Annotated in this window: 58 protein-coding genes and 2 tRNA genes (2 of these 60 cut by a window edge); 22 read left to right on the top strand and 38 right to left on the bottom strand. The window is 38.5% G+C overall.

The genetic code is table 11. The annotated features are described in order from the left end of the window. Positions 1 to 350 carry the beginning of a MotA/TolQ/ExbB proton channel family protein gene (locus ASG01_RS05365; protein WP_055860968.1) on the bottom strand. It extends 355 nt beyond the left edge of the window, so the window shows 350 of its 705 coding nt (coding positions 1-350); its start codon is at positions 348 to 350; its stop codon lies beyond the left edge, outside the window. Positions 351 to 518: 168 nt separating this feature from the next. Next, positions 519 to 980, bottom strand: coding sequence for a hypothetical protein (locus ASG01_RS05360; protein WP_055860966.1), 462 nt, complete (start codon positions 978 to 980; stop codon positions 519 to 521). A 165-nt stretch (positions 981 to 1,145) separates the two neighbouring features. Here ASG01_RS05360 and ASG01_RS05355 point away from each other — a divergent pair, with 165 nt between their 5' ends. Together ASG01_RS05355 and ASG01_RS05350 are read left to right on the top strand one after the other, a co-directional pair. Then, a complete protein-coding gene (locus tag ASG01_RS05355) occupies positions 1,146 to 2,942 on the top strand; it encodes a DUF885 domain-containing protein (protein ID WP_055860963.1) in 1,797 nt (598 codons plus the stop codon). Between the two features lie 52 nt (positions 2,943 to 2,994). Continuing rightward, positions 2,995 to 3,543, top strand: coding sequence for a hypothetical protein (locus ASG01_RS05350; RefSeq protein WP_055860960.1), 549 nt, complete (start codon positions 2,995 to 2,997; stop codon positions 3,541 to 3,543). A 13-nt stretch (positions 3,544 to 3,556) separates the two neighbouring features. Here ASG01_RS05350 and ASG01_RS05345 read toward each other — a convergent pair whose 3' ends face one another. Continuing rightward, the gene (locus ASG01_RS05345; RefSeq protein ID WP_055860956.1) at positions 3,557 to 4,177 is read right to left on the bottom strand and encodes an endonuclease III domain-containing protein; all 621 of its coding nucleotides are present in this window, start codon (positions 4,175 to 4,177) and stop codon (positions 3,557 to 3,559) included. A 32-nt stretch (positions 4,178 to 4,209) separates the two neighbouring features. Here ASG01_RS05345 and bcp point away from each other — a divergent pair, with 32 nt between their 5' ends. Continuing rightward, positions 4,210 to 4,659 carry a thioredoxin-dependent thiol peroxidase gene (bcp, locus tag ASG01_RS05340; RefSeq protein ID WP_055860953.1) on the top strand — a complete coding sequence of 150 codons (450 nt, stop codon included), beginning with the start codon at positions 4,210 to 4,212 and terminating at the stop codon, positions 4,657 to 4,659. 11 nt (positions 4,660 to 4,670) lie between these two features. On the opposite strand, the gene ASG01_RS05335 is transcribed toward bcp, so the two are convergent. Genes ASG01_RS05335 through ASG01_RS05315 form a run of 5 tightly spaced genes read right to left on the bottom strand, consistent with a single transcriptional unit; the run spans position 4,671 to position 8,877 of the window. Then, positions 4,671 to 5,174: a GNAT family N-acetyltransferase gene (locus tag ASG01_RS05335; RefSeq protein WP_055860944.1), complete on the bottom strand. Its 504-nt coding sequence runs from the start codon at positions 5,172 to 5,174 to the stop codon at positions 4,671 to 4,673. Next, positions 5,175 to 5,843: a hypothetical protein gene (locus tag ASG01_RS05330; RefSeq protein ID WP_055860942.1), complete on the bottom strand. Its 669-nt coding sequence runs from the start codon at positions 5,841 to 5,843 to the stop codon at positions 5,175 to 5,177. 15 nt (positions 5,844 to 5,858) lie between these two features. After that, a complete protein-coding gene (locus ASG01_RS05325) occupies positions 5,859 to 6,941 on the bottom strand; it encodes a mannose-1-phosphate guanylyltransferase (protein ID WP_055860940.1) in 1,083 nt (360 codons plus the stop codon). A gap of 1 nt (position 6,942) precedes the next feature. Next, positions 6,943 to 7,533 (bottom strand): SprT-like domain-containing protein, encoded by a 591-nt coding sequence (locus ASG01_RS05320; protein ID WP_055860938.1) that lies wholly within the window; start codon positions 7,531 to 7,533, stop codon positions 6,943 to 6,945. Positions 7,534 to 7,536: 3 nt separating this feature from the next. Then, the gene (locus ASG01_RS05315; protein WP_055860934.1) at positions 7,537 to 8,877 is read right to left on the bottom strand and encodes a TolC family protein; all 1,341 of its coding nucleotides are present in this window, start codon (positions 8,875 to 8,877) and stop codon (positions 7,537 to 7,539) included. 96 nt (positions 8,878 to 8,973) lie between these two features. Between ASG01_RS05315 and ASG01_RS05310 the strand changes: the two genes are divergently transcribed. From ASG01_RS05310 to ASG01_RS05300, 3 genes are all read left to right on the top strand, one after another. Next, positions 8,974 to 10,215: a bifunctional folylpolyglutamate synthase/dihydrofolate synthase gene (locus ASG01_RS05310; RefSeq protein ID WP_055860930.1), complete on the top strand. Its 1,242-nt coding sequence runs from the start codon at positions 8,974 to 8,976 to the stop codon at positions 10,213 to 10,215. 43 nt (positions 10,216 to 10,258) lie between these two features. Then, a tRNA-Val gene (locus tag ASG01_RS05305) sits at positions 10,259 to 10,333 on the top strand. 33 nt (positions 10,334 to 10,366) lie between these two features. Then, positions 10,367 to 10,441: transfer RNA gene (locus tag ASG01_RS05300), tRNA-Val, on the top strand. A 31-nt stretch (positions 10,442 to 10,472) separates the two neighbouring features. Here the strand turns inward: ASG01_RS05300 and ASG01_RS05295 are convergent. The 4 genes from ASG01_RS05295 to ASG01_RS05280 form a co-directional block, all read right to left on the bottom strand. Next, positions 10,473 to 11,351 (bottom strand): glycosyltransferase family 2 protein, encoded by an 879-nt coding sequence (locus ASG01_RS05295; RefSeq protein ID WP_055860927.1) that lies wholly within the window; start codon positions 11,349 to 11,351, stop codon positions 10,473 to 10,475. 2 nt (positions 11,352 to 11,353) lie between these two features. Next, positions 11,354 to 12,319 (bottom strand): glycosyltransferase family 9 protein, encoded by a 966-nt coding sequence (locus ASG01_RS05290; RefSeq protein ID WP_238584504.1) that lies wholly within the window; start codon positions 12,317 to 12,319, stop codon positions 11,354 to 11,356. A gap of 1 nt (position 12,320) precedes the next feature. After that, positions 12,321 to 12,740 carry a SufE family protein gene (locus ASG01_RS05285; protein ID WP_055860922.1) on the bottom strand — a complete coding sequence of 140 codons (420 nt, stop codon included), beginning with the start codon at positions 12,738 to 12,740 and terminating at the stop codon, positions 12,321 to 12,323. Positions 12,741 to 12,807: 67 nt separating this feature from the next. Beyond that, complete coding sequence (locus ASG01_RS05280) at positions 12,808 to 13,494, bottom strand: SIR2 family NAD-dependent protein deacylase (RefSeq protein ID WP_055860921.1); 687 nt, start codon at positions 13,492 to 13,494, stop codon at positions 12,808 to 12,810. 42 nt (positions 13,495 to 13,536) lie between these two features. Here ASG01_RS05280 and ASG01_RS05275 point away from each other — a divergent pair, with 42 nt between their 5' ends. After that, on the top strand, positions 13,537 to 14,325 hold the full coding sequence (locus ASG01_RS05275) for a hypothetical protein (RefSeq protein ID WP_131725322.1): 789 nt from the start codon (positions 13,537 to 13,539) through the stop codon (positions 14,323 to 14,325). 63 nt (positions 14,326 to 14,388) lie between these two features. On the opposite strand, the gene lepA is transcribed toward ASG01_RS05275, so the two are convergent. From lepA to ASG01_RS05235, 8 genes are all read right to left on the bottom strand, one after another. Further along, the gene (gene lepA / locus ASG01_RS05270) at positions 14,389 to 16,185 is read right to left on the bottom strand and encodes a translation elongation factor 4 (protein WP_055860916.1); all 1,797 of its coding nucleotides are present in this window, start codon (positions 16,183 to 16,185) and stop codon (positions 14,389 to 14,391) included. Between the two features lie 107 nt (positions 16,186 to 16,292). Beyond that, positions 16,293 to 17,318: a hypothetical protein gene (locus ASG01_RS05265; protein ID WP_131725321.1), complete on the bottom strand. Its 1,026-nt coding sequence runs from the start codon at positions 17,316 to 17,318 to the stop codon at positions 16,293 to 16,295. A gap of 12 nt (positions 17,319 to 17,330) precedes the next feature. Further along, entirely contained in the window at positions 17,331 to 18,374 is a 1,044-nt protein-coding gene (locus ASG01_RS05260) for a glycine zipper family protein (RefSeq protein WP_055860912.1), read from the bottom strand. An 18-nt stretch (positions 18,375 to 18,392) separates the two neighbouring features. Next, complete coding sequence (locus ASG01_RS05255) at positions 18,393 to 19,430, bottom strand: hypothetical protein (protein WP_055860908.1); 1,038 nt, start codon at positions 19,428 to 19,430, stop codon at positions 18,393 to 18,395. A 150-nt stretch (positions 19,431 to 19,580) separates the two neighbouring features. Beyond that, a complete protein-coding gene (locus ASG01_RS05250) occupies positions 19,581 to 20,054 on the bottom strand; it encodes a hypothetical protein (RefSeq protein ID WP_055860906.1) in 474 nt (157 codons plus the stop codon). A gap of 9 nt (positions 20,055 to 20,063) precedes the next feature. Beyond that, a complete protein-coding gene (locus tag ASG01_RS05245) occupies positions 20,064 to 20,585 on the bottom strand; it encodes a hypothetical protein (protein WP_055860903.1) in 522 nt (173 codons plus the stop codon). Positions 20,586 to 20,595: 10 nt separating this feature from the next. After that, positions 20,596 to 21,153 (bottom strand): RNA polymerase sigma factor, encoded by a 558-nt coding sequence (locus ASG01_RS05240; RefSeq protein ID WP_055860897.1) that lies wholly within the window; start codon positions 21,151 to 21,153, stop codon positions 20,596 to 20,598. Positions 21,154 to 21,241: 88 nt separating this feature from the next. After that, positions 21,242 to 21,697: a hypothetical protein gene (locus ASG01_RS05235; RefSeq protein WP_055860894.1), complete on the bottom strand. Its 456-nt coding sequence runs from the start codon at positions 21,695 to 21,697 to the stop codon at positions 21,242 to 21,244. 91 nt (positions 21,698 to 21,788) lie between these two features. Between ASG01_RS05235 and ASG01_RS05230 the strand changes: the two genes are divergently transcribed. From ASG01_RS05230 to ASG01_RS05210, 5 genes are all read left to right on the top strand, one after another. After that, positions 21,789 to 22,541 carry a Rossmann-like and DUF2520 domain-containing protein gene (locus tag ASG01_RS05230; protein WP_055860891.1) on the top strand — a complete coding sequence of 251 codons (753 nt, stop codon included), beginning with the start codon at positions 21,789 to 21,791 and terminating at the stop codon, positions 22,539 to 22,541. A gap of 28 nt (positions 22,542 to 22,569) precedes the next feature. Continuing rightward, the gene (locus tag ASG01_RS05225; RefSeq protein ID WP_055860888.1) at positions 22,570 to 23,325 is read left to right on the top strand and encodes an SIMPL domain-containing protein; all 756 of its coding nucleotides are present in this window, start codon (positions 22,570 to 22,572) and stop codon (positions 23,323 to 23,325) included. Between the two features lie 29 nt (positions 23,326 to 23,354). Further along, positions 23,355 to 23,873, top strand: coding sequence for a KdsC family phosphatase (locus ASG01_RS05220; RefSeq protein WP_055860884.1), 519 nt, complete (start codon positions 23,355 to 23,357; stop codon positions 23,871 to 23,873). After that, the gene (locus tag ASG01_RS05215; RefSeq protein ID WP_055860881.1) at positions 23,874 to 24,431 is read left to right on the top strand and encodes a Maf family protein; all 558 of its coding nucleotides are present in this window, start codon (positions 23,874 to 23,876) and stop codon (positions 24,429 to 24,431) included. Positions 24,432 to 24,515: 84 nt separating this feature from the next. Next, positions 24,516 to 27,140, top strand: a complete 2,625-nt coding sequence (locus ASG01_RS05210; protein WP_117613387.1) for a tetratricopeptide repeat protein — start codon at positions 24,516 to 24,518, stop codon at positions 27,138 to 27,140. A gap of 16 nt (positions 27,141 to 27,156) precedes the next feature. On the opposite strand, the gene tsaB is transcribed toward ASG01_RS05210, so the two are convergent. The 10 genes from tsaB to ASG01_RS05160 form a co-directional block, all read right to left on the bottom strand. Then, a complete protein-coding gene (tsaB, locus tag ASG01_RS05205) occupies positions 27,157 to 27,837 on the bottom strand; it encodes a tRNA (adenosine(37)-N6)-threonylcarbamoyltransferase complex dimerization subunit type 1 TsaB (RefSeq protein ID WP_055860878.1) in 681 nt (226 codons plus the stop codon). A 48-nt stretch (positions 27,838 to 27,885) separates the two neighbouring features. Further along, entirely contained in the window at positions 27,886 to 28,635 is a 750-nt protein-coding gene (locus ASG01_RS05200; protein ID WP_055860875.1) for an SDR family NAD(P)-dependent oxidoreductase, read from the bottom strand. A gap of 33 nt (positions 28,636 to 28,668) precedes the next feature. Continuing rightward, entirely contained in the window at positions 28,669 to 29,040 is a 372-nt protein-coding gene (locus ASG01_RS05195) for a YraN family protein (RefSeq protein ID WP_055860872.1), read from the bottom strand. Between the two features lies 1 nt (position 29,041). Beyond that, positions 29,042 to 29,392, bottom strand: a complete 351-nt coding sequence (locus ASG01_RS05190; protein WP_055860868.1) for a MauE/DoxX family redox-associated membrane protein — start codon at positions 29,390 to 29,392, stop codon at positions 29,042 to 29,044. 4 nt (positions 29,393 to 29,396) lie between these two features. Then, a complete protein-coding gene (locus ASG01_RS05185) occupies positions 29,397 to 30,326 on the bottom strand; it encodes an LD-carboxypeptidase (protein ID WP_055860865.1) in 930 nt (309 codons plus the stop codon). Then, positions 30,286 to 31,005 carry a LysE family translocator gene (locus ASG01_RS05180; RefSeq protein WP_055860862.1) on the bottom strand — a complete coding sequence of 240 codons (720 nt, stop codon included), beginning with the start codon at positions 31,003 to 31,005 and terminating at the stop codon, positions 30,286 to 30,288. Before ASG01_RS05180 ends, ASG01_RS05185 begins: the two co-directional genes overlap by 41 nt. Positions 31,006 to 31,137: 132 nt before the next feature. Beyond that, positions 31,138 to 33,291: a ribonuclease R gene (rnr, locus tag ASG01_RS05175; protein WP_055860859.1), complete on the bottom strand. Its 2,154-nt coding sequence runs from the start codon at positions 33,289 to 33,291 to the stop codon at positions 31,138 to 31,140. Between the two features lie 166 nt (positions 33,292 to 33,457). Beyond that, positions 33,458 to 34,186, bottom strand: a complete 729-nt coding sequence (locus ASG01_RS05170; protein ID WP_055860856.1) for a hypothetical protein — start codon at positions 34,184 to 34,186, stop codon at positions 33,458 to 33,460. Between the two features lie 178 nt (positions 34,187 to 34,364). Then, positions 34,365 to 34,799 (bottom strand): ribose 5-phosphate isomerase B, encoded by a 435-nt coding sequence (rpiB, locus tag ASG01_RS05165; RefSeq protein ID WP_055860853.1) that lies wholly within the window; start codon positions 34,797 to 34,799, stop codon positions 34,365 to 34,367. Between the two features lie 15 nt (positions 34,800 to 34,814). After that, on the bottom strand, positions 34,815 to 36,428 hold the full coding sequence (locus ASG01_RS05160; protein WP_055860850.1) for a DUF4139 domain-containing protein: 1,614 nt from the start codon (positions 36,426 to 36,428) through the stop codon (positions 34,815 to 34,817). A 598-nt stretch (positions 36,429 to 37,026) separates the two neighbouring features. Between ASG01_RS05160 and ASG01_RS05155 the strand changes: the two genes are divergently transcribed. Then, positions 37,027 to 38,217, top strand: coding sequence for a phosphoglycerate kinase (locus ASG01_RS05155; protein ID WP_055860847.1), 1,191 nt, complete (start codon positions 37,027 to 37,029; stop codon positions 38,215 to 38,217). Between the two features lie 176 nt (positions 38,218 to 38,393). On the opposite strand, the gene ASG01_RS05150 is transcribed toward ASG01_RS05155, so the two are convergent. The 6 genes from ASG01_RS05150 to ASG01_RS05125 all read right to left on the bottom strand — a co-directional run bounded on the left by ASG01_RS05150 (position 38,394) and on the right by ASG01_RS05125 (position 46,912). Then, a complete protein-coding gene (locus ASG01_RS05150) occupies positions 38,394 to 39,215 on the bottom strand; it encodes a class I SAM-dependent methyltransferase (RefSeq protein ID WP_055860844.1) in 822 nt (273 codons plus the stop codon). A 44-nt stretch (positions 39,216 to 39,259) separates the two neighbouring features. Continuing rightward, the gene (mnmG, locus tag ASG01_RS05145; protein WP_055860841.1) at positions 39,260 to 41,122 is read right to left on the bottom strand and encodes a tRNA uridine-5-carboxymethylaminomethyl(34) synthesis enzyme MnmG; all 1,863 of its coding nucleotides are present in this window, start codon (positions 41,120 to 41,122) and stop codon (positions 39,260 to 39,262) included. 149 nt (positions 41,123 to 41,271) lie between these two features. After that, positions 41,272 to 41,688 carry an rRNA maturation RNase YbeY gene (gene ybeY, locus ASG01_RS05140; RefSeq protein WP_055860838.1) on the bottom strand — a complete coding sequence of 139 codons (417 nt, stop codon included), beginning with the start codon at positions 41,686 to 41,688 and terminating at the stop codon, positions 41,272 to 41,274. A gap of 4 nt (positions 41,689 to 41,692) precedes the next feature. Then, on the bottom strand, positions 41,693 to 43,849 hold the full coding sequence (locus tag ASG01_RS05135) for a patatin-like phospholipase family protein (RefSeq protein ID WP_055860835.1): 2,157 nt from the start codon (positions 43,847 to 43,849) through the stop codon (positions 41,693 to 41,695). Positions 43,850 to 43,851: 2 nt separating this feature from the next. Continuing rightward, complete coding sequence (locus tag ASG01_RS05130) at positions 43,852 to 46,299, bottom strand: bifunctional UDP-N-acetylmuramoyl-tripeptide:D-alanyl-D-alanine ligase/alanine racemase (RefSeq protein ID WP_055860833.1); 2,448 nt, start codon at positions 46,297 to 46,299, stop codon at positions 43,852 to 43,854. 28 nt (positions 46,300 to 46,327) lie between these two features. Further along, positions 46,328 to 46,912 carry a thymidine kinase gene (locus tag ASG01_RS05125; protein ID WP_055860830.1) on the bottom strand — a complete coding sequence of 195 codons (585 nt, stop codon included), beginning with the start codon at positions 46,910 to 46,912 and terminating at the stop codon, positions 46,328 to 46,330. 111 nt (positions 46,913 to 47,023) lie between these two features. Here ASG01_RS05125 and ASG01_RS05120 point away from each other — a divergent pair, with 111 nt between their 5' ends. The 3 genes from ASG01_RS05120 to fabG all read left to right on the top strand — a co-directional run bounded on the left by ASG01_RS05120 (position 47,024) and on the right by fabG (position 49,709). Then, positions 47,024 to 48,181, top strand: coding sequence for a hypothetical protein (locus ASG01_RS05120; RefSeq protein WP_238584503.1), 1,158 nt, complete (start codon positions 47,024 to 47,026; stop codon positions 48,179 to 48,181). A gap of 2 nt (positions 48,182 to 48,183) precedes the next feature. Further along, positions 48,184 to 48,861: a 16S rRNA (cytidine(1402)-2'-O)-methyltransferase gene (rsmI, locus tag ASG01_RS05115; RefSeq protein WP_055860824.1), complete on the top strand. Its 678-nt coding sequence runs from the start codon at positions 48,184 to 48,186 to the stop codon at positions 48,859 to 48,861. Between the two features lie 101 nt (positions 48,862 to 48,962). Continuing rightward, positions 48,963 to 49,709: a 3-oxoacyl-[acyl-carrier-protein] reductase gene (gene fabG / locus ASG01_RS05110; RefSeq protein WP_055862207.1), complete on the top strand. Its 747-nt coding sequence runs from the start codon at positions 48,963 to 48,965 to the stop codon at positions 49,707 to 49,709. Positions 49,710 to 49,769: 60 nt separating this feature from the next. Here the strand turns inward: fabG and ASG01_RS05105 are convergent, their stop codons facing one another. Then, positions 49,770 to 50,810, bottom strand: coding sequence for a GMP reductase (locus ASG01_RS05105; protein ID WP_055860821.1), 1,041 nt, complete (start codon positions 50,808 to 50,810; stop codon positions 49,770 to 49,772). Between the two features lie 48 nt (positions 50,811 to 50,858). Here ASG01_RS05105 and ASG01_RS05100 point away from each other — a divergent pair, with 48 nt between their 5' ends. Genes ASG01_RS05100 through ASG01_RS05085 form a run of 4 tightly spaced genes read left to right on the top strand, consistent with a single transcriptional unit; the run spans position 50,859 to position 53,530 of the window. After that, complete coding sequence (locus ASG01_RS05100) at positions 50,859 to 51,626, top strand: prolipoprotein diacylglyceryl transferase (RefSeq protein ID WP_055860818.1); 768 nt, start codon at positions 50,859 to 50,861, stop codon at positions 51,624 to 51,626. 2 nt (positions 51,627 to 51,628) lie between these two features. Next, on the top strand, positions 51,629 to 51,853 hold the full coding sequence (locus ASG01_RS05095; protein WP_055860816.1) for a hypothetical protein: 225 nt from the start codon (positions 51,629 to 51,631) through the stop codon (positions 51,851 to 51,853). Between the two features lie 27 nt (positions 51,854 to 51,880). Next, a complete protein-coding gene (locus ASG01_RS05090; protein ID WP_055860813.1) occupies positions 51,881 to 52,114 on the top strand; it encodes a hypothetical protein in 234 nt (77 codons plus the stop codon). A 12-nt stretch (positions 52,115 to 52,126) separates the two neighbouring features. Then, a complete protein-coding gene (locus tag ASG01_RS05085; RefSeq protein ID WP_055860810.1) occupies positions 52,127 to 53,530 on the top strand; it encodes a radical SAM protein in 1,404 nt (467 codons plus the stop codon). A gap of 36 nt (positions 53,531 to 53,566) precedes the next feature. Here ASG01_RS05085 and surE read toward each other — a convergent pair whose 3' ends face one another. After that, entirely contained in the window at positions 53,567 to 54,337 is a 771-nt protein-coding gene (surE, locus tag ASG01_RS05080; protein WP_055860808.1) for a 5'/3'-nucleotidase SurE, read from the bottom strand. A gap of 140 nt (positions 54,338 to 54,477) precedes the next feature. On the opposite strand from surE, the gene ASG01_RS05075 reads away from it, so the two are divergent. Both ASG01_RS05075 and ASG01_RS05070 read left to right on the top strand, forming a co-directional pair. Next, complete coding sequence (locus tag ASG01_RS05075) at positions 54,478 to 56,601, top strand: carboxy terminal-processing peptidase (protein ID WP_055860805.1); 2,124 nt, start codon at positions 54,478 to 54,480, stop codon at positions 56,599 to 56,601. Positions 56,602 to 56,773: 172 nt separating this feature from the next. Next, positions 56,774 to 57,671: the start of a TonB-dependent receptor gene (locus ASG01_RS05070; protein WP_055860802.1), read on the top strand. It continues 1,328 nt past the right edge of the window; 898 of the gene's 2,226 nt are visible here — the first part of the coding sequence; the start codon lies at positions 56,774 to 56,776; its stop codon lies beyond the right edge, outside the window.

The following is a 57,671-nucleotide window of genomic DNA, read 5'->3' as shown; positions in this document are numbered from 1 at the left end:
ACCGGTCTTCCTAATCGTGAAATTCCTTTTTCTAAAATTCTTGATTCGGGTGAATTCTGCGTTTTGCAATAATCTGCGGCCGCTTCTATCTTTCCGTCGCGAATGAAATCCTCAATATTATTCATAAAGTTGGAGTCGGTTTTCGTGGTCATTCTTTTAATAAAGAAAAATCTTTCGAAGAAAAGATAAACCGAGAAAACGCCCAGTGTGAGCACCGTTACCATTACGATTTTGGCAAATATGCCGCCATGAAAAAGAATGTCCCAAAAAGAAAATTCGGTCTGGCCTGCCGCCGTTTGGGCGACTGCCGCCTGCGCGACAAAAATCTGAGTAAGTTCCGCTGTCAGCATCAATCTATTGTTTATAAAGGTTGTGAACGGCAAAAATAAAAGATTATTATCAAATCTTGTCTTAAAATAACCTTAAATGTAGCCGTTACAAGGTTTTCAGAACAAAGAAAATGCACCTTTCAGGCAAAACGCTGAAAAGCACATGATTTTAGTATCAAAAAATTAGAATTATTCTTCGTCGATGAGAATCTCGTCCGGCTTCAGACTGCACTTCAGCCTGAAAGGCAGCGGCGTGTCTGATCTTGTGTAGAAATCATCAATTTCGCCCTTCCAGATTACCTGGAGATCGCCCTGCTCGTCGTCAGAAAAAATCAGTTCGCTTCCGTATAAAACGGCGTCATCATCACAGTAAAGATCGGCTTCGGTGTATATCTCGTCAACCGTATCATCTACGTTAATTGTTTTTCCGCTGATCTCGTCACTTTCGATCGGGAAATCGTAAATTTTAAACGCCAGCTGCGGATAATTGTACTGCAAAGAATCGTCGTCTACATGATCCAAACTTTCGTCTGTAATGACCTCTACCTCTAAAAAATGTTGCTGATTGCTGTATACAGCCTTGCAGTACGTATTTTTTATATTGTATTTTAATGTTTCTTCTGGGTGGTATATTTTTAAAATCCCTTTCATTATTTCTTAAAAAAGAACGGTAATAATTTGACTGATAATCGTTTTGAGCAAAGATAAAAAAATACGCGACTGTGAAAAATTTTTTGAAAATAATTTTTCTTCACAAAAGCATCTCTGCAAATGTGCTGATTAATTTTCTACATTTGTGTGCATAAGATCTTTTTTATGAAAAAAATTATCGTCCGTTCTTTCCTAAGTTTGTCTGTCGCTTTTGCTGCCGGTTCCTGCAAAAAATATGAAGCAAAAACCGCCGAATCTCAGTCTGCAAACCTCAACAGAATTGCGGCGGATTATTACGAAAATTATCTGAAAATGTTTCCTCTCGAAGCGACATCACAAGGCGATCTCCGTTATAATGATCAGCTACCGATCAATTTTTCGCAGGAATTTATCGACAGGGATGTTAATTTCTGCAAATCTGTGCTGGAAAAAATGAAAAATGTATCGTACAATGATCTGACTAATGATCACAAAACCGTTTATGATGTTTTAAAATATACGCTGAACGAACGTATTGAAGCGTACGGATTTCACCCGGAATATATTCCGTTTCATCAAATGGGTGGCTTGCCGCTCAGTTTTCCTCTTTTGGGAAGTGGTGAAGGGAGTCAGCCTTTTAAAACCGTGAAAGAATATGAAGACTGGCTCAAGAGAATGCAGCAGTTTCCGGCGTGGATGAGCGCGGCGACAGAGAATTTCAGAAAAGGAATTTCTACCGGTAATGTTTTGCCTAAAAAACTGGTGTTGAAAATGATTCCGCAGATGCGCGCTTCTGAAATCACGTCGGCAGATTTCAATAAAAATATATTTTATGGTCCGGTGCGGAAGTTTCCGACAGATTTTTCTGCGGAAGACAAAGAGCGTCTGACTGCTTTGTTTAAAAAATCGGTGACCGAAAATATCATTCCCGCCTACCAGAATATGGGCAGTTTTCTCGAGAAAGAGTATTTGCCGAAAGCACGAAGCACAGACGGTTACAACACGCTGCCAAATGGTGATAAAGCGTATGCTTTTTACGCAAGATCATCAACTACAACCAATAAAACGCCGGCAGAAATTAACAAAATCGGACTGCAACAAGTGGCAATGCTTCGTGGAGAAATGCAGAAAGTGCAGCAGCAGATTGGCTTTAAAGGAACGCTGGAAGAATTTATTACACATGTAAAATCTGATTCTAAAGCGATGCCTTATAAAACGCCGCAGGAAGTTCTGGCAGGCTTCAACGGAATTTTAGAAAAGATTACACCGAAACTGAAAAGCATGTTTTCGGTGACACCAAAAACCGGTTTTGAGATCCGGCAGACCGAAAAATTTCGTGAAGCGAGTGCCAGCGCCGAATATATCCAGGGAACGCCGGATGGTAAGCGCCCGGGAATTTTCTATATTCCCATTCCCGATCCTTCCAAATTTAACGTGACTTCCGGCATGGAATCTCTGTTTCTGCATGAAGCCATTCCCGGACATCATTATCAGTTTTCGCTGCAGCAGGAAAATACGAAACTGCCAAAATTTATGCGCTTCGGATGGTTTACTGCATACGGTGAAGGCTGGGCGCATTACTGCGAAACGCTCGGCCCGGAATTCGGTTTGTATACCGATCCTTACCAGAAAATGGGTTATCTGAGCGATCAGATGCTGCGTGCAGTGCGACTGGTTATTGACACCGGTTTACATACAGGCAAGATGTCCCGTGAGGAAGCCATAAAATATTTTCTGAGTAACGTTTCGTACGATGAAGCCAGTGCTACAGCCGAAGTAGAGCGGTATATGGCGATTCCCGGACAGGCTTTAGGCTATAAAATCGGGTCGCTGAGAATACGCGAACTGCGTGAAAAATACACAAAAGAGCTTGGGAGTAAATTTAATTTGGCGAAGTTTCATGATGAAATTTTGAATCAGGGATGTTTGCCTTTGGATGTTCTGGACCGTAAAATGGCGCTTTGGGCGAAGAATCAGAAGTGATTTTAATCTCAGAAAATTTTTAAAGGAAATAATTACACACACAATAAAATAATTGCAAAAATTTATTTGCCTGATTGCCTTCAACTTATTTATCAGCTGCAAACCTGATGAAGTAAAATCTTACGACTCATTTATCGTTGATAAAAATCTACATCAGAACGATACCCTTAAGATTTTATCGAAACTCCCGGAATTACGGCTGTATAAAAAGGAATTAATTGAAAATAAAACAAGATCTGCATACATTTTACAGACATCAGGCGCGCTTGGTATTTCTGCCAAATTTGAAAATTACAAGTGCTCAGCGATCTGCAAAAATGATACTTTAAATATCATTCTCAACAACAGCAACGGTTATTTTGGAAATGGTATTTTAATAAAAGTTTTCGACGGAAAGTATTTTATAAGAGATTACGACCCAAAAACTTTAAGAGATGAAGAAAAGTTTTTGCCATCAAAGACGGTTGATCAAAAACTGATTTTAAATAAATCTGAATTCACTGAAAACGACAGTCTCTACGGAAGTATTTATTATAGAACACTTATTGAAAATCACATTGAAAAAACGATGAGAGGATATTTCAGGACTACAATTCAATAAACACACTTAATATTCACTTCTCAAACAGCATTTTCGTAATAAAATCCTTCTCACCTTTCCCGCGTGCAGGCGAAAATTCTCGGCCGTAATAGATGATCTGAAGGTGAAGTTTGTTCCAGACATTTTCTTTCCAAAGCAACTTGGCGTCGCGCTCGGTTTCTACTACATTTTTACCGGAAGTGAGTTTCCAGAGCGTCATCAGGCGGTGAATATGCGTATCGACAGGAAAAGCGGGAAATCCAAAAGCCTGACTCATCACCACGGACGCCGTTTTGTGCCCGATTCCGGGTAAAGCCTCAAGCTCTTCATAGGTTTGCGGAACAATTCCTTCGTGTCTTTCAAGGAGAAGTTCAGACATCCTTTTGAGGTTTTTAGCTTTCACATTCGACAGCCCGATTTCTCTGATGAGTTCTTTGATCTGCTCCACTTCAAGCCTCGCCATGCGCTGCGGTGTACCGGCAACGGCAAAAAGTTCAGGCGTAATCTGATTGACTTTTTTATCGGTTGTCTGCGCCGAAAGTGCGACAGCTACCATCAGGGTAAAAGGATCGTAATGATCAAGCGGCACAGGAACCAGCGGATACAGTTTCTCAAGTTCCTCCTGAATAAGTTCAGCCCTTTGTTTTTTCGTCATACAAACATTAAATTTGAACAAAAATAAACTTTATGCTGAAAAAAGGCGATCACTTACCCGAATTTAAAACGCTCAACCAGGAAGGCAAAACCGTAGAATCTAAAGATTTTTTAGGCAAAAAACTGGTTATTTTCTTTTACCCGCAGGCAAATACGCCAACGTGCACCGTGGAAGCGTGCAACCTTAGCGATCATTTTGAAAAACTGAAGGAAGCCGGATATCAAGTGATCGGCATCAGTGGCGATTCTGTGAAAAAGCAGAAAAACTTTCACAGCAAATTTGGTTTTCCGTATGATTTGCTGGCAGATGAAAGCCATGAGATTTTGGAAAAATTCGGTGTCTGGCAGGAGAAAACCACTTTTGGTAAAACCTATATGGGAATTGTACGAACCACTTTTATTTTTGATGAAAACGGAATCTGTACGCGCGTGATTGATAAGGTGACTTCAAAAACAGCGGCTGATCAGATTCTTGAAGCGTAGATTCAATAATTTTATTCCGTTTCAAAATACATCAGTTCCTCAGTATCGCCGGGAATAGTTACCATTTTCTGATATTTCAAGCCCAGCTTCTCAATTAATTTTTGCGAAGAAAAATTATCTTTTGTGGTGATCGCCGAGATTTTATTTAAACCAAAATCTTCGTGCACTACAGACATTAACTTCTGCGCAGCTTCAAACATAAAACCCTGACCTTCGTATTTTTTTAAGACAGAAAAACCAATATCCGCAACATCCAAACCTTCCCTCTCAAAGATTCCTACACCTCCGATTTTCTCTGAATTCTCTTTCAGCAAAACCACACAGTTTCCAAAACCGAGACGAGAGATTTGAGGTAAAAATTTTGATTTTATATAATTCTGCGCATCTTCCACCGTACGGATTTTCCTGTCGCCTATATATTTAATGAAATCGGGCATATTGTACAGTTCAAGCAGAAATTCTGCATCATCTTCTACGGAAAAAGGCCGGATCATCAGACGTTCGGTTTCGTACATTTATCTTTTCTTTTTTATGGGCTGTTTTTTCTTGGGATCTTCTTTCGGCTCTTCTTTTTTCTCAATTTTCAGCAACCTTGGGTTGTTTTTGCACTTTTTATTGTACAATTCCATGTAGGCACCATTGTCCTTTGCAGAAGTGATTTCGCCACTTTTCTTGTCGACAGTAAGCATAAAATGTGATTTCTGATACGGACATTCGGTCATTGTAATTTTACCTAAATCGAGATAAAAATTCTTAGTATCTTCACGGTAATTGGCAGCAACATCGATAAATTCTTCATCAATAAAATATCCTTCAAAAACAGCTTTCAAAGCCGCTTCTTCTGCATTGTCTGCCTTTCCGATAAATGTTTTGAGATCTTCTAAAGTTGTAATATATGACGTTTTCCCAGCCTGAGAATAGGCAATATAATAAAAGCTGTTCTCATTCGGTACAATATTGAAACCTGAAAACTGCGGCAGATAATCCTTCTTTGTACCCGAACTTCGCACTTCCCTGTTTTTACCGTAAAGATTGTGCACCAAAACCCAATAATCAACCTTATCATTCGGCGTTATTCTGGCAAGAACCTGCTCAATGCTGGTAAATTTTTTCTTTTCCTGTGCAGAAATTGCAGATCCTGAAATGAGGAAAATCAGCAGGCTGTAAAGTATAATATTTTTCATAAGACGTACAGATTTTTACATGTACCGGTCTCCCTTTTTGAGATTTTTCAGATCCATCACATAATCTTTGATGTTTTGGTCATGCTCACGCGGGCAGATCAGCAGTACTTTGTCTGTATCTACAACGATAAAATCCTTCAAACCGTCTATCACGATTGCTTTATTGTTGTTTTTTATGTGAATAATATTTCCCTGCGTATCGTATGTGAGCGCATTTTTAATATTTACCGCGTTATCAAAGTCATCTTTTTCGCTGTTTTCAAAAACGGAAGTCCATGTTCCCAGATCACTCCAGCCAAGATCTGCGGGAATTACATACACATTTTTTGCGCGCTCAAGAATTCCGTTGTCAATCGAGATTTTCTGAAGTTTTGGATAAATGGTTTCGATACAGCTTTTCTCATTTTCAGCATTATATTCGCAGATGGAAAACTGCTGCACCATCTCGGGGAGAAACTTTTCGAAAGCATGCTGAATCGCTTCCACGTTCCAGATAAAAATTCCGGCATTCCACAAAAAATCACCACTTTCAAGAAAGCTTTTCGCAATCTCAAGGATCGGTTTTTCGGTAAAAGTTTTTACTTTAAAATACCCTTCCGTGGCCTGATTTACAAACTGAATGTAGCCATAACCTGTATCTGGTCTTGTTGGCGTAATGCCTAGCGTCACCAAAAATTCATTTTTCGAGGCTAAAGTAAATGCAAGCTCCAGTTTTTCAAGAAAAGCATCTTCTTTCAAAATCAAATGATCTGCCGGCAAAACAGCCATCGTAGCTTTCGGATCAATTCCCGCGATTTTACTTGCCATGTAATAATTACAGGCTGCCGTATTTTTCATCATTGGCTCACCAATAATATTTTCCAAAGGAAGATCAGGCAGCTGCTGATGCGAAATATTAACGTATTCTACATTGGTGATCACGAAAATATTTTCGGCAGGAATCATTTTGTGAATTCGGTCGTACGTCTGCTGAATCATCGTACGGCCGGTTCCCAAAATATCCTGAAACTGCTTCGGAAATTTCTGCGTGCTGAGCGGCCAGAATCTGCTCCCGATTCCGCCTGCCATGATCACACAGTATCTATCTGATTTTGACATATTAAATGCATTTTTTTACCCTTGCAAGCGGTCGGAAAGCGTATTTTCTTCCGGTTGACAGGTGCATACAAAGATAGTTTTTTTTGATTAAACCCTCTAAAACGTACGCTTCCTCACGGTACAGAAATTTGCTTCCTTTCTCAATATTTTCAATATAAACCATGAGATCATCTTCCATTTCCGGGCGGAAAAATTTAACCAGATCCGGGCTCGACATGAAGTTGGCTTTGGGCGATTTTGCAAACTTTAAGATGATCGATTTCAGCTCATTATCATATACATCGATACTTTCAAGAAGCATACTTCTGAACGTGATTTTCCACTCTCTGCCGTGCGCGGCAATTCTTCTCCCAAATTTTTCGAAGGCCAGAAGATGCGCCAGTTCATGAGTCAGCACAAAAAAGAAAAGCTGCGGTGCGAGCGTTGAATTTATTGTAATCTCATGCGAAAGATCACGCAGTTTGCGGTAATCTCCAAGTTTGGAATTTCGGTTTTTTGTAATTTTGATATGAATCGTATGATCTTCAAACCACTTTTTCAGAAACGGCAAAGTGTCTTCCGGAAGATAACGTTCAAGTGTATTGACAGACATTTTTTAAAGACTCAAAGGTACGCCTGCGTAGAAATTAAGCAGCTTTAAGCTAAATAAATAATTATATTTTGCCTGTTCTACTGAGCCTTGCGCATTTGCGTAATTATTTCGTGCAATATTAACGTCAAAAATAGTTGATCTTCCTGCACCAAATGATTTTTCAGCAAAATCTAAAGACAGTTTTGTGCTTTTTTCAGCTTCTACGGCTGCAAGATAAATTTCGTAATTGGCATCAGTATCAAACTGCGCCTGCTGTACATTTTGTCTGATCGTCAGTTTTTGCTGTTCAAAAGTTGCTTTCGCTACATTTTCGTTAATTTTTGCCTGCTCCACCTGAAGTCTTGTCACGCCTTTATTGAAAATCGGAATGCTCACGGCGATTCCACCCTGCTGACCAAAATTGTCGCTGTACTGCTGGAAAAAACTTCTCTCACTTACAGAAAATGCTGTGGAACCCGTATTATTTGAGTTTAAGAGATTATTGTAGAAATTTCCAAAGCCCACATTTGCTGTGATAGAAGGCCAAAATGCCGTGCGGGTAACCGTGGTTTGCGCTTCTGCAGATTTGATACGGCTTTGCGCAGCTTTTATCTGGGGTTGATTTTCGTATGCCGTTTTCAGAACCTCATCGGTAGACACCAGTTGCGGACTCAGCTGATCGCCAACCTCCACATTGTCAATATCAAAATTTTTATAATCTTCAAGCTGAAGAATCTGTGCAAGCGCAAAAAGACTTCTTCCGACATTTACTTCTGCAGTCTTCAGGTTTTGCTTTTCTCTCGCCCACGCAGCCTGTGCTTCTGCTTTTACCGTCTGAGCTGTAGTTCCGACATCAGTCGTAATCGTGGCGCGGTCGTATTGCTTTTTAGCATTTTCGGTGGCGCTTTGGGCGATTTTTACAATGGCCTTATTTAAAAGAGTATTCAAATATTGCTGCGCAATCTGCAGCGAAATATCATTTTTAATGGTTTCGATATCAAACTGACTCGCTTCTACATCATACTGCGTTTTTCTCACGATTTTCCCAAGTCGGCCGTAGTTGAAAAGCAGCATATCAGCACCTATATTTACATTGTTGCTGAAACGGTCATTACGTATACTTCCCGTTCCCAGCGAGGCTTGCCCAAAACTCACATTGTTTATGATACTTGCATTTACCGATGGAAGATAGCTTCGCTTGGCAATTTTAAGGTTGGCATCCTGTATTTGTTTCGAGTATTCGTTTTGAATGACCTGCAGATTGTTTTCCACAGCATAATCGACGCATTCGCGCAGCGACCATTTTTTCTGTGCACTGAGGCCGAGGCCGGCAATCATCAAAATCAGGATAAAAACTCTTCTCATTTCGGTTTTTCTACATTAGACGTTCAGAACCAAAAAATGTTACATTTTAAAGAAAAATATTGGCGTTTTTCTTAAAAGTTTTGAGAATTTTGTGTTATGACAAATGATCAGTACCAGCAGGCCGTAGACTGGCTTTTCCAACAGGCACCCAATTATCAGACTCAGGGAATCAAAGCGTACAAACCCGGCCTCGACAACATTAAAAGACTTTGTGCATTTTTTGGAAATCCGCAGGAAAAACTGGCGTGCATACACATCGGCGGTACCAACGGCAAAGGCTCTACCAGCAATATGCTCGCATCGGTGTTGCAGGAAGCCGGCTACAAAACAGGACTGTACAACTCGCCTCATCTCATCGATTTTACCGAAAGAATAAAAATCAACGGTGAAAACTGCGACCGCGAATTTGTTTACGATTTTATTTTAAAACTGAAAAAACTTCCGGAAGACATTCAGCCCTCTTTTTTTGAATTCACAACCGTGATGGCTTTTGAATATTTTTATCAGAAAAAAGTAGATTATGCCATTATTGAAGTCGGACTGGGCGGCCGTTTAGATTCTACCAACATTATCAAACCAATTCTCACTGCGGTCACCAATGTGCAGCTCGATCATCAGAATATTCTCGGCGATACAATTGCTCAAATCGCGTTTGAAAAAGCAGGAATCATCAAGAAAAATATTCCTGTTATTTCTGGAGATCATACTGATGAAGTAAAAAATATTCTCCGTGAAAAAGCCGTAGCTGAAAATGCCCCTTTCATAGATGCCAGCGAATTTCCGTCAAATTTTGAAACCGATCTTAAAGGAAAATATCAGCAGAAAAATATCCGCGTTGTTTTGGCAATGATCGATCAGCTAAGAAATTCCGTATTGAAAATTTCTGGTGATAATATCGAAAAAGGATTACTGAATGTACAGAAAAATACAGGTTTTATCGGCCGTTGGTATCAGTTTTCAAATAAACCACTCACGGTTTGCGATACCGCGCACAATCAGGCTGGATTGGAAGAAGTCTTCGCTCAGCTAAACGAGATAGATAAACACAAACACGTCGTTTTAGGATTTGTAAATGATAAAAAAATCGATGATGTAATGCGTATCCTGCCCGAAAATGCGCACTTTTATTTCTCTAAACCAGCCAATGAACGTGGCAGATCGCCCAAAGAATATGAGGATCTTCTACAAAAGGCAAAAATAAATTATAAAATTTTTGAAACTGTGCAGCTGGCCTATCTTTCTGCAAAACAAGAAGCTACGGAAAATGATCTGATATTCGTTGGCGGGAGCAACTTTGTAGTGGGAGAATTTTTAGAAAAAAACTTGCACTGTATCTAATATCAGTGTATATTTGCACCACTTAAAACGAGAAATCGTAGTGGGGCTCTTAGCTCAGTTGGTTCAGAGCATCTGGTTTACACCCAGAGGGTCGGGGGTTCGAATCCCTCAGGGCCCACAAAGGTTTACTGAAACCTTTCAAAAAAATTCAGGGCTCTTAGCTCAGTTGGTTCAGAGCATCTGGTTTACACCCAGAGGGTCGGGGGTTCGAATCCCTCAGGGCCCACAAAATCTCTCAGGAAACTGGGAGATTTTTTTTAGAGTCTTTTTAGAAGCTCATTCAGCTTAAACAAATCAAAGAAAAATATTTTAGGGTCATCTGAGTAAAGATTTGAGAAAATCTTTTTACTGATCATTTTGTAAGAGACTAAAAAGATCTTTTCAGCATGTAATTTCTTAATTTTTAACGCCCATTTTACAAGCTTAACATCCTGAACATATCTACGGTTGGGATCATTAAGCAGCGAAACAAGCGTTTCTATTGCCGTCTGCGACTTCAGAAGAAATTCAGATGCTGAGGAATTATCAACATGAATAATCGGATTTTGAAAAGCTGAAAATGTGGCTTCATTTGCCTGTAAAACTTTCGCAAAGACGTAATCTTCATAGCCGTAATGTAGCAGTTTTTCATCAAATTTAAACTGCGAGAACAGTGATTTGCGAATCATGAAATTCACCGTTTTAAGCAAGCTGAAATCTGAACTTCTTTCTTCATGAAAAATCTCCCTCTTTTCAGAATATCGGTTTCGGAACGTACGTTTAAAACGCTGATCTATTTTAAAATTCCCGTAAAACACATCTGTTTCAGGATTTTCATTCTCAATTTTAAGATAATTAGAAATAAATTGGGGTGAATCAATCTGGACATCACAATCCAGGAAAAGCAAAAAATCGCCATCAGCATATTCCAGGAAAAGATTTCTGATGCGCGACCGCCCGATATTTTCTTCAAGAACAATGAAATGATTTACGTGATCTGATAATTCCTGATTTAGATTTCTGAATTTTTCTTGAGAAGCATCATCGATGAGAATAATTTCGGCGTCGGCAGAATACGGTTCTATCTGTTTTTTTAAATCAAAAACAAGTTGCCGCACATCAAAATCATAGACAGGAATGCAAACCGAGAGTTTCATATTTAAATTTTATCGATAATCTGCTGCACGCTGATTTCTTCAAGGCAAGCCCAGTCGCCGCGAAAGCATTCTTTATCACCAAAAACCGAACAAGGTCTGCACGTAAGATCGTGAATTTGTACCGTGTCGTCTTCACTTTGCCCAAAACCTAGAAATCCCGCAAAAGGATGCGTAGAACCCCAGATTGAAATGCATCGTGTTCCAACAATGCTTGCAAGATGCATATTCGCAGAGTCCATTGAAATCATCAGTTCGAGATTTCTGATGTGTGATAATTCTTCTGAAAGGGTGAGTTTTCCGGCTAAACTTTTTGTGTTGGGAATCTGATTTTCCCAGGCTTCTAATGTTTCGGTTTCCGCTGTGCCGCCACCAAAAAAATAGACAGGATACTTTTCAGCGAGAATTTTTACCAGTTCGTATGATTTTTCGAGCGGAAGCATTTTTCCGGTGTGCTGTGCAAAAGGCGCGAAACCTATTCCTTCTTTATCATGACTTCCCGAGCGGAGTTTGTGCGAAAGCTCAACTTTAAAACCCATTTCGCGGAAGACATCTGCGTAGCGCTCGACGGTTTTTTTCAGCTGCATTTTCTGAAGATTCCAGACGTCAGTTAGATGCTCTTTTTCTTCTTTTCCCTTGTTGATTTTAAAAACTTTAAAACCTCTTCTGGTATATATTTTATCTAAAATTTTTGAGCGGATTACATCATGAAGATCGGCAATAAAATCTGGTTTGAAATCTTTCACCAGTTCTCTCGCAAGCCTTCTGATTCCAAAAAAACCTTTATAATCATCAAGATCAATTCCTATAAACCTGATGTTTGGAATGCCTTCAAAAAGACCTTCGAAACCGCTGCGAGAAACCATCGTAATTTCCACGCCGGGATTTTGCTCCAGAAACTCTCTGAAGACAGGCACCGTCATGGCCACATCGCCAAATGCCGAGAAGCGGTATGCTAAAATTCGTGTCAAACTATGATTTTAGTTGAAAAGCAACTGCGTAAAATTTGATCTGTTTTGTCATCGCCATAAGACCGTTGGCCCGTGATGGTGAAAGAAATTCTTGAAGGCCGATTTCTGAGATAAAATCAAAATCAGAATCTAAAATTTCCTGAGTAGAATGGCCACTGTACACACGCATAAGCAGAGACACAATGCCTTTTGGCAAAATACCGTCAGAATCTGCCTCAAAAAAGAGTTTTCCATCTTTGTACTCTGCATCAATCCACACTTTGCTCTGGCAGCCTTTGATCAGATTTTCATCTTTCTTTTGGTCTTCCGGCAAACCTTTAAGTTCTTTACCAAGATCAATAATATATTCGTATTTCTGCTCCCAGTCGTCAAGAAAAGCAAAATCATCGATCAATTCCTGTTGTTTTTCTTTAATGGTCATGTACAAAATTCTTTACGCAAAGATACAAAAATGAGGAAGATGGTGTATGATCTGAGCTTTCGATAGATCACTGCATATCAAGAAGTTTATCAAAAAGTATTTGCATGCCCTTTGTAGCTGTCTCTTTAAGAACGACGGCTCGTTTACCGTAACCAAAATCTGTTTCGTTGGGATTAATGACGATTAAAAAACAGCTGTCATTAATTTCATGAACGAGCCCTGCAGCGGGATAAACCTGCAGCGAGGTGCCGATCACCAAGAAAATATCTGCATGACTCGTCATTTCCAGGGCTTCTGTCATCGCGGGCACCTCTTCACCAAACCATACAATAAACGGACGCAACTGATGACCGTCAGGTGCTAAATTGCCCAATTTGATGTCTTCTTTTTGATCAAAGATCTGGTTTTTATTTCGTTCCGAACAGGATTTAAACAGTTCACCATGCAGATGCAAAACCTTTGTAGAACCTGCGCGCTCATGAAGATCATCGATGTTTTGCGTGATAATCTGCACGTCAAAATACTTTTCAAGCTCAGCAAGTAAAAAATGCGCTTTATTTGGATGAACTTCATGCAGTTGCCGGCGTCTCTCGTTATAAAAATCAAGCACCAATTCCGGATTTTTTCTCCACCCTTCCGGACTTGCGACATCTTCTACGCGGTGATTTTCCCACAATCCATCGCCGTCCCGAAAGGTTTTGATACCGCTTTCGGCACTAATGCCGGCGCCGCTGAGAATTGTGAGTTTTTTCATACAGTTAATGTAAAATTAATTTTTTAATTTTAGAAAAAATACTTGAAGAAATTTCTTTACATATTAATTGCGCTAGTGACAGGCTGTAAGGAAGAAAAATCTTTTGCGGATGATATTGTTTTGAGTTTCCCAAAAGAAGAGAAATTGAGCTTTCAGAATTTTAACGATGATATGAATGAAATGGGAACTTACTTAATTTATATTGGTAAAGATGCCTCCGTAATTAATGTAAAGTACTATAAATACATTTTTCCTCCACCGCCCCCACCGCCGAAAATTAATGAAAACACGGAAGAATATATGCAGGCTAGAAAACACTTTGAAGATTCTATCAATTTTATATACAGACCATTCTTTAATCCTGAAGCTATTCAAATTAAAGAAACTGAAGAAGATTTATATAAGACTATAAATAATCAAACGACTCAAATTATCGTCAAAGAAAAGGATACTATTCCCCTTTATGCAAGAAATTACGAAACAGAAGAAGTAAAAAAATATAAAGCGTTTCCTGTTTTCATTAAAAATATTTCATCCAAAACTCTGAGAATTCCCATCGAAGCACAAGCAGTTGGATTATATATTCTCAATGATAAGAAATTCCAATATATCAGAAACAGTGATTATTTAATATGTGGAATGGGATCTCCTAAAAATCCCTATTTTGAATTAAAACCAAACGAAATTTTGATCTACTCATATCCACATTTAAAGAAAGGACACAAACGAAAAGGAAAAATTTCTTTCCATAAAGCTACATCAAAGGAATTTGAAATTTCAATCGACGAAGAAATCATTAAAAATCAAAGATCTATTCACTATCTACAATAAAAAAATCCGCAGAAAATTTCTGCGGATTCAATTTTATCTTTTGCCTTTTTACATGGCTCTTCTTTAGTCATTCAGCTTCAAAACAGCCATAAATGCCGATTGCGGCACCTCTACTCTACCAATCTGCTTCATTTTCTTTTTACCCTCCTTCTGTTTTTCTAGCAGTTTTCTCTTTCTTGAGATATCACCACCGTAACATTTTGCGGTAACGTCTTTTCTTAAAGCTTTAATGGTTTCTCTTGCGATAACTTTCGCTCCCAAAGCGGCCTGAACAGCGATATCAAACTGCTGTCTCGGGATCAGTTCACGAAGCTTTTCACACATCTTTTTACCGATGTAATAAGCATTTGAATCGTGAATTAGTGACGATAAAGCATCCACCATATCTCCGTTGATCAGAATATCCATTTTTACCAATTTTGAAGCACGCATCCCGATTGGCGAATAATCGAATGACGCATATCCTTTAGAAATAGATTTCAAACGGTCATAAAAGTCGAAAACAACCTCAGCCAATGGCATATTGAAGGTCAATTCTACTCTGTCTGCCGTCAGATAACTTTGGTTGACGATTTCACCTCTTTTCTCGATACAAAGTGTCATTACCGATCCAACAAAGTCAGATTTTGTAATAATGGAAGCCTTGATATAAGGCTCTTCCACTCTGTCCAAAAGATTGGGATCAATCATTTCAGAAGGGTTGTTAATCAAAATCGAAACGTCCGGTTCTCTTTTAGAATATCCTAAATACGACACGTTGGGAACGGTCGTGATCACGTCCATATTAAATTCTCTGTCCAGTCTTTCCTGTACAATTTCCATGTGAAGCATTCCTAAGAATCCACATCGGAAACCGAAACCTAATGCTGCAGAACTTTCCGGTTCGAAAACCAAAGAGGCATCATTTAGTCTTAATTTTTCAAGTGAAAATCTTAATTCTTCAAAATCTTCAGACTCTATAGGATAAATACCTGCAAAAACCATTGGTTTTACTTCCTCAAAACCGTCAATTGCCTCAGCAGCAGGGTTTACAAAAGAAGTAATGGTATCTCCCACTTTCACTTCACGGGCATCTTTAATCCCGGAAATAATGTAACCTACATCACCACATTCTACCGTTTTCTTCGGTACCTGCTTCAGTTTCAAAGTTCCCACTTCGTCTGCTCCATACTCTTTTCCGGTAGCGAAAAATTTGATCTTTTCGTTTTTCGAAATTCTACCGTTAACCACTTTAAAATACGCTTCAATTCCTCTGAAAGGATTATAAACAGAGTCAAAAATCAAAGCCTGAAGCGGTGCATCAGGATCTCCCACTGGTGGCGGAACTCTTTTTACAATCTGCTCCAACAAATCATGAACACCTTCACCGGTTTTCCCTGAAACACGAAGAACATCTTCATATTTACACCCGATCAGTCCCATAATTTCGTCGGTAACTTCTTCAGGATTGGCTGATGGAAGGTCAATTTTATTCAGAATCGGAATAATTTCCAGATCGTTTTCTAAAGCCAGATACAAATTACTAATCGTCTGTGCCTGAATACTTTGCGCAGCATCCACAATAAGAAGCGCACCTTCACAAGCCGCAATCGAACGGGAAACTTCGTAAGAAAAATCTACGTGTCCCGGTGTATCGATAAGGTTTAAAATATATTTTTCGCCATTAAGCTCATAATCCATCTGGATGGCGTGAGATTTTATCGTGATCCCACGTTCTTTTTCCAAATCCATATCATCGAGCGTCTGAGACTGTAATTCTCTCTGAGTCACCGTATTGGTGTACTCCAAAAGACGGTCTGCCAAAGTAGATTTACCGTGGTCGATATGGGCAATTATGCAAAAATTTCGTATGTTTTTCATTAAGAATTCTGTAATTTGCAAAGATAAGAAAATGCTTCACAAATGATTTTTTAATTTCCCTTGTCTTAAAGCAGTTTTCACCATCATTTTATATCTGTTTCAAAACGCTATATTGCAACATAGTTTTCTGTCCAGGGAAAAATAAGATTACCGGTGAGCGAATCGATGTAAACTTTATATAACTGAGTATCGCCTTTTTTTCTTTTATTCAATCCTGAGGTAAGAATTGCTGCAAGACCTACGCCTACAAAACCATATGCCATTGCACCAATCATAATACTGCTATTATCCTGCGGCGTTTGCTCGACCCGCGATGTGATGATGTACATGCCTTTATCATCACGCTCAACATCAAGCAGACCAACAAGCGTCATCACAGATATTTTATTATCTTCAATAAAGCCATATATTTCCCGCATCGGAACGGTAAGATCCTGTCCGTTTTTTATATTGACCACTTTTCCCTTATTATTTTTAACGGTGAAAAATCCTTTTTCGGGCTGCAGATCTAATAATTGTTTGTAAGAGGAATATACACCTTTCGGTAATTCCGGTGTAGAAAATAACTTACTATTTTTAATAATGATGTTCTCATAATCTGCCAGCTTATCTTCCGGTATCATCGTACGCATTGCAGGATGCGCATAAGATTCTCTTATAAATAAATTAGTGATCTGAGCTAATGCCTCAGTAGCCATTTCTGGAGCGTATGTTGTCGGAAAATAACGCAAAATGGAATTATCAATGCGGTTTACAAAGTAGTACCGATCGTTTCTTTTAATAAAACTTGATATTTTTATATGATAAGTAATCTTTGAATACTTGCCATCTGGTTCAGATTTCAGTTTAAGATCTTCAAGCATTATTACGATGTCATTATTACCAAATTTTTTATTATCGTCCTGAAATTTTTTATTAAAAAAGGCATTCAAGTCCTTTTGCCCAAAAGCGATTTCTTCAGTTTTACCTTTTGAGTCAATCGCTCCAATTGTTTTATCAGATCTTGCATCAATAAAACTGAGTGATTTGGTAAGACCTTGTTTGTCCTTCAGGTCTTCTTTGATTTCAAGAATTCCTCTGTTCTGCGCGGAGAACATCGATGTGAACAAAAGAAATACAATTAGTTTTTTCATATTTATAAATTTTTATTTTTTATCCGTTGATGCTGCAGTTTGTTTTCCGAAATCTTCCGGCAGAATATAATTTCCTGTCAGCGGATCGAGGCCGATAAGTGTCAATTCACCTCCTGTTCCTTTCGGTGTTCTGCCTGAATCTATCATTGCGCCAATTGCTGCGCCCACAAGTCCGCCGGCAATAGCTCCATAAACTGTATAATTTCCCGATTTTGGTGGAAAAAGATCATCATATGTCACATTAATCTGATAAACTTCATTTTGTTTTTTAATTTCAGCATATCCCGCAGGCACCATTTTGTACATTTTCCCCTGATAGACGAATGCGTAAAATCTGTGAATAGATTTAACATCGTAACCTTTCTCAGCTCGTTTTACAATGCCTTGTTTATTGGTTTTTATTTCATAACCACTCAACGGATTATTGGTAAAAAAGCTATGAGAATCTTCATAAACACCGTCTTTAAGATCAGTGGAGTTGGTCATTTTTGCTTTTGATTTTAAAATAGCTGTGTAGTTTGGCAATTCGCTTTCCTGTAAAGAAATCTGCCAAGTTTTTGCAGTATACGATTTTTGAAAAAGATCCGCCAGAACGGCTGTAGTTTTCCGTGAAAGATTCTGCGCCATGTTTGGGAAAAAATCTGAGGTAACGGTGACAACCGTATCTTTTTTCTTCAGGAAGTAATATCCGTCTGGTTTCTTCAGAAAAGTACTTGCCTGCAATTCAAGTTTTCCTTCTGAAAATTTTTCCTTTTTTGTTTCGCTTATTTTAATTTTCTCCAACATTAAAACAAGCTGATCACCGGTTTTTAAACTGTTATATTCGTAAAACCAGTCCTTTATTCCTTTTGCGACATCCTCGTTTTCAAAAACAATTTTCGTCGGTTCGCTGTTCGACGAAATGATTCCAATGTCCTGAGAATCACGTTGGTCAAGAACCATAAAGCCGCGGTACGAGCCAAATTCATTCTTAATGTTTTTGTTGAACTTAATTTTCTCTGTTTTCTGAGCCGAAAAAAATGAGGTAATGAAGAGAAAAATAATGAGTTTTTTCATCGTGTTAATCTGTGTTTTTTATTTCTTTTTAGTATTTCCAAAATCTTCAGGGATGATATAATTTCCGGTGAGCGGATCGAGCGACACGGTCTCTCCCGGTAACGCCTGTCTCTTCTTCGCCATACTTCGGTCGACTGCAACAATTGCGATGTTTGCCACGGCACTTCCTATTAAACCACCAAGTCCGCCACCAATCATAATAAAACCTGGCGAAGAATCAGGATACAGTTCTTCTCTTTTCACCTGAATAAAAAGTCCTTCACGATCTCTCATAATCTCCACATAACCCACCGGAATGGTTTTAAAAGGAACACCATTGTGCACAAAAGCGTATATCTCGTACAGACGCAATTTCTGTTCGCCGTTTACTGCTTTCGTTGCGACCCCTTTTTTATCAAATTCCATTACAAAACCAGGCGCAGTCGTCTGCGCGGCAAGACTTTGATAATCTTTATAAATGCCGTCCTTCGGAATTTCTGTTTTAAAAATTTCGGCACGTTCCGGGAGAAAGGTTTCATAATTCTTAAGTTCGTTTTCTGCAAGCGGTATTTGCCACGGCTTTCTTTCAAAGGATTTTTTTATGAAACTTCCAAGAATAAAATCGGTTTTTTTTGCGATACTTTGTGGCCTGTTTGGCGTGTTTCGGGAAGAGATCGCGGCCATTGTATCAATTCGGTTGAGAAAATGATAGCCATCACTTGTTTTTAAAAATGAGCTTCCTTTGATCTCAAGTTTTGTAACAGAAGATTTTTCTGTGATTTCTTCATCGACCGTTAATTTTTCCAGCTGAAAAACAAATTCGCCTTTTGCCTCTGTCGGATTATCTTTGTACAGCCAGTCTGAAATATCTTTCTCTGCATTATTCTCAAATGCCACTGCCACTTTTTCTTTATTAAAAGTCACCAACCCGATTTCCGGAACGTCGCGCTGATCTATAACCAGGAATTTTCCATACATCTTCTTCGGATCTTTCACCTGTTTTAAAAGCTTGATAAATTCTGTTTTCTGGGCAGAAAGTGAAACCGAACATACAAGGAAGAGTAATAATTTTCTCATAGCCACATTTTTACAAAAATAGAAAAATATTTCACTTAAGCGTTTTTATTTACATTTTGCCTGTAAAAATCAAACGACTCCCACAATAAATTGCAAGAGTCGTCTAACATTAAAAAAATAAACTATGATGAGTATGACCTCGGGCGGAAATTACCTTTTAGGTTTTCTTTCGTTCATCTTATCTCTCATCATTCCTTCGGTCTGAAAAAGCTTCAAAACCTTTTGAGATGAGATTACTTTCTGCATTTTTTCCGCGTATTTTTTTCGGTTGTCAAGAAGTTTCTGGCCAAGCTCAAAACTTTGCTGCAGTTTCACTTTGGCTTCTTCTTCACTGAGATTATCCGGATTAAAGTTACCGTCGAACTGGCTTTTGATTTTTTTCTGATTTTCGAGATATTCATTATAAACCTCTGTGAATTCTCCCTGATCTTTAGGATCAATATCAAGATTGTCGATCACCATATTGTTTCGGAACTGATTCAACAGCTGTTTACGCTCATCCGGAGAAAGGTTATTTATGGCTTCTTTGCGCGCTTTAGGATTCATGTTTTTCCAGTCTAATCCTATCTGTGCGTGCGCTGCAAAACCCCAAATCATCAAAACGGTAAATATTATCTTTTTCATCACTTACATTTAATTATATAAATCTAAATACACATCCTGCGAAGAATTTTTTGAAACTTCAGCGATATCTGAACTAGAGAAAGAATCAAGATATTCTGTCATCTCCTGCTCTGCCGATTTCCCGGAAACCTGCACCGCATTCTGATTATTATTTCTTCTTGTATTGCTCGCCGTCTGAGGATAACTTTGTCGGTCTACATTCGCGCCCGTTTGATTCTGCTCTGCTTCTGCAACATCAGACTGCAAAGTCTGGTAAGTTTCTGTGCTCTGTGTTTTGGTATTCTGATCTGTTTTTACAGCAACACTCTGTATGTTTTTTTGAGTCTCGTTACCATTATTAAAAATAAAAGTCACGCCAAAAATTAAAGCCAGAGAAGCAGCTGCTGCCAGTGCCCAACTCAGTTTAAATACCGGCGCCTTCTTTACCGGTTTCATCTGTGCAAAAACTCCAGCCTGCATTTTTTCAAATGTATTTTCCGGCAAATGGTAAATGTTTTTGCGTTCAAGGTTTTCTATATCAAAATCTTTCATCTTTCGTTTTTCAAAAATCAGTCTCGTAATTTTCTCGTATAAAATCTTCCACTTTCTGCTTTGCGTAGTGATAATTGGTTTTCAGCGTGCCTACCGACATGTCGACGATTTTAGAAATCTCTTCATAAGGAAGATCATCATAATATCGCATTGTGAAAACCAGTTTCTGTTTCTCTGGCAGACTCTGTATCGCTTTCTGCAACAAAATCTGTATCTCGTCTGATGTTTTTTCTGCATTATCGGCCACCAGATTCTGCAGGTGATAATCGGCATCTTCATCCGTTTTCTGCATTCTTTTCAGTTTATTAATCTGTTGCAGCGCTTCGTTGGTAGCAATTCTGTAGAGCCAAGTGTACAGCTGACTGTCATTTTTAAACTGATGAAAATTCTGATAGGCTTTTATAAATGTTTCCTGCAAAGTATCCTGAGCAAGATCTGCATCTACCACAATTCTCCGGATATGCCAGTACAGCCTGCTCTGATAGGCATCCATCATCGCACGCGTCCCTTTCTCAAGAGTTTGCGGGTTCTGCATGAGCGCAATAATGTCTGCGTCCTTAATCTTCATAAGATGCTATCACTGGTTAAGATTACAAAAGTATTTAAAAGTTAAAATATTTGTTCAATTTTCAGTCCAATTATAAATAATTATAGCTCTAAATTTCTACGTAATCGGGGTTATTTAATTTTCCAAAAATAATTTCGTTACTATCATGCGAATAATCTTTGTTGAATATTGTAATAACTGATTCATCAGAAAAGTATAAACTAACTCCAAAACTTAAATCTTTGTTTTTGACAGAAACCATTTCGGCAAATTTTATCAATTTTTTTCCAATATATTTTTCGAAAGCAGGAAACACTATTTGAAAATCTTCAGCACTGTATTTATAATCTTCATTATTAAAATACTTATAATTAGCAACATTTTCATCACTCAATCTAATCATAGTTTGCTCATCAATAACAGCAATTTCGATCCATCTTTTTTCAAATTTAAGATAAGTTAGATGAACCAGATCTATTAGTTCGTTTTTGTAATAATACGGTTTAATAGTGCCAGCAATCAACGTAGAATTTACTAATTGTTCCAATATTTCACGTCCTAACATAATTAAAGATTTCTATCAAAAATAACATAAAATCTGGAGTCCGCTTCAGAGAAAATCATTTATGCCGAGCCAAAATTTTTATCTTTGTTACATGCAAACAGTGATCATCGGTTCCGGGAATGTGGCGCATCATCTTGCCAAAGCTTTTGTTGAAAATAATATTCCGCTAAAACAGATTTTTGGCAGAAATGAAGCTGCGCTGAAAGCCATTTCAGACGACACAAAAATTCCGTTTTCCACTTCAAAACTTAAGGAAGCTGATTTATATCTGATCTGCGTCAATGATCAGTCGATCAAGGAAGTTTCCTTAATGATAAAAAATCCGGAGGCTTTGGTGGCGCATACATCCGGCTCACTTCCGAAAGATATTTTAAAAGGAAATTACAGAAAAGCATCTTTTTATCCGCTGCAGACTTTCTCTAAGACTAAAAATTTAGATTACAGCAAAATTCCGTTTTTTATTGAAGCTGAAAACGAGTCAGATCAGAATATTTTAGAAGCACTCGCCCGTAAAATTTCTGCGAATGTGATGGCAAGCAACCATGAGCAGCGTAAATATGTGCATATGACCGCTGTTTTTGCATGTAATTTTGTGAATCATCTTTTTGCCAAAGCCAAAGAAATTTCAGATTCTCAGGCGATTCCGTTTGATTATTTTCTGCCGCTGATCGACGAAACCGTAGAAAAAATTCATCATATCGACCCAAAATCGGCACAAACCGGTCCTGCAGTGAGAAACGACTCGCGTGTATTGCTGCTTCACGAAGAACTGCTTCAGGAAGAACATCTGAAAATCTACCGCGCGATGAACGAATCGATAAAAAAAATGTATCAGTTGACGTAAAGTTTTACCTTTGGGAAAAACCAACTTCATGAATACGCACATCATCCGCGCGCTTATTATCGGCGCAGCCATTGTCTTTACCGCATTTATTTTAGGCTCAAGTTTTAAAAACAGAAACCTGAAACAGGATACGATTTCGGTAACCGGACTCGGTTCCAAAGATTTTATTTCTGATGAAATGAGCTGGGGCGGAAGTTTTGATGCCAATGCAATGGATGCGAGAGAAGCCTATAATATTATTTCGCAGGACAAAGAAAAGGTGAAAACGTTTTTTCTTGGCAAAGGTTTCAAGGCAGGAGAATTTACTTTTGGCGGGGTAAATTTTTCTAGATCTTACCGCACAGTGACGATAAAAGATGCCGACGGATCTGAGCGGTCAGAAGATGTTTTTGACGGTTACAAAGCAACACAGAACATTTTTTTCAGAGCAAAAAAAAATCCGGTTTTCATGAAAAAAATCGAAAGCGTGATCGATAAAACGGCAGAATTAATCAACAGCGGCGTGCAGTTTGAGCCATCGCCCGCGCAATATACATATTCTGATCTTTCATCTCTGAAACACAGCCTCATCGAAGCCGGATCTAAGGACGCAAAAGAAAGAGCAGAAAAAATTGTAAAAGCTGCCGACGGCGATCTCGGGAAATTAAAGGATGCATCGATGGGCGTTTTTCAGATTACCGCAAAAGGCTCAACAGATGAAGACAGCTACGGTGGAAATTTCGACACTTCAAGCAAAGAAAAATCAGCAAGAATAACGGTAAGACTGACGTACAATCTCGACTAAAAATTCCTTGGTTTCAAAAAAAAAAATAAATGAGTTATAAAGAAAAACTGAAGGATATAAAAGCCTTCATATTCGACGTTGACGGTGTTTTTACAGATGGTAGTGTCTATCTGATGCCCGGCGGAAATATGAGCCGCGTGATGAACGTTCTCGATGGATATGCCGTGGTAAAAGCTTTAAAAAACGGCTATAGAATCGGTGTAATTACCGGTGGAAATGATGATATGGTAAAACATAGAATCAATTATCTCGGAATTAATGATTATTACGCAAAATCGAGTGATAAGATGATTGATTTTGAAGATTTTAAACAAAAGTACAGTATTAAGAACAGCGAAATTCTGACGATGGGCGACGACCTTCCGGATCTTCACATGATGGAAAAATCGGCAATTGCCACGTGCCCGGAAAATGCGGTGCCGGAAATTAAGCAGGTCTCAGATTATATTTCTGATAAAAAGGGTGGAAGCGGTGCTGTGCGCGATGTGATCGAGCAGGTGATGAAAATTCAGGGGAAATGGCACGATGACAATACACGCTCGGTTTAGATGAAAAAAATACTTTTAGCCTCACAGTCACCGCGCCGAAAAGAACTTCTTGCTGCGTTGGGTTTTGATTTTGAAGTCGTAAAAATTGACTGCGAAGAAATTCTGCCTGAAAATATTCTGCCTGAAAACGCTGCCGCTTATCTTGCAAGATTAAAAGCTGACACTTTCAGCGAAATAAATGCAGATCAAATTCTCATTACAGCAGATACGGTCGTGGCATTTGGAAATGAAATTTTAGGCAAACCAAAAAACGCTGAAGAAGCAAAAGAAATGCTTGAAAAACTTTCCGGGAAAACCCATCAGGTATATACCGCAATTACGGTGAAAACTCAGGATAAAACTATTACTGAAACCGATGTAGCTGATGTTGAAATGGGAATTTTGAGTGATGATGAGATTTCGTTTTATATAAAAAAATACAAACCTTTTGATAAGGCCGGCAGCTACGGCGTACAAGAATGGATCGGGATGGCCAAGGTTGAAAAAATCGCAGGAAGTTACTATACGATCATGGGTTTGCCGACGCATCTGCTGTACAAAATTCTAAAAAATCTGTAAATTCTACTTTCCGCCGAAATTTGTATTTTTACAAAATTGCCTCTTTAGCATAATAAAAAGAGGTTTAGCAAGTTATATTGAATAATGAAAAAAAATATTCTATACCTTTTGGGTGCATTGCTGTTGATATCATGCGGTGTAAAAGTGAAGAAACCAGAGCAGCGGAAGAAGTTTCTGAAAGGTTTCAACACGTATTACAACACGCTTTTCAACGCGAAAGACGCTTTAAATACAGAATTTAACGGCCGCGATAAGGCTCATAAAGATAATTTCTACGCTCCCTATATTCCGGTGCTTACGTATGAAGAGCAGCCATTGGGAAGTGATCTGGGACAGTCGTCAAGTTTTGCTGAAAATTCTCAGAAAATGGCGGAAATAAACCGTCCTGCAGATCCTAGAAACCGCGCAAGTAAGGGCGAAAGTCTTCAGGGAATGCCGATGCCACCCGGCGGAATGCCAAATGCCATGGGTCAGAGCCAGGCGGGACAGGATGGAAATAAAGGCGCAACAATTCTGGAAATTGCAGAAGCAAAAGCTTTAAAAGCGATCGGAAAATATTCGGTGATCCGTAAAAACGAGGAAAAGAATGACGCGATTTTCGACGCTTACATGATCTTAATTCAGTCGAGAATTTATCAGGGAAAGATGCTTCAGGCTCTGGACGCGCTCAACTATGTGTACACGCACATGAAGGAAGACAAACGACTTCCGCTGGCAAAAGTGTATGAAGGCCTGGCGTATGCGAAACTCAAAGATTACTATAAAGCCGACGAAATTTTCAGTCAGCTGAAAGCCGAAGGTCTGAAAAAAGACTATGATAAGCTACTGAGTATTTATTATGCAGAAGCGCTTTTAGATTCGGGGAAAAAAGATTTGGCTGTGGCAGAACTCGACCGGGCTTTTGAACTCAACGGAAACCGAAAACTGAAAAGCCGCATCGCTTTTCTCCGCGGACAGATTTTGGAAGAGCAGGGCAAAAACGAACCTGCGCGAGAAAGTTTTATGGCAGCGTATAAATATGCCAATGATTTTGAATTTGAAGTAAAATCTCAGATTGAAATTGCCAAAACTTTTAACGGAAAAGGAGATTACAGCGGCGCCAGAAAATACCTTGAAGACATCAGTAAAAAAGGAACATATGGCTCGCGAAAAAATGAGTTTTATTACGCGCTCGGTTTGATGGCAAACAAAGCTGGTAAGAGAGAAGATGCACAGGAGTTTTTCAAAAAATCTTTAACCGAAAAAGTATCAGACGGGCAGGTGAGGGGCTTGGCATATTATGAAATCGGGAAGGATTATCTCGACCGAAATGATTACATCGGCGCCGGTGCTTATTACGATTCTGCCTTGGTTTCGATGACGTACGAGCCTTCTAAAATTTTGCTGAAAGACCAGTCGGCAAACATAAAAAAAATCTCCCGTAACTTTTATTTAATCAAGAAAAATGACAGCATTCTGAGTCTTGCAAAGATGACCGATGCTCAGAAGACTGATTATTTTGCGCGCTACATCGGTAAAATTAAGGAACGAGAAGCCAAAGAAGAAATTGAGCGCAAACGTGCCGAGCGATCAAAAGGTTTCGACACCGGAGATTATAATGCCAACTCACTTTTTGCCAACAGTTCGACGTCTTTTGAAGATTTTGGGACAACGACAAAAGGCTTCTATTTTGGGAATAACGGGACGGTAAGTAAAGGAAATTCTACCTTCAAACAGGTCTGGGGCGACCGTGCCTTGATCGATAACTGGCGGTATTCCAAGAAAATGACGTCGATTGAAGATCTTAAAAATGAAGCTTTGGGTACAACTTCGGCGCCAAATCCGCGACGTTTCGAGCCTGCTTTTTACATAGAGCAGATTCCGGCAGATGCCGGATCTCTAGCTCAGCTTAAAAAAGACCGTGATACGGCTTCTTTAGGTTTGGGAATTATGTATCAAAATTATTTTACCAACACGCCTTTAGCCACAAAAACGCTTTATAATCTCGTCGATAATAAGCCGGAAGAAAAAGTAATGCTGCAGGCGCTGTATGAAATTTTCGCGATGAATTATCAGAAAAATCCGCAGGCGGGTGACCGGGCGAAGCAGATTTTGCTGCAGGATTATCCTTACACGTCGTATGCAGAGTTTGCCAGAAATCCGAAAAATACGACGTTTGTGAAATCTTCTTCCGACGTCGAAAACAATTATAAAACAGCTTTTGCGCTCTACGAATCTGAGAAATTTCCGGAAAGCCAGGCGATCATCGATCAGACCATTCAGAAGAATCCTAAAGATGCGCTGGTGCCTAAACTTTCGCTACTAAATGCTTTTAATGCCGGAAAATCTAGTGGAAAAGAGGTGATGATTCTGCAGCTGGAGCAGATTGTTCTCAATTATGCCAAAACGCCGGAAGGCATTAAGGCCAAAGAAATGCTGAATTATCTCAAAAGCGATATCACGATGCAGCCAACCGATAATCAGGGAAATACGATGCAGCAAATGGCGCAGCAGCCGCAGACCCTTAACGGTCAGAACAATGTTGGAATTCCACAGCAGGGAACGCAGATACAGAATGATGCAAACCCTGCGAGTATGAATAATCCGATGCAGAACAGTGAGCAGCCGATGAATAATGCGATACAGACCAATCAGCCAAAAAAACCGGTCAACAATACACCGCAATTCAACACAACAAATCCGAATGCATTGCCGGTGAAACCTCAGTAAAAAAGAAACGCGAAGATCAGTCTTCGCGTTTTTGTTTTTTCACTCCGTGGAAATCTTTTAGATAAAACGGCTCAAAATAGGCGATATCTTCAAAGTCTATATTTTTGATTTTTTCCAAAGTTTTCCTGATTAAATACTGCGCAGAAGGGTAGACGTCGTTTCGAAACTCTGCATTTGGCAAGTTTAAAATTTCCTGAGCTTTTGCGCAACCGTCGCCGACAAAAAGTACATTTTTATCCCTTAATTCTGAATAAGAATATTGATCGAGAATCATTGCCTGCGTCTGACTGTTTTCTTCACCTGAAATTCCGTCGAAAGAAGCCGTATACACTTCCATTCTGCGCGCGTCGAGCATTGGTATAATCAGATCGTAATTAGCGTTTAGAAATGACTCAATCATGCTTTCCATCGAATTGACGGCAACCAGCGGTTTTTGAAGTCCGAAACAAAAACCTTTCGCAGATGCAGCACCAATTCTCAAACCGGTATATGAACCCGGACCTTTCCCCAAAGAAATCACATCGATTTCATTAATAGAAATTTCTGCGCCTTCCAAAGCCCATTCCACATAGGTATGCAGCGATTCGCTCTGCTTGTAGTTTTCTGAAACTTCTTCGCAAAGGCAAAGCAGTTTTTCGTCATCAGAAATAGCGACCGAACAGTTTTTAGATGAAGTTTCAAGATAGAGGATTTTCATGCGACAAAATTCTTGATTTTTTTAGTTTAAATTGAAATCGTTTATCAATTATTTCCTGTAAATCGTTCGCGGCTCGCTCTGCGCACTCGGATAAATCGTCATATCTGAGACATTAACGCGCGCCGGAGCATTAATGCAGTAGGCAATCGCATCGGCAATATCTTCCGGATGCAAAGCTTCAAAACCTGCATAAACATTTGCGGCGCGATCTTCGTCACCTTTGAAACGGACTTTAGAAAAATCGGTTTCTACAGCGCCCGGCTGAATATTGCTGATACGGATTCCAAATTCTGTCAGCTCCAGTCTCATGCCCTCAGAAATCACATCAACGGCTTTTTTACTTGCGCAATACACCACGCCGTTGGCATAAGTCTGTGTAGCTGCGACCGAACTGATATTAATAATTTGTCCGGATTTTCTCTTTTTCATTGCAGGAATTACCGTTTTTGAAACATACAAAAGACCTTTCACATTTCCATCGATCATAGCGTCCCAGTCGTCAGTCGCTCCGTCAGAAAGCGGCGATAGTCCGTGTGCATTTCCGGCATTGTTAATTAAAACATCGATGTTTTTCCAGTTTTCAGGAAGCGATTCGATGGCTTTTTCAACTTCCTGTAAATTTCTTACATCAAAATTTAGTGCATAAACTTCTGTGAATTCAGACCATTCTTTCATGAGAGAATTCAGAATTTCTCTTCTTCTGCCGCAGATAATCAGTCTGTTTTTTTGTTGTGCTAAAAGAGTTGCGGTAGATTTTCCTATACCGGAAGTCGCTCCGGTGATAAATATTGTTTTCATTAATTTTTAAATAATCTGTTTTGAAAAATGCTTTTAATTCGCATCAAAAGCTTCGAAAGCATCTGCAATATGCTCAATGTTTAAAGCACCGTTCTGATCTTTTAACACCGAAATAATATCAAACCGAACTTCCTGATTTCTGTTGTTTTCCTGCATAAACTGATTGGCGGCCATTACCAAAAGTTTCATTTTTCCTTTCGTCACAGCTTCCTGTGGCAGCATAAAAAAGTCGGTGGATCGCGCTTTCACCTCAGTGATGATTATATAATTATCTTTTTCGGCAATAATGTCAATTTCAGCCTTCTGATACCGGAAATTTCGCAGCAGAATTTTGTATCCGTTTTTTAACAGATAATCCGCTGCCAGATCTTCCGCTATTTTACCAAAATCGTTGTGATCTGCCATCTTATTTTGTGAATTGATACGCCCACCAAATCAAAACAAACTGGAGTGGAAGCCTTAAAGCCGTCAGCCAGAAATAAGGATTTCCGGTTTCATAAAACTTTTTTGCCATCTCTATATTCGCTGGAAAAACTGCGATGAATAGTGCAATACACAAATAGCCTGCAAGTTTTTGCGTTTCCGGGAAGAGCAGAAGCAGACCACAAATAATTTCTGCGATGCCGCTGAGATAGACTACTTTCAGATGCGACGGAATATAATCGGGCACGATTTTTACGAAAAACTGTGGCTTCACGAAATGCATGATTCCGGCAAAGATCAACGCTGCTGAGAGAATATATTTTGAAATCTGCATTGTTTTAATTGAATTTTAAAGAAGACTTTTCACCAACATTTAACATTGCTTTTGCACCTAAAATCAAAGGCCTGTTATCATGAATATGCCCGTTCGGAAAGCCAAAAGCCACCGGAAAATCATACGCAGAAACTCTTTCAGAAATGATTTTATACGCAAAAGAATCAAAACTGTCGTCATAATTTTTGTTGCTTTCTTTGTCTTCCATGCCCGTCATTCCACCGATGATTAAGCCTTTAATCTGTTTAAAAACTCCCGCTAATTCAAGACTCATAAGCATTCTGTCAAGCGCGTAAAACTTTTCGCCGATATCTTCTATGAAAAGAATTTTATCTTTAAAATTGAAATTATACGGTGTTCCGAGAAGCGCGTAAATCAGGGCAAGATTTCCTCCAACCAGTTCGGCTTCTACATTTCCTGCTTTATTGAAGTTGTTTGTTTTTAATTTATAATCCGGTTTTTTTCCTTTTAAAATATCAAAAATGAGCGCATAGCTTTCATCAGTAACGCCAAAACCTGATGTTTTAACGGTTTGCCCGTGAATGCTTGCAAAACCCTTTTGGTAAAGATAACTTTGAATCACTGTATTATCCGAATAGCCGATGTACCATTTCGGATTTTTTTTAAAACCCTTTAAGTCAATATTCGGTAAAAGATGCTGACAACCGTAACCGCCGCGCGATGCCCAAACTGCTGATATTTCAGGATCATTTAAAGCCCAGTTGAGATCTTCAGAACGCTGTTTTTCGTTTCCGGCGTAGCTGTATCCGTGAGAATATTTGGTGTAAAGATTTTTTCCTAAAACGTGTTGAAATCCTTTTTTTGAAATTAAATCCAGCGTCGACTTCAATTGCAAAGGTTCTACCGAGCCCGCCGGAGAAATAATGGCAATTTTATCGCCCTTTTTGAGAGCTTTCGGGAAGATTTTTTCCATCTTTTTTAAATTTTACTTCTTTCTTTTCGGCTTCCTCCAGACGTTTATCAAACTGATTGAATTTTTTGAAACTCTGCAGGAATATGAAAAAACTGAACAGGATCAGCACAATTCCAACTCCAGTTCGGATATTATTTGCCAAACGCTGCGTGAGTTTGTAGTGAAACTGTTTTGCCAGGAAAATTTTAGCCAAATCGATCAGAAGGTAAGTAGAAATCACAATGCCGAGATAGAGCACAACACTTTCGGTATCAGGATATTGATTTCGCACGCCAACCACGGTTACCAGCCAAAAGAGGATTACACCTACATTAAGAAGATTAAAAAGAAAACCATTCAGAAAAGTTCTGATGTAGTTTCTGCCAATAATTTTTTCTTCTCCAGACATGTGCATTTTGGTTTTTGTAACGATCATGATGATACCGTACGCCAAAACGAGCAGGGAAGTAATTCTGTAAAAACCAGGATGTTTATCAATGAGCTTTACCAGATCTGCGCTGGCATAATACGCAGCGACAATACACAACAGATCGGCCGTAACCACGCCAAAATCCAATGCCAGGGCATGTTTCGGGCCGCGGGAAAAACTGGTTTCGATGAGGAGAAAAAAAATGGGCCCTATAAAAACAAGGCTCAGCATGAAACCTAAACCGATGGCCGATAAAACAAGTTCAAACATTGTTAATTGTTTTCATTTTCAAATGTAGAAATTATATTTTTAAGAATCGTTTCCGAAAGTGCTTTTTACTTTTAGATTTAAAAAAAAGACCGCAAAAATGCGGCCTTTAGTTTATTTAAACAAATCTCAAAATTATTCCATAATCATAAAATCGAGTTGCTTTGCGATCAGATTGGCTTTAATTACTTTAATCTGCACCTCGTCGCCGAGCTGATATCGTTTACCTGTGCGGCTACCATATACTGCGTGCGTCGTTTTGTCGTATGTATAAGAATCATCCATCAGATCTCGCAGTTTAATTAAGCCTTCAGCGCCATTTTCCGGAATCTGCACCCAGAATCCAAATTCTGCCACTCCGGAAATCACACCGGTGAAGGTTTCGCCTACATGTTTTTCCATGAATTTCACCTGCATAAATTTAATCGAATCACGCTCAGCATCTGCCGCTAGACGCTCCATCGCACTGCAGTGTTTTGCTTTCGTTTCCAGCTCATCTCTGTTGGGAGATTTTCCGCCATCCAGATAATGCTGCAATAATCTATGCGCAAGCAAATCGGGATAACGGCGGATTGGCGAGGTAAAGTGTGAGTAATAATCGAATCCTAGACCATAGTGACCAATCGGCTCCGTCGAATAAACCGCTTTGCTCATACTGCGCATCGCCAGCGTTTCAATCATATTTTCTTCTCCTTTGCCTTTTACATCTTTCAACAAAGCGTTTAAAGATTCAGCGACCTTTTTCGTGTTTGCTAGGTCGATTTTATAGCCAAACGTAGACACAAATTCCCGTAAAGCTTCCAGTTTAGCGGGATCCGGATCATCGTGAATACGGTAAATAAACGTATTCCCATTAGGGCTTCCATTATTTTTAAGTGAAACAAATTCCGATACTTTTTTATTGGCCAAAAGCATAAATTCTTCAATCAAATGATTCGAATCTTTGCTGACTTTAAAATAAACCCCGATGGGCTGATTGTTTTCATCTAAATTAAACCGCACCTCGCTTCGGTCAAAAGTAATCGCTCCGTTTCTGATACGTTCTGCACGCATAATTTTTGCCAAGCGGTCGAGTACATTGATTTCTTCCTGAAGATCACCTTCTTTGGTTTCAATTCTTTCCTGCGCTTCTTCGTAAGAAAAACGTCTGTCTGAGTGAATCACTGTCCGGCCAAACCACTGTTTCTGGATTTCAGCCTGATCATTCAACTCAAAAACTGCTGAGAAAGTGTATTTATCTTCATTCGGACGAAGCGAACACACATCGTTGCTCAAGACTTCCGGAAGCATTGGCACCACTCGGTCTACAAGATAAACTGAAGTTGCTCTATCGTACGCTTCATCATCCAAAATCGTCCCGGGAACCACGTAATGCGAAACGTCGGCAATGTGTACACCGATTTCCCAGTTTCCGTTTTCCATTTTTCTGATAGAAAGTGCGTCATCAAAATCTTTGGCATCTTTCGGGTCAATCGTAAAAGTTAAAATATCACGCATATCCCAGCGTTTTGCGGCCTCTTCATCGGTAATGCTGCGGTCGATTTTATCTGCATCACGTTCCACTTCTTCCGGGAAAACATATGGCAGACCATATTCTGCAAGAATAGAATGAATTTCGGTTTCATGATCGCCGGGATTTCCTAAAACCTGCAGAATTTCTCCTTCCGGATTTTTATCGCCAGGTCTCCACTCAGTCATTTTCACAGTGACTTTGTTGCCGTTTTCGGCACCGTTTATTTTACTTTTCGGAATAAAAATATCGGTATTAATTGTCTTTTTATCGCAAACCACAAACCCGAAATCTTTGTGCGGAACCAACTGAAATGTTCCAACAAATTCGGTACGCTTGCGTTCCAAAACTTCCAGAACGGAGCCTTCGAGTTTTTTTCCTTTAAAATTATAGGTTACAATAAGCACTTTATCGCCCTGCAGCGCATCTTTCACGTTTTTTGAATGGATGAAAACATCATCTTTCATATTTTCGACCGTAACGTACGCATTTCCGCTTTGGTTAAAATCGATCGTTCCCGTCAAAGTGCCTTCAATATTCAGATTGATGCTGTATTTTCCTTTGTCTGTTTCTTTAATTCGCTGTACGCTTTGAAGCTTGTGCAAAGCCTGAATTACCATCTCGCGCTGACGCGGGTTTTTATAATCAATACCGTCTGAAATCTGTTTGTAATTGTAGACTTTGGTTTGATTCTGATTCATAAAACGCATAATCAGTTTCCCGATTTCCATGATTTTATGATCATTTTTCTGACTTATATATTTTTTCTTTTTTGCCATTTTTAATTTATTTGTATAAATGTATTTCCTTTCATTTGTATTTGGAAATATTTTCTTTCTAAATGTTAATTTTTATTGTTCTGAAAAAAATGTCCGCTTTTTTCAAAAATTTATAGAGAATAAAAATATTCAATGTTAAATAAGTGAAAGACTTTAGTTATATATATTAAAATAAATACTCCTCTTTTGTCGGTATCTCGGTCCAATTTTTATCTTTAAACAGATACGTTTTAAAAATTGTTGGCGAGAACCTTTTATAAATAAAATAATCATATTTTACAACAACAATTCCACCTAAATGATTTCTAAAGCCAAGCTGTATGCCGCCGGCTCCATTTAAAGTTCCTGGCTCACTCACCGTTGTTTCAGGATCATAACAGATACTTTTATCCGCACTTTTTAAATTAGACAGATAATTATAAAAAGGATGTTTTATCGTTTCTTCTTTGAGCGGTCGGTACTCATTATTTTCAAACTTCGAATCGCTGAGATCAAAATACAGATTTTTCTTTACTTTTTTCTGCAACAATTTTATGTTTTCCGGAGTGTAAAAATTAAGATAATTGTAGTTTGGATTTTTTGTGTTTATATTGTATGCACAAATTGTGAATGCCGCATAAACCGTCTCTGTCGTATATAATTTGAAAATAATATTTCGGTCCGTCAGGTTGTTAGTATCTAAATCATTTATGATGATTGCACTCAGCGGCTTATAATCAATTTTCTTTTCCTCTTTTTTGAAAAGCTGATATAATTTTTTGCTGTTTGTACGCTGAGTATTGCAGTCAACTTCTTCCTCCCAATTCCTTATATTTTTGGTTGAATCAGCGTATAAACTCTGCGCAGCAGGTAAAAAATATAGTCCAGAAAATAAAAAAAGCAATTTTTTTTTCATTGAATAAAAACACCGCTTTACAGCCCGATGCACACTAAATTTACATTAAAAAACAAAAGGATTTTACAGCTTCAGCAGCATTGTACCGAAGATTCTGCCACGGAAATGCAGAATGCTGCAGCAAAGATAATCTTTTAAAAATAAAAAGCCTGCAAACTCATTTACAGGCTTTTATCATTTAGCAAAACGCGATTTTATCAACTCTCGTCTGGTGTCTGCCGCCTTCAAATGCGGTCGACAGAAACTTTTTGGCAATTTCGATCGCCTGCTCTTTAGAAATAAATCGCGCCGGAATTGAAATCATATTGGCGTCATTGTGCTGTCTTGCCAACTCTGCAATTTCGGGCATCCAGCAAAGTGCACAGCGGATTTTCTGATGTTTGTTTGCGGTGATCTGTACGCCGTTTCCGCTTCCACAGATGAGAATTCCGAGTTCATTTTCGCCATTTTCCACAGACGTTGCCGAAGGATGTACAAAATCCGGATAATCAACAGAATCTGTGGAATACGTCCCGAAATCCTGAATTTCAAACTGCTCTCCAAGCTCTTTTTTAAGGATTTCTTTGTATTCAAAACCTGCGTGGTCGCATGCGATGGCTATTTTTCTTTTCATTTTTATTTTATTTAATTATAGACCGATTAACTGGCTGTTTTTGAGTGAATTTACTTTGTATGAGAAATTGAGTTTTCTGGTTTCGTTGGCATTGAGCGTGACATTCCAGGTGAGAATTCCGGTTTTTTCGTCAAATTCTGCACCACCTTTATCAACCATCGTAATGATGATTTGCCTGTCTGAAGAAATCGGAATCTGATCCTGAATTTTAATGGTAATTTTATCGCTTTTGTTATTTCTAATCGTAGTTTCAAAGGCAAACTGCTGTTCTTTATTGGTCGAAGAAATGCTTTTAGAAAACGTTTTGTCTTTTATCGGATCTCTCTTCAGACTGATTCTTCGGTCTTCTCCCAGCGTAAGAACCATTTTGCTGTCAGTGGTTTCTGGATTAATTACCGTCTTTCCAACATTGGTATCATCAAAGATAATATTTGCTTCAGCTTTTATCAGATTGTATTTATCCAGATTATCAATTTCGGCAGTAAGAAATGCCGTATTAGAATATCTCGGAACGGCTGAATAGACAAACTTCGCCGGAATATCCATTACATTTAAAACAATGCTGTTTTCCCGGTTATTAGAAAGAATGGTGTAATTATCTTCAAGCTCGTAGCTTAGATTAAGCTGGTTTTGAGAAGCCGTATTTCTTACCGGACCTGTCACTACAACTTCTTCAATAGAAACATTAGATCGCGATTCTTGAACCTGAACACCGCTCGCCTGACCTCTGATCGAAACTGCTGGATTTACATTCTGCTCAGGCTGATAATAAATCTGCCATACTCCCAAAACCGGTAAAACCTGCCGCTGATTGGGATAACCGGAAACAAGATTGAGTTTAATATTTTTCCAGTCGAGCCCTGAATTCTGGCGAACCATCGCTTTGTAACCAAGATTTATTTTGCTGTTCAGACCATTCGCATTGATGTCATAATAAGGTCTCCAATACGCTTCACGTACAGAATATTTTATGTCCATCATCACATCTTCATTAGCTTCAGAACTGATCTGCAAAACGATTTTACCTTTAGGATAGTTTTCGCGTTCCGCATTATTCAGATTAAATTTCTTATTGAGAACCGTAAGTCTGCTTTGCAGCTTTCTTAGTTTTTCGGCAATCTCATCAATCGCGAAATAAAGTCCGTTTCTCTTTTTCTCGTTATATTTAATGAGTTTAGAAACTTCTGAAGCGTACTTATTAGATCCTGCATTTATCGTACTGTTATTATCGAGAATCGCCAGACTTTTATTTAATGTTCCACTTTCGATCTCAAGATTTCTGATCTGTTTCTGCACGATTGAAATGCTGTCCAAAACCATTTTATGCTGCGGATTTCTTTTATCAAGTTCTACCTGATACATTTCATTATCGTTTGTAAAACGGTAGGTGAGGACCGATATTTTATTTTTGCTTCCTATTTTTATCGTGTTATCATCTATATTTTCGGCAATATTGGTAATAACAATCTCTGAACTTCCTTTCGGAACTTTGAATGTAGTCGTAGAAAACATTTCCCCGCTTTGCTCATACACAGTCACCGATTTCAGCTGGGCTTCTGCAAAAATTGATGACTGAGAAGAGACAGAGATCGATACCGAACTGATTATCAATAGTAAAATTCTTTTCATGCGCTGTTAGTTATTCGTATCAACAAATTTAAGTATTAAAATACAAATTGTGATTTCTCTGTTTATAAATTACCAAAAGCAATGTGAGTAACTGTGGAAAACTTCTCTCAAGTAAATATTTTTCTCTGCTAAATTTTCACTAATGAAAAAAAAGGAAAAATTTTCCAAGCAAAAGTTCAGATTTCTTTCCTCGGGAATTCGCATTGGTTTTCAATACCGCATTTTTTCATACTGTGTGGTGTGAGTAACTTATCCGCAATTGTGGATAACCTAAAAATTTCATTTAAAATCAACGACTTAAAATGTGAATTGATTATGAATTGTTTCCCACTTCATGTACAGAAAGATTTGCTTTAAAGTTATCCCCGGAATTCACAACACTCAACAACAGTATTCACTCTTTTATTTTTAAAAAGAAAGAAAGTAATGTTGATAGGATGAATGAGATTTGCCAAAACTTTTTCTGAAAACTTTTCGGTTTGGGCAAACTCTGCGAAATTTTAAAATCTTACATTTGTGAAAGTAATCGCAGCAGCAATTCTAGAGCTTCTATGCGGTTACTGGCCAAATACAATCAGATTTTAAAACCAATTTTTATATGAAAACAATTCACGATTTTAATTTTAAAAATAAAAAAGCACTTGTAAGAGTCGATTTTAATGTTCCGCAGGATGACAGTGGAAAAGTAACCGACACGACGAGAATTGCTGCTGTAAAACCTACTGTTGAAAAGATTTTGAATGATGGTGGAGCAGTTATTTTGATGACACATCTTGGTCGCCCGAAAGGTGAAGCTAAAGATGAGTTTTCGTTAAAAAATATTGTGGATGAAGTATCAAAAGTTTTAGGCCACGATATTAAATTTGCTGAAGACTGCATCGGAGAAAAAGCTCAGAGCGCTGCAAATGATTTAAAGCCTGGAGATATTCTTTTGCTTGAGAATTTACGTTTTCACAAAGAAGAAGAAAAAGGTGATGAAAAGTTTGCTGAAGAACTTTCAAAACTTGGAGATGCATACGTAAATGATGCATTCGGAACAGCTCACAGAGCGCATGCTTCGACAGCTGTTATTGCTCAGTTTTTTCCTGAAACTAAATTTTTCGGTGAATTGCTTTCAAGTGAATTAAAAGCGATCAATAAAGTATTAAAAGACGGTGAAAAACCTGTTACAGCGATTCTTGGCGGTTCTAAAGTTTCCACTAAGATTACAGTTATTGAAAATATTTTGCCGGCAGTAGATAATTTAATTATTGGTGGCGGAATGGCATTTACTTTTATTAAAGCTTTAGGCGGAAAAATCGGTTCGTCTCTTGTCGAGGAAGATAAAATGAATCTCGCATTAGATATTATCGGAAAAGCAAAGGAACATAATGTTAAAGTGTATCTTCCTTCAGATGCGGTGATAACAGAAAGCTTCAGCAATGAAGTAGAAACTAAAGAAGTGGATATTTATCAGATTCCGGAAGGATGGATGGGATTAGATGCCGGTAAAAAATCCAGAGAGCAGTTTAACGATGTTTTGCTGAATTCCCGAACCATTTTGTGGAATGGACCGATCGGTGTTTTTGAAATGTCAAACTTTTCTGGCGGAACCGTTGCCTTAGGTGACAGCATTGCTGAAGCTACAAAGATGGGTGCGTTTTCCCTAGTTGGTGGTGGCGACAGTGTGGCTTTCGTGAAACAGTTTGGTTATGACGACAAAGTAAGTTACGTTTCTACCGGTGGAGGTGCGATGCTAGAAAGTCTGGAAGGTTTAGAACTTCCCGGAGTTGCGGCAATAAATAAGTAAATAAATTTATTTCATTAATAATAAAAAAGACCTCCAAATTTTTGGAGGTCTTTTAATTTTTGACTTGTAGAAATTATTTAAAAGGAAAGTTCGTACGTTCTAAATTATACTTTTGCCAAAAATTTTGCGTTTTGCTTCAAATATTGACCTTCATAAACCTATCAAATTTTGATTTTCTACTTTTTTTCGATAATGTATATCAAACTCGAAAATTCGTTAGAAAATGATGCCTTAAAATTAGAAATTACTCCGTAGAACATGGCTTTAAGCCAAAATAACGGTGATTTCTTATATTTTTCGCTGAGCATCGCAATATAAAATGCATCCAGAATCAAAGGTTTTATTTTTCGCATTTTCCAGTTTGGTTTTTTTGCGATTAGATTTTCCATACCATTTTTTGAGAAATGATAAATATGTCGGGGAACGTCATATGCGGCCCAGAATTCTTTATAATGTAAAGCATCGTATGAAGTAGGGTTGGGAACGGCAATAATCAACAAACCTTTTGTCTTTAATTTGCTGCTGAATTTCTCCAGCATTTCATCCTGATTTTCGATATGCTCAAAAACATGCCAAAGCGTAATTGCATCTAAACTTGCGTCTAAGATCAAATCGATGTCATGAACTATTTGTGATTTTGAAGTTTTATGCTGTGCAGCATTTCTTGCATCAGCATCCGGTTCGAAACCGTACGTTTGAAAATCATTTTCAATAAATTTCAGAAATTCACCAGCACCACATCCGTAATCTAGAACTTTTGCATTCGCCGGAATTCTCTCAACTAATATATTTTTTTTATAATTTAAATTAAAAGACTGCAAAAATTTATACAGTTTTTCTTTTAGACTTCCGGAATCCTGATGGTGAGAAATGTAGTTTTCGCTTTCGTAATATTTAGAAAGGTTTTCCGGAATAGGAGAGGTTTTGAAAACACCAGGAGTTTCAGTTTCTATAATCTCAAAAGTTTCTCCTGTTAGAAAATGATCTTTGATCTGCATTAATTAGTAAATTTATTAAAATGTTTCACGTGAAACAATATAATTTATCGGGTTAGAAAAACCATTAAAACATTAATATCCGCAGGTGAAACGCCGCTTATTCTTCCGGCCTGTGCCAATGTTTTTGGACGCACTTTGTTCATCTTTTGCTTTGCTTCGGAAGATAAACTTGATATGGATAGGTAATCAAAAGCTTCAGGAATCTTTACATTTTCAAGTCGGTTTAGCTTTGAAACATTTTCCTTTTCTTTCTCAATGTAACCTCGATATTTGATATTAACTTCAGCCTGTTCTTTTACTTCGTCGCTGTATTTAGAAACAACTTCAGCAATGCTATCAATCTCAGAAAGTTTATTTAAAGTAATGTTTGGTCTGGTCAAAAACTGTGAAGCACGGTACGCCTGATCAACAGGATTACTTTCCATACTTTCAAGAATAGGATTAATTATGCCGGGTTTTAAAGATGTTTCTTTTAGGAAAGTCTCCAGTTCCTGACTTCTTTTGATTTTCTCTTCAACATTTTTTAGTCTATTTTCATCTGCGAGACCTAACTTATATGCTTTCTCGGTTAATCGAATATCTGCATTATCCTGACGTAAAAGAAGCCTGTATTCTGCGCGTGAAGTAAACATTCGGTAAGGTTCCTCAGTTCCTTTGGTAATCAAATCATCAATTAAAACCCCGATATATGCTTCATCACGGTTTAGGATGAATTCATCTTTCTCGTGAACTTTATTGTGCGCATTTATTCCGGCCATCAAACCTTGTCCGGCTGCTTCCTCATAGCCGGTTGTACCGTTTATCTGCCCAGCGAAATAAAGATTTTCAACCAACTTTGTTTCTAAGGTATGCTTTAACTGGGTTGGAGGGAAGTAGTCATATTCAATTGCATAGCCAGGTCTGAAAACTTTTACATTTTCAAAACCGGGAATATGTTTCATTGCTTTGATCTGAACATCTTCCGGTAATGAAGAACTGAAACCGTTTACATAGATTTCAACTGTGCGCCAGCCTTCAGGTTCTACGAAAAGCTGATGGCGGTTTCTCTCTGCAAAACGATTAATTTTATCTTCAATACTTGGGCAATATCTTGGTCCCAAACTTTGAATAGTTCCGTTAAACATTGGACTTCTATCAAATCCTTCGCGAAGAATATCGTGTACTGCTTCATTTGTGTAAACGATGTGACAGCTCAACTGTTTTGTAAGCTTCGGAGTATCTGTATAACTGAATTTTTGTGGTTTTTCGTCACCTTTCTGCTCTTCCATTTTTGAGTAATCAAGACTTCGACCGTCAACTCTCGGTGGCGTTCCCGTCTTCATTCTTCCTGCCTCAAAACCTAAAGCTGTAAGCTGTTCGGTGATTCCATAAGCGCGTGGTTCACCCATTCTTCCACCGCCTAACTGCTTATCACCAACGTGGATCAGACCATTCAGAAATGTTCCGTTTGTTAATACAACAGATTTTGATCTGATTTCTATTCCCAATGAAGTTATCACACCTACCGCTTTAGCGTTTTCAACGATTAAGCTTTTAACCATGTCCTGGAAAAAGTCAATATTTTTGGTATTCTCTAAAGCGAATCGCCATTCTTCAGCGAATAACATTCTGTCATTTTGTGTTCGCGGGGACCACATTGCCGGTCCCTTCGAAAGGTTCAGCATTTTGAACTGTATGGCGGATTTATCAGCAATAATCCCGCTGTAGCCGCCCATTGCATCAATCTCACGTACGATCTGTCCTTTGGCAATTCCACCCATTGCAGGGTTGCAGCTCATCTGTCCGATGGTCTGCATATTCATTGTGATGAGTAATGTTTTTGAGCCAAGATTGGCAGCTGCGGCTGCGGCTTCGCAACCTGCATGGCCTGCACCGACAACAATAACATCGTATATATCTGAAATCATTTAATAAAATCTTATCTAAATTGATAATGTTTCACGTGAAACATCGAGTAAATCTCTAATTATTTTCTGACTTTAGCCCCGATAGAAGCGGTTACCCCGCAGCGGAAATGGTTTTAGCCAGGTGCGAGGAGTATGAGCGGATAGCGGGATTAAGCTCTTAAAAAAGAATCTGCAATATAAAATTCTTCTTTATTTCGCATCTCAGAAATTTCTTCTTCTGTCTTGTCTTTATAGCCGCAGAGATGTAATATTCCATGGGCTAAAACCCGTTTTAATTCTTTATCGAAACGGACAGAAAGGGTAGAAGCATTGTCTGAAATGCGTTGCAAAGATACGAAAATCTCACCGCTTATTGTTTTGCCTTTTACAGAGTCGAAGGTAATGATATCGGTGTAATAGTCGTGCTGAAGATAATCGCGGTTGATCTTCAAAATATATTCATCGTCACAAAAAATGTAGTTGATTTCCCCAAGCTTTTTGTTCTCATTTTGAATGATTTTTTCAAGCCAGCTTATATGTTTGTGATCTACCTTTTCCTCGGTATTTTCGTAAAAGAAATGTATCATATTATTAAAACCAGTGTCCAAGAATTACTGTGAAAATGCCTTTTTGTTCGCTGTCGAATGCATGACTGAAATTTAATTTAATCTGACCGAAGGGGGATTTGTAGCCTGCGGTAAGACCGGCTGAACTATAATTTACTTTCACGGCATCTTCAAAAGTGATGCTGTTTGAAAGATTAGCAAAAGAAAAATTACCGGTGAGAAAGAAATTTTTATAGATATTATACTGAAGATCATTCGAGATTAAAGCAACATTATTTGTATTAAGCTGTGCAAAATAGAATCCTTGAAACGTTTTAAAATTGATAATATTCTGTCCGAAAATTCCACCCAAACGGTACTGATAATATTCGGGAAGTTCTTCGCCAATGGTAATTCCTCCATAGAGATTGAGGTGATAACTCAGTCTTTTGCCGACTGGAATATTAATCCTGATATCAGCTTTAACCTGCACAACACGTTTCGGAATATCTGATTTAAGCAAATCAATTACTTTCCCTTCTGCATTCAGATAAAAACCCCGTGTGGCAAAATATTTGTCGTTCTGCGTATCACTTTTAAGAAAAACATACGGATTGAGATAACGGTTGTATCGCTCATTTGTTCCATTTAATTCAGCTTCAAAATAATCGTGGCTGATGCCGGCACCCACGGCATATTTATCTTTCCAAACAGATTGTATGTACACTTCATTGCGCAGCCATTTCCACTGATCGGATGTAATATTGTTCTCACCACGCAGATCAAAACTCATTCCTGACGAATACAGGCCAAAACCGGGAATGTATCCGTTATCTATAATATAATTCAGATAATACCGCGGCTGATCGCCTATAATAACATCCAAAGAAAGATTTGAGTTAGTAAAAAAGAGCCTTTTTGCAGAATAATTGAGCAGCAAACCGGTTTTAAATATGTCATCGTAATGCAACCCAGCTTTGAAAAAATGCCGCGCTTCATCTTCTGTAACATATAGTTTAAGGTAGTTTGTTCCGCCGGTCGTTACAATATCGTAGTTAATAAAACTGTAATTATTGGTTGCAATCAGCTTATCGATGCCACGGTTGATGCTTCCATACGTTTGCAGAGAAGGCAGGCGTAGCTCCATCTTTCCTAAAATATAATTGCGCTGATAGATCTTGCTTCCAATAATTTCTACGCTGTCAATTTTATAAACATTTGAATAAATCGGACTCGACATCTGCCTCAGACGGTCAAAAGGTCTTTTAGGCAAACGATTCAGAATATCCACATATTTCAGACCTTCGACATAGCCGCTGTCAAGAATTTTACGCTTGTCATCATAGCTTGTGGCACCCATTCCTTTAAGATCGGGTTTTATGTTGATATCGGTGTAATCGTACTGCCGTTTGGTTTCTTTCTGAATTCCAAAATCGATTACCTGGTTAAGAATTGCGATAATATTGTTTAGATTCTGTCGGTCAGATAAATCCTGATTGAGATCGACTCCGATGACGATGTCCATTCCCTTATCTTTAAGCGGCTTTGACGGATAATTTACCGTCATTGCGCCGTCGATGTAAATACTGTCACCGACCTTCACGGGCTCCAATAAGGAGGGAAAAGCAGAACTTGCCATAATCGACTGAACAAGATCACCTTTTTCAAAAATCGTCATATTTCCGCTTTCTAAATTAGTTGCAACGCACATAAACGGAATCGGAAGTTTTGAAAAATCATCGACGTTTGAAACATTTTTAAAAAGCTCCTTCAGTAAATAAACATTTTTCTGTCCTGTGCTTATGGATGAGGGAAACGTTACTTTTCCATTTTTTAGCGGGATCGAAAGCAGATATTTGTCAACTGATTTATTAAAAAAAGTCGTTTCTACACGCGATTTTGGATCTCTTATGATCGAATAAAAATCAGTATCCATAATAATTTTTTCGATATCTTTTCCGGTGTAGCCTGCGGCGTAAAGTCCGCCAACGATCGATCCCATGCTGGTTCCTGCGATATAATCGACTTTTACGCCTAACGAATCAAGTATTTTCAAAACGCCGATATGCGCAAAACCTTTGGCACCACCACCTGCAAGGGAAAGTCCGATTTTTGGCTTTTTCGGAATAACCAGACCTTCTTTCACCTGAGAATAGGCGAAGAAAATCTGAAGTAAAAATAATATGATGAGACTTTTTTTCATAATTAATCTTTAATGTAAATGCGCTTCACACGAGGTGAAATCGACGTGAGAACTTCGTAAGTGATGGTTTGACAATATTCTGCAAACTGTTTTAAAGTTGGATTTGAATTAAAAACCGTCACCGTATCACCTTCTTTCACACCAGGAATTTCCGTAATATCAATCATAATCATATCCATACAGACATTACCTACGATTGGCGCGAGATGCTTTTTTATCCCCACTTTTCCTACTGCATTGCCGATTAGGCGTGGAATGCCATCAGCATAACCGACAGGTATGGTCGCTATTTTTGTGTTTTTATCTGCTTTAAATTTTCTGCTGTAGCCCACAGAATCTCCTTTATTTATGTTTGAGATCTGTGAAATAACTGTTTTAAAAGTCACCGTTGACTGCAGTTTTTTCTGAATGTCTTTATTAGAAGATTCACCAAGCATTCCGATACCAATTCTTACCATATCAAACTGATAGTCAGAATAATTACCGATACCTGAGGAATTCAAAATATGTCGTAGAGGCTTTTCTTCTAAATTATTCAACAGAAAATCTGAATTCTCCTGAAATGTTTTCAGCTGCTGCAAAGTATATTCTTTTTCCTCAGAAACATCTGCTGAAGAAAGGTGACTGAAGATACTTTTTACCGTGAGATTTTTTCCATGTAAACACTCTAGAAGACTTTGTAAATCATCTTTTTTAAAACCCAAACGGTTCATTCCCGTTTCCAGCTTAATATGAATAGGATAAGTTTCGCTATACCCTGTTTTTTCTAAAACTTCAGTGAACAGTTCTAAAACACGCAAGCTGTAAATTTCTGGTTCAAGATTATATTCAATAATCGCTTCGTAGCTATGCTGCTCAGGATTCATTACAATAATTGGAACGGTGATGCCTTTTTTTCTTAAATCTACACCTTCATCCGCATAAGCAACTCCCAAGTAATCAATATGATGATGCTGTAAAAACTCAGAAATTTCATAGCTTCCCAAACCGTAGGCATTCGCTTTTACCATCGCCATCATTTTGGTTCCCGCTTTCAAAAGTGATTTGTGAAAGTTGATATTGTGCAAGATAGCATTGAGATTGACCTCCAAAACCGTATCATGCTTACGGAGTTCAAGAAAATCTTTTACTTTCTCTATTTCAAATTTTCTGGCACCTTTAAGTAATATTATTTGATTTTCAATTTCTCTAAGATGTTTACTTTCAATGAGTTGTTTTGTATCATCAAAACAATAAGTTTCAGAGATAAAACTGTTGTGAAATTCTGCGATTTCATCTCCTACAAGAAAAACGGTTTCAAATTTCTGTTCATTTACCAATTCAGAAACTTCGTTATATAAAGCATTTTTATCCGCATTTACATCGATTATATCGGTGAGAACAATCGATTTTTTTCTTTTGCGGTATTCTTTCAAAGACTGCAAAGCCGTTTTTAGTGAATCAAGATCAAGGTTAAAAGAATCATTGATAATCAGATTGTTTCTCGAACCTTCAATCGATTCCAGACGCATTTCGACAGATTTCAGCTGGTTGATTTTCTCGATGATTTTTTCATTATCAAAATCAAGAAGTTTTAAAACGGAAATAACCGCCAAAACATTGGTTAGAGTTGCCTCATCTCGTTTTTGTGCAGGAAATGCAATAATCTCTTCAAAATGCTTAACAGAAATTAAAGAATCATTCTCAATATCACTGATGATTCGTACATTATTTCTGTCTTTCAAACCAAACGAAATGAGTTTCTTATGCGAAAAAATTTTATTTATTTTATTAAAAACCAAATCATTATCGCCATTAAAAATAACGGTCTCAGACTTTTTAAACAACTTTAATTTTTCGTCGATTAATTCTTCTTCAGAAACAAAATTTGCCAGATGCGCATTGCCAATATGTGTAAGCAATCCGATTTGTGGCGAAAAAATATCTGCCAGAGTTTCCATTTCGTAAGGTTTGGAAATTCCCACCTCAAAAATTCCCAAAATATGATCTTCTTTGATCTGAAGCAGAGATAGCGGTAAACCAATCTGAGAATTAAAACTTTTCGGACTTTTTACTGTTTTAAGATCTCCGGAAACGCACTGATAAAGCCATTCTTTAACAATCGTTTTTCCGTTGCTTCCTGTAATTCCGATGGTTTTTAAACCTGAATTTTCACCATGAAATTTCGCGAGTTTCTGTAAAAATTCTACTGAATTATCAACAGTAATCCACGAAACTTCAGGGAAGCGATCATCAGTTTTTTCTGAAATAATGATCTGAATTCCTTTAGAAACAGCTTCTTCAATATATTTTTCACCCGAATTTTTTTCTGTATTGATGGCAATGAAAGCGGTATTTTTTGCTGAATATATGATTCTGCTGTCGTACGCTATATTGTTTATTACCAAAGATTTGTCGCCAATAATTTTGGCGCCGGGGATATTTGAAATCTGTTCTAAAGTGTAATTCATAAAAGAAAAAGCGACGCAGTGGTCAGCATTATTTTTTATCTAAAACTTCGTCGATAAAAACGCGTCGGCTCACGGCTTCGTACGTTTCTGTTTCGCCAAGTTCAACAAGATTTTTACCGGAAGAAATTCGCATCGAGTAGTTGGCGAGATTTCCGGTTTTGCGGCAGATCGCGTGTACTTTTGTAACGTATTCTGCAGTCGCCATTAGATTCGGCATTGGGCCGAAAGGTCGGCCAAGAAAATCCATATCCAGGCCGGCAATCACAACACGAATTCCATTGTTTGCCAGTTCATTAGCTATTTCTACAACGCTGTCATCAAAAAATTGAGCTTCATCAATTCCTACCACATCGCAATCTGAACCGAGCAGTAAAATCTCGCTCGGACTTTCAATCGCGGTGCTTCTTATCTTATTTTGATTGTGCGATACGACATCTACGACAGAATATCTCGTATCGGTTTTCGGCTTAAAAATCTCTACATGTTGGCCGGCCATCTCAGCGCGCCGCAGTCTGCGGATCAGTTCTTCGGTTTTCCCCGAAAACATAGAGCCACAAATAACTTCCATCCAGCCGCTCTGTTTAGAATGATTAATTGTATTTTCTAAAAACATTTGTTATTTTAGCCGTAATATTTCAACATCAAAAGTACACAATTTTAATAAGATTTTCTTATGCGGACCATCCAAGATTTACACGGCAAAATTTTTTCGGAATGCCAAAATATGCTCAGTATTTTACAGACTTGCGGGAGCGCAGAAGATCTTCTGAAAAAACAAAACTTAATTGAAGAGCTTTCTCAAAAAGTAGTATTTCTCCGTGATCTGAAACTGCATTCTGAAAATAATTTTAATGAAAACGAAGCCGAGCATTTTTATCAGGAAAGTCAGCCGGAGATCATTGAAGAAGAAAAATTTGAAAGTCAGATTCATGATATTGTTGAAAATGAGTTTCATGAAGCATTGGTAAGTTCGGCACAGGAAGAAAGTCTGGATGAAATTCTCACAGAAAACGAAGATTATCAGGAAGAAAATGTTGCTGAAAATCATTTTTCAGAAGAAATAGCTTCAGAAGAGCAAAAAAATGAGCAGGAATTAATTCAGGATCAGCTGAACGAAATTGATGAGTTTGAAAATGAAATTTCGGATACGGATTCTTCATTGGTAAATTTTGAAGAGGAAGAACTGATCGTTAATAACTACGAGACAACGCAGACTGAAAAAGAAGAAGATCTAAATGCAGCTGAACTTGAGGGCGAGGTTGAAAAAGGCGAGGAGCGGTACAATCAGCAGCATGATGAAATGTTTACCGAAAATTCTAACATCGAAAATCTGATGTCTTCTATCAAAGACGAGCCTCAGAATGAAGAACCTAAAATTGACACGGAAGTTCGCGGAACGATAAAAGATATTCAAAAAGAGGAAATCTCTGTGGAAAAAGAAGTTTTGCCTTCGGATGATCAGTTTGAAGATCTCGATGCCTATCAGCGCGAAAAAAAGATTCGCCTTGCGAATATTAAAGGTTTAAAATCGATTCAAAGTCTTTTTGATGATGATCATTTGGATGGAAAAACTGCTGAGCCAGCGCCGAAAACTGCAGACAGCGGAAGTATTTTAAAAACCAACATTCCGACAGAATATATGGAAGCGGAAAAGCAGAAACCGGAATTCAGGCTTGATCTGAATGACAGAATGGCTTTTACTAAAATGCTGTTTAACGGAAGTCAGGCAGATTTAAATGAAGCGGTAACCAACCTGAACCGTTGCCGAAACATTGAAGAAGCAAAAGAATATCTGAGCGATCTGTATTATGATAAAAAGTGGGACAAGGTTGACGATTATGCGCAGCGTCTCTGGATTTTGGTTGAAAATAAATTCTTATAATTTTGAGCGGAATAGTATATTTTGTGCCGACGCCGGTCGGTAATCTTGAAGACATGACCTTCCGTGCGGTAAAAGTTCTGCAGGAAGTCGACTATATTTTGTGCGAAGACACGCGCACATCAGGGATTTTGCTGAAGCATTATGAAATTTCAAAACCATTAAAATCCTATCATCTTCACAACGAGCATACTGCGACTGATAAAGTAATCGCCGATCTGAAAAACGGACAGGATATCGCGATTATTACCGATGCGGGAACACCGGGAATTTCAGACCCCGGATATTTATTAGCAAAAGCCTGCGCTGATGAGCAAATTGATATGATCTGTCTTCCGGGTGCGACGGCGCTGATTCCGGCGCTTGTGGTTTCGGGTTTGCCCAATAATGAGTTTCTTTTTGCAGGATTTCTTCCGCCAAAGAAGGGCCGGCAAACCAAGCTTAAACAATTAGCAGAGGAGAAAAAAACAATTGTTCTGTACGAAAGTCCGCATAAAATCAATACAACTTTAGAACAGATCAAAGAATTTTTCGGAGACGAAACCAGAGCGAGTCTGAGCCGTGAGATTTCAAAGAAATTCGAGGAAACCAAACGCGGAACCATCGACGAACTGATTGAATTTTCTAAAAGTAAAACGCTGAAAGGGGAGATTGTTTTAGTGGTAAACAATGCTTTGAGGTAAAAGATCATATTCTGAAATAATAATTTATAATATCTTTGCCGCCAGCAACCGGAAATATGGCAGCATTTTTTCGGTATAAACATTTCAATACGACAACACCTATGAAACTATTAGAAGGAAAAGTAGCCGTGATTACTGGAGCTACAAGAGGAATCGGGAAAGGAATTGCTGAAGTTTTTGCTCAGCACGGAGCGAAAGTAGCATTTACTTATGCAGGTTCTGTAGACAAAGCAAAAGAATTAGAAACTGCTTTAAGTTCTGTAACACAAATTAAGGGCTATCAGTCTGATGCATCAGATTACGATGCAGCGCAGAAACTGATTGATGACGTGATGGCAGATTTCGGCAAAATTGATATTTTAATAAATAATGCAGGAATTACAAAAGATAATTTGCTTTTAAGAATGTCTAAAGAAGACTGGGATGTGATCATGCGTGTGAATCTGGATTCTGTTTTCAACCTTACAAAAGCGGTGATTAAGCCGATGATGAAAGCAAAAGCAGGTTCTATCATCAACATGACGTCAGTAGTTGGTCGTAAGGGAAATGCCGGTCAGGCAAATTATGCAGCTTCAAAAGCAGGCGTAATTGGCTTTACCAAATCTGTAGCATTAGAATTGGGTTCAAGAAATATCCGCTGTAATGCTGTGGCACCAGGTTTTATTGAAACTGAAATGACTGCTGCTCTGGATGATAAAATGGTACAGTACTGGAGAGACGGAATTCCGATGAAAAGAGGAGGTCAGCCGGAAGATATCGCCAATGCCTGCGTATTTTTTGCCAGCGAGCTTTCAACATATGTTACCGGACAGACTTTGAATATTGACGGCGGAATGCTGATGCCTTAAATATTTTAAATATAAAAATAAGTAATCCCGCAAAATTTATTTCTGCGGGATTTTTTGTTTTTAATCGTTAAAGATCTGATTTTCCTGTTCCTGAACCCGGATAAATGTAGTGCGTTTCGAAAGTTCTTTAAGCGTAGAGGCGCCGACATAAGTGCACGTTGAACGCACGCCGCCGAGAATATCTTTTACCGTTTCCAAAACGGAACCTTTATAAGAAACCTTCACGGTTTTTCCTTCAGAAGCACGATATTCTGCAACCCCACCGGAATGTTTATCCATAGCGGTTTTAGAACTCATCCCATAAAAAAGTTTATATTTTTTGCCGTTTTCCTCCACCATTTCTCCGCCGCTTTCGTCGTGACCGGCAAACATTCCACCAAGCATCACAAAATCGGCACCGCCACCAAAAGCCTTAGCCACGTCGCCCGGAACTTTGCAGCCGCCGTCTGCGATGATATGACCTTTCAGACCGTGCGCTGCATCGGCACATTCGATAATTGCGGAAAGCTGAGGATATCCTACACCAGTTTTTACGCGCGTTGTACAAACCGATCCCGGACCGATTCCTACTTTAATAATATCGGCGCCAGCCAACAAAAGTTCTTCTACCATTTCTCCGGTTACGACATTGCCAGCCATGATGATTTTATCTGGAAAATTAGCTCTTGCTTTTTTTACAAAATCCACAAAATGCTCAGAATATCCGTTCGCAACGTCGATGCATAGAAATTCGATCTCAGAATATTTATTAAGAATTGTTTTAATTTTTTCTTCATCAGATTTTCCCGTTCCGGTACTGAGCGCGATATACTTATAGATTTCTTTCGGCTGACTGTCTAAAAACTGACTCCATTCTTCGACAGAATAATGCTTGTGAACGGCCGTAATAATTTTTTCCTTTGCGAGTTCTACAGCCATTTCAAAAGTTCCCACCGTATCCATATTTGCCGCGATAATTGGTGTGCCGGTCCAGGTTTTCCGGGTATGGAGAAATGTGAAATCTCTTTCCAGATTTACTTCAGATCGCGATTTTAAAGTAGATCTTTTTGGGCGGAACATCACATCTTTGAAACCGAGTTTGATATCATTTTCTATTCGCATAGTTTATATTTTTTATCTAAATTAATCTTAAATATACTACTTTTGAAAATGATTGATTTCCCGCTTACTTTTCAAATTTTTGGGCAAACCATACTCGCGCATCCGGTTTTTGAGACCATTGGGATTTTCCTCGGGATGCGTTATTATTTTTTTCTGAAAAGAAAATCTCCGGAAAAACTTTCCTTTAATGTCTCGGCAGCGATTCTTATCGGCGCGACGGCAGGCGCATTAATCGGTTCAAAACTCATCGGAAATCTTGAAAATCCAACTTCATTTTTTAATGATTTCGATGTAAAAAGATTCTGGACCAATAATACGATTGTTGGCGGTTTGGCTTTTGGCCTTTTAGGCGTGGAAATGGCGAAAAAAATTGTTGGTCATAGAGAAAGCACAGGCGATTTGATTGTTTTTCCTTTGCTGTTGGCGATGATTATTGGCCGCATCGGATGTTTTTTTATGGGCGTACATGAAGAAACGTACGGTTTGCCGACCGGTTCTTTTCTCGGAATGAATCTCGGCGACGGCTTAAAACGGCATCCTGTCGCACTGTATGAGATTGCTTTTCTTCTTTTTATGTGGTTTGAATTGAAAATGATTGCCCGGAAAAACAAATATCCTTCAGGTTTCCTTTTCCAGCTTTTTATGCTCAGTTATTTTGTTTTCAGGTTTCTGCTGGATTTTATTAAACCTAAAATCGAAATCATTGGAAATATCGGCACCATACAAATCGTGTGTCTGATCATGATAATTTACTACATTTATAAAATCAAAAGCACAAAAATTCTGCAGAAGCCAAGTTTAATAGAAATCCAATAGATATGATCACTGTTTTAGAAGCCGGATTTGAAATATTCATCGTTTTTATTATTGCGATAGTACTTGCTGTACTTTTTGTTGTGTCTTTAGTGATTACTTCGATCGTAAAAGCTGTTTACCAGTCGAAAGAAGGAAGAACTTTTACAAGAAAACAGTTTTGGCTTACGATGCTGATTTCGACTTTAATTCTTGGACTCATCAGCGGGTTTGTCTGCGGTGGAATGTAAATATTATTTAAAATTACAGCTGAACTTATGAAAATACTGACTGTATTGGAAGTGGGAGATCTCGGTGGATTGGTCGCAATGATCATCGGTTTGATCCTTATTGTGGTTTTCTTTTTCTCCTTAGTGATTGCTGCAATCACGAAAGTTATTTACGAATCAAAAAATGATAAAAAATTCTCTTCCGGACAATTCTGGAAAACCGTTTTGATCTCCATGCTTATTGGCGGATTAATCAGCGGTTTCGTCTGCGGAGGAATGTAAAAAAATAAAAATATGCCGGTAAGAAATTATACTTATTACGACTATACAATCAGTCTTTGCCCCGAATGTCTCAAAAGAGTCGGTGCCAAAATTATCATCGAAGATGAAGCGGTTTTTATGACCAAAAAATGTCCGGATCATGGTTTTTTTAAAACTAAAATTGCTTCTGATGTCGCGTATTATAAAAATATCAGAAATTTTAATAAAGCATCAGAAACACCGATCCATTTTGGAACTGATGTCATTTATGGCTGTCCGTACGATTGCGGATTGTGTGTAGATCATGAGCAGCACAGCTGTCTTTCAATCGTGGAAGTGACCGACCGCTGCAATCTGACGTGCCCAACGTGTTATGCCATGTCGTCGCCGCATTACGGAAGTCACCGTAGCCTCGAGCAGATCGAAGCGATGTTTGATGTGATTGTGAAAAACGAAGGTCAGCCCGATGTGGTGCAGATCAGCGGTGGCGAGCCGACGATACATCCGGAGTTTTTTAAAATTATGGATATTGCGAAAACAAAACCGATCAAACATTTAATGCTCAATACCAACGGAATCCGTATCGCGAATGATCCAGGTTTTGCAGAAAAACTCGCGACGTACGCTCCGGAATTTGAAATTTATCTTCAGTTTGATTCTTTTAAGCCGGAAGTTCTGGAAGATTTCCGCGGGAAAGATCTGACCAACGTTCGGATGAAAGCTTTGGAAAAATTAAATGAACTCAATCTTTCCACAACGCTGGTGATTGTTCTGCAAAAAGATAAAAACATCGATGAGATCGGAAAACTGATCGATTTTGCTTTGAAGCAGAAATGCGTACGCGGAATTACCTTTCAGCCGGTAGAAATTGCCGGAAGAAACCGCGAAGATTCTAGCCACGAAAAAATTACGCTGACAGAAGTGCGTCAGGAGATTTTAAACCAGTTTCCGCTTTTGAATGGAGACGATATCATTCCCGTTCCGTGTAATCCGGATGCGCTCGCAATGGGTTATATTTTAAAACTTGAAGGTGAGGTGATTCCTCTGACGCGCTACATTAATCCCGCAGATTTGCTGAATAATGAAACCAAAAATACAATTGTCTACGAACAGGATACCGGTTTGCAGATGCAGCTTCTTGATATTTTCAGCACCGGAATTTCTGTGGATAAAGTGCAGCCGAAAGTGAACCAATTATTATGCTGTCTTCCTGATGTTTCGGCACCGAATTTAGACTATGACAATCTTTTCAGAATCATCATTATGAATTTTATGGATGCGCATGATTTTGATGTACGCGCTGTGAAAAAATCGTGCGTGCACATTGTGAATAAAGATTTAAAAATGATTCCTTTCGAAACTATGAATCTTTTTTACCGCGACGATAAAAGCAAATATCTGGAAGAACTGAGAAAAGAGGATAGGGTTTTATTTTAAAAAGAAAGGCGTGATGGTATTCACGCCTTTTATATTTTAATCGAAATTCATCACCTCGCTCAGCGTATTCATGTATTCGTACGCGGTAAGATCAAATTTTACGGGAACAATAGAAATGTAACCGTTTGCCAGAGCCGTTTCGTCAGCATCTTCCGACTGATCCATGTTATTAAAATATCCAGTCAGCCAGTAATATTTTTTGCCGTGCGGGCTTACTCTTTCGTCAAAACTTTCTTCCCATTTAGCATTGGCCTGTTTGCAGACTTTCACGCCTTTTATTTCGTTTTCAGAAAGTTTCGGGATGTTTACATTCAAAACAACTCCTTTAGGCATTGGGTTTTCCAGAGTTTTTCTTACAATTTCCTGAATGTACGTTTTAGCATGAGAAAAATCGGCATCCCAGCTGAAATCGAGCAGAGAAAAACCGATTGCAGGAATTCCTTCCACACCGGCTTCTACAGCCGCAGACATCGTTCCGCTGTAAATAACATTAATGGAAGAATTGGCTCCATGATTAATCCCGGAAACCACAATGTCAGGCCTTCGGGTAAGAATTTTATCAAGCGCCATTTTTACGCAGTCTACAGGCGTTCCTGAACAGGAAAAATCTGTTTGCGGGCCATCCATCGTCACTTCTTCAAAACTTAAAGTCGAATTTATGGTAATAGCGTGGCCTTTTCCGCTCTGTGGAGAGTTGGGAGCGACCACCACCACTTCTCCTATTTCATTCATAAACTCCACAAGGTTTCTTACGCCCGGAGCGGTGATTCCATCATCATTTGTGACCAGAATTAGTGGCTTTTCCATAAAAATTTTAATTTTAACAAAAATACTTAAATCTGACCGAAATTAATAAATAAGGTCTTAAATTTGATAATGCTGTAACACAATTTTAATTATTGCTACTCATTTAAAACAAAAATTTAATCAATATACTTTTCTTATTTATGTGGAAAAATTTTAAAATCAATAAATTTCTACTTCTTATACCGCTAACCAGCTTGATGTTTTGCTTCAACTCGCCGAAAAATGATGACGAGAAAATGCAGACCATCATGGTGAGTGTAAAAAATACCCTCTCTTATCTTCATTACAGCCCGAAACAGATTAATGATGCGTACTCAAAAGATGTGTACAAGCATTATTTTGAAATGATCGATCCCGGAAAAAGATATTTTCTGCAGTCTGATATGGATGAGTTTAGAAAACATGAAACCAAGCTTGATGATTATCTCAACCTCGGCGATCTTACATTTTATAAACTTACTGTGGACCGGCTTTATCAGCGCTATGATGAGATTGATAAAGTAACGCAGGATATTTTCAGCAAGCCCATTAATCTGCAGGAAGATGAAACGCTGACTCTTGAAGCGAAAGTGAAAGATGTGCCTTCAAACAAGCAGGAGCAGTACAACGAATGGAAAAAATTCATCAAGTACAACATCCTTCAGGAGATGGAATCGATGAACAGCAAAGAAGCTGCGCAGAAAGAGAAAAAAGATTCTGTGCAGAAATACAAGCTGAAAGACACCATTAAACTAGAAATTCTAACGCAGGATCAAAAACTTAAAAAAGCGACTGATGAGGTGAAAGATCTGGTGAAAGAATCCTTTACAAGATTCAAAAAAAGAAAGAAAATGGATTGGTTTAGTGTATATATGAATGCCTACACAGAGGTTTTCGATCCGCATACCAATTATTATTCTCCAAAAGACAAAGATGATTTTGATACACAGTTTAAAGGAAAAGTGATCGGAATCGGTGCTATTATTCAGGAGAAAAAAGGAAATTTATTTTTAGGCGCACTGACAATCGGCGCTCCTGCATGGAAATCAAAACAGCTTTCTGAAGGCGATAAAATTCTCAAGGTAAAATCAAGTCCAAAAGAAGATGCCGTAAATGTGGTAGGAATGCTTTCTGATGAAGCTGTGAGATTAATCCGCGGTGAAAAAGGAACACCGGTAACGCTCACAGTTCAGAAAAAAGACGGAACGATCAAGGAAGTGACAATGATCCGTGAAGAAGTGGCGATCGAAGATACGTTTGCGAAAAGCATCACGGTGAGTTCTCAGAACGGTAAAAAATACGGTTTTATCAGTTTGCCGAGTTTCAACGCAGATTTCGAAGATGCCAAAGGAAGAAATGCTTCTGATGATATTAAAAATGAGATCATCAAACTGAAATCTCAGGGGATTGAAGGAATTATTTTAGACCTTAGAAACAACGGCGGCGGGTCACTTACAGAAGTGGGCGACATCATGGGATTATTCATGAATGCCGGGCCATACGTTCAGGTGAAAGACGGAAACGGCAAGATTCAGACATTAAAAAATAAGCAGGAAACACCGGTCTGGACAGGTCCGTTAGTGATTATGCAGAACGAACTTTCTGCTTCAGCTTCTGAGATTCTAGCCGGCGTAATGCAGGATTATGGAAGAGCAGTGATTCTCGGTTCGCCACAATCTTTCGGCAAAGGTACGGTGCAGACATTCGTTGATCTGAACAGATTTTTAAATACCGAAGATGATTTCGGTTCGTTAAAACTTACGATTCAGAAGTTTTACAGAATTACCGGCGAATCGAACCAAAGAAAGGGAATCGTGTCTGATATTCAGATGAAAGATTTCTTTACATATGCTGAAATTGGTGAGCGATATGACGATTTTGCGTTGGCTTGGGATAAAATTCCGAGTGCTAAATTTCAGAAAATGACCTATTTTGATGTAGCAGCTTTACAGAAATCAAGCGCGGCAAGACTGGCAAAAAATACCAATTATCAGCTTTTGCTTGAATCTGCAGAGTGGAGAGAGCAATTGGATAAAGAAGAAACCATCACACTCAACATTAATAAATTTAATGAACTGATGAAGCAGCGTAAAGCGCAGATTGAGAAATTCAAAGCGCTGACAAAATATGAAAATGGGTTAAATTTTACCATGTTCCCTGCAGAAATTGAAAGAGAAAAGAAAGATGAAGCTTTCAAGAAAAAATCTGAAGTGTGGATGAAAAATCTTAAAAAAGACACATATCTTCAGGAAGCAGTAAACGTGATAGGAGAAATGAAATCTTAATTTCAAAACAATATTATTTAAACGGCAGAGCGTAAACTTTGCCGTTTTTTTATGCTTAAAATCGGGATTTGTTTTAAACTTGACCGTTCAGCAGCGAAAAATAACCGGTCGGCAAAAGTTTTATGGAACGAAGCCCAATTCTGTACTACTTTTGATCAATAAACTAATAACCATGAGCCCTCAGATTAAAAAAATCTTTTTTCTATTTCTCATCCTTTTTTCGGTCATCACTTTTTCGCAGGTGAAAATTTCGGGGAAAGTCTCGTACAGAAATAAAGGGATTTCTGAAGCCAATGTCACTTTGAAAGATACATACGACGGCGCTACGACCGATAAAGACGGGAATTTCAGTTTTGAAACTTCAGAAAAAGGAAATTATATTCTTGAATTTTCTCATCCAAAATATTCAGCGACAGAAAAGGCTATTTCCATCGGGAATGAAAGTCTGACAGTTAATACCGAAATGAAAGAGCAGATCAGCGAAATCGACGCTGTTGTGATCTCCGTTGGGACTATTGAAGCAAGCGACAAAAAGCGGGCAACAGCAGCGCTTACACCGAGAGACATTTACACCACGGCCGGTTCTCAAGGCCAGACTACGACAGGCTATAAATTTCTTCCTGGCGTGCAGAATGCGGGTGACAGTGAAGGACTTTTTGTGCGTGGCGGAACAGGATCTGAAACCAAATTCTTCATCGACGGAAATCTGGTGAATAATTATTTCAGCAACTCGGTGCCTGGACTGGCAGGACGCGAGCGTTTTAATACCTCAATTTTTAAAGGAAGTGTATTTTCAAGTGGCGGTTATTCTGCACTTTACGGTCAGGCGCTTTCTTCGGTTTTGCTTTTGGAAAGTATTGATATGCCAGAGCAGAGTTCATATTCTTTCAGTATTTTTCCGTTTGCGTTGGGTGGTGATTATCAGCATTTAAACAAAAATAAAAATGCGAGTTACGGGGTGGCAGCCAGCATTTCAGATCTGAATCTGGTGACCAAAGTTTTGAATTTTGAAACCGATTTTATTAAAGCTCCAAGAAGCATTTCTGCCAACGGAAATTTTAGAATTAAAA

Origin of the sequence: Chryseobacterium sp. Leaf180 (assembly GCF_001424585.1) — a bacterium.
Taxonomy (GTDB): Bacteria; Bacteroidota; Bacteroidia; order Flavobacteriales; family Weeksellaceae; genus Chryseobacterium.
The sequence above is the reverse complement of the archived record's forward strand: the minus strand, read 5'-3'. Positions and strand labels throughout refer to the sequence as shown.

Bases quoted from the DNA above. Each gene is read 5' to 3' on its own strand.
- ASG01_RS05360 (WP_055860966.1), bottom strand. From the start codon at position 980: ATGAAAGGGATTTTAAAAATATACCACCCAGAAGAAACATTAAAATAC.
- ASG01_RS05355 (WP_055860963.1), top strand. From the start codon at position 1,146: ATGAAAAAAATTATCGTCCGTTCTTTCCTAAGTTTGTCTGTCGCTTTT.
- ASG01_RS05345 (WP_055860956.1), bottom strand. From the start codon at position 4,177: ATGACGAAAAAACAAAGGGCTGAACTTATTCAGGAGGAACTTGAGAAA.
- bcp (WP_055860953.1), top strand. From the start codon at position 4,210: ATGCTGAAAAAAGGCGATCACTTACCCGAATTTAAAACGCTCAACCAG.
- ASG01_RS05335 (WP_055860944.1), bottom strand. From the start codon at position 5,174: ATGTACGAAACCGAACGTCTGATGATCCGGCCTTTTTCCGTAGAAGAT.
- ASG01_RS05330 (WP_055860942.1), bottom strand. From the start codon at position 5,843: ATGAAAAATATTATACTTTACAGCCTGCTGATTTTCCTCATTTCAGGA.
- ASG01_RS05325 (WP_055860940.1), bottom strand. From the start codon at position 6,941: ATGTCAAAATCAGATAGATACTGTGTGATCATGGCAGGCGGAATCGGG.
- ASG01_RS05320 (WP_055860938.1), bottom strand. From the start codon at position 7,533: ATGTCTGTCAATACACTTGAACGTTATCTTCCGGAAGACACTTTGCCG.
- ASG01_RS05315 (WP_055860934.1), bottom strand. From the start codon at position 8,877: ATGAGAAGAGTTTTTATCCTGATTTTGATGATTGCCGGCCTCGGCCTC.
- ASG01_RS05310 (WP_055860930.1), top strand. From the start codon at position 8,974: ATGACAAATGATCAGTACCAGCAGGCCGTAGACTGGCTTTTCCAACAG.
- ASG01_RS05295 (WP_055860927.1), bottom strand. From the start codon at position 11,351: ATGAAACTCTCGGTTTGCATTCCTGTCTATGATTTTGATGTGCGGCAA.
- ASG01_RS05285 (WP_055860922.1), bottom strand. From the start codon at position 12,740: ATGACCATTAAAGAAAAACAACAGGAATTGATCGATGATTTTGCTTTT.
- ASG01_RS05280 (WP_055860921.1), bottom strand. From the start codon at position 13,494: ATGAAAAAACTCACAATTCTCAGCGGCGCCGGCATTAGTGCCGAAAGC.
- lepA (WP_055860916.1), bottom strand. From the start codon at position 16,185: ATGAAAAACATACGAAATTTTTGCATAATTGCCCATATCGACCACGGT.
- ASG01_RS05265 (WP_131725321.1), bottom strand. From the start codon at position 17,318: ATGAAAAAACTAATTGTATTTCTTTTGTTCACATCGATGTTCTCCGCG.
- ASG01_RS05260 (WP_055860912.1), bottom strand. From the start codon at position 18,374: ATGAAAAAACTCATTATTTTTCTCTTCATTACCTCATTTTTTTCGGCT.
- ASG01_RS05255 (WP_055860908.1), bottom strand. From the start codon at position 19,430: ATGAGAAAATTATTACTCTTCCTTGTATGTTCGGTTTCACTTTCTGCC.
- ASG01_RS05250 (WP_055860906.1), bottom strand. From the start codon at position 20,054: ATGAAAAAGATAATATTTACCGTTTTGATGATTTGGGGTTTTGCAGCG.
- ASG01_RS05245 (WP_055860903.1), bottom strand. From the start codon at position 20,585: ATGAAAGATTTTGATATAGAAAACCTTGAACGCAAAAACATTTACCAT.
- ASG01_RS05240 (WP_055860897.1), bottom strand. From the start codon at position 21,153: ATGAAGATTAAGGACGCAGACATTATTGCGCTCATGCAGAACCCGCAA.
- ASG01_RS05235 (WP_055860894.1), bottom strand. From the start codon at position 21,697: ATGTTAGGACGTGAAATATTGGAACAATTAGTAAATTCTACGTTGATT.
- ASG01_RS05230 (WP_055860891.1), top strand. From the start codon at position 21,789: ATGCAAACAGTGATCATCGGTTCCGGGAATGTGGCGCATCATCTTGCC.
- ASG01_RS05225 (WP_055860888.1), top strand. From the start codon at position 22,570: ATGAATACGCACATCATCCGCGCGCTTATTATCGGCGCAGCCATTGTC.
- ASG01_RS05220 (WP_055860884.1), top strand. From the start codon at position 23,355: ATGAGTTATAAAGAAAAACTGAAGGATATAAAAGCCTTCATATTCGAC.
- ASG01_RS05215 (WP_055860881.1), top strand. From the start codon at position 23,874: ATGAAAAAAATACTTTTAGCCTCACAGTCACCGCGCCGAAAAGAACTT.
- ASG01_RS05210 (WP_117613387.1), top strand. From the start codon at position 24,516: ATGAAAAAAAATATTCTATACCTTTTGGGTGCATTGCTGTTGATATCA.
- tsaB (WP_055860878.1), bottom strand. From the start codon at position 27,837: ATGAAAATCCTCTATCTTGAAACTTCATCTAAAAACTGTTCGGTCGCT.
- ASG01_RS05200 (WP_055860875.1), bottom strand. From the start codon at position 28,635: ATGAAAACAATATTTATCACCGGAGCGACTTCCGGTATAGGAAAATCT.
- ASG01_RS05195 (WP_055860872.1), bottom strand. From the start codon at position 29,040: ATGGCAGATCACAACGATTTTGGTAAAATAGCGGAAGATCTGGCAGCG.
- ASG01_RS05190 (WP_055860868.1), bottom strand. From the start codon at position 29,392: ATGCAGATTTCAAAATATATTCTCTCAGCAGCGTTGATCTTTGCCGGA.
- ASG01_RS05185 (WP_055860865.1), bottom strand. From the start codon at position 30,326: ATGGAAAAAATCTTCCCGAAAGCTCTCAAAAAGGGCGATAAAATTGCC.
- ASG01_RS05180 (WP_055860862.1), bottom strand. From the start codon at position 31,005: ATGTTTGAACTTGTTTTATCGGCCATCGGTTTAGGTTTCATGCTGAGC.
- rnr (WP_055860859.1), bottom strand. From the start codon at position 33,291: ATGGCAAAAAAGAAAAAATATATAAGTCAGAAAAATGATCATAAAATC.
- ASG01_RS05170 (WP_055860856.1), bottom strand. From the start codon at position 34,186: ATGAAAAAAAAATTGCTTTTTTTATTTTCTGGACTATATTTTTTACCT.
- rpiB (WP_055860853.1), bottom strand. From the start codon at position 34,799: ATGAAAAGAAAAATAGCCATCGCATGCGACCACGCAGGTTTTGAATAC.
- ASG01_RS05160 (WP_055860850.1), bottom strand. From the start codon at position 36,428: ATGAAAAGAATTTTACTATTGATAATCAGTTCGGTATCGATCTCTGTC.
- ASG01_RS05155 (WP_055860847.1), top strand. From the start codon at position 37,027: ATGAAAACAATTCACGATTTTAATTTTAAAAATAAAAAAGCACTTGTA.
- ASG01_RS05150 (WP_055860844.1), bottom strand. From the start codon at position 39,215: ATGCAGATCAAAGATCATTTTCTAACAGGAGAAACTTTTGAGATTATA.
- mnmG (WP_055860841.1), bottom strand. From the start codon at position 41,122: ATGATTTCAGATATATACGATGTTATTGTTGTCGGTGCAGGCCATGCA.
- ybeY (WP_055860838.1), bottom strand. From the start codon at position 41,688: ATGATACATTTCTTTTACGAAAATACCGAGGAAAAGGTAGATCACAAA.
- ASG01_RS05135 (WP_055860835.1), bottom strand. From the start codon at position 43,849: ATGAAAAAAAGTCTCATCATATTATTTTTACTTCAGATTTTCTTCGCC.
- ASG01_RS05130 (WP_055860833.1), bottom strand. From the start codon at position 46,299: ATGAATTACACTTTAGAACAGATTTCAAATATCCCCGGCGCCAAAATT.
- ASG01_RS05125 (WP_055860830.1), bottom strand. From the start codon at position 46,912: ATGTTTTTAGAAAATACAATTAATCATTCTAAACAGAGCGGCTGGATG.
- ASG01_RS05120 (WP_238584503.1), top strand. From the start codon at position 47,024: ATGCTCAGTATTTTACAGACTTGCGGGAGCGCAGAAGATCTTCTGAAA.
- fabG (WP_055862207.1), top strand. From the start codon at position 48,963: ATGAAACTATTAGAAGGAAAAGTAGCCGTGATTACTGGAGCTACAAGA.
- ASG01_RS05105 (WP_055860821.1), bottom strand. From the start codon at position 50,810: ATGCGAATAGAAAATGATATCAAACTCGGTTTCAAAGATGTGATGTTC.
- ASG01_RS05100 (WP_055860818.1), top strand. From the start codon at position 50,859: ATGATTGATTTCCCGCTTACTTTTCAAATTTTTGGGCAAACCATACTC.
- ASG01_RS05095 (WP_055860816.1), top strand. From the start codon at position 51,629: ATGATCACTGTTTTAGAAGCCGGATTTGAAATATTCATCGTTTTTATT.
- ASG01_RS05090 (WP_055860813.1), top strand. From the start codon at position 51,881: ATGAAAATACTGACTGTATTGGAAGTGGGAGATCTCGGTGGATTGGTC.
- ASG01_RS05085 (WP_055860810.1), top strand. From the start codon at position 52,127: ATGCCGGTAAGAAATTATACTTATTACGACTATACAATCAGTCTTTGC.
- surE (WP_055860808.1), bottom strand. From the start codon at position 54,337: ATGGAAAAGCCACTAATTCTGGTCACAAATGATGATGGAATCACCGCT.
- ASG01_RS05075 (WP_055860805.1), top strand. From the start codon at position 54,478: ATGTGGAAAAATTTTAAAATCAATAAATTTCTACTTCTTATACCGCTA.